Source organism: Pontibacter lucknowensis, assembly GCF_900156415.1.
Taxonomy (GTDB): Bacteria; Bacteroidota; Bacteroidia; order Cytophagales; family Hymenobacteraceae; genus Pontibacter; species Pontibacter lucknowensis.
In genome coordinates this window covers 230,687-288,357 of the sequence record NZ_FTNM01000006.1, presented here as the reverse complement: position 1 = coordinate 288,357, position 57,671 = coordinate 230,687, and the positions used below count along the sequence as shown (strand labels likewise).

At 49.9% G+C, this 57,671-nt stretch carries 47 protein-coding genes, 1 tRNA gene, 1 other RNA gene and 1 pseudogene (2 of these 50 running past the window's edge); 29 read left to right on the top strand and 21 right to left on the bottom strand.

Translation table 11 applies throughout. From position 1 onward, the window contains the following. From nusG to BW972_RS17985, 4 genes are all read right to left on the bottom strand, one after another. On the bottom strand, positions 1–74 hold the 5' portion of the coding sequence (nusG, locus tag BW972_RS18000; protein ID WP_076423138.1) for a transcription termination/antitermination protein NusG. 424 nt of this gene lie to the left of the window's left edge; the window shows 74 of its 498 coding nt (coding positions 1–74); the start codon lies at positions 72–74; its stop codon lies off the left edge, out of view. A gap of 186 nt (positions 75–260) precedes the next feature. Continuing rightward, positions 261–2,585 carry a GumC family protein gene (locus BW972_RS17995; RefSeq protein WP_076423137.1) on the bottom strand — a complete coding sequence of 775 codons (2,325 nt, stop codon included), beginning with the start codon at positions 2,583–2,585 and terminating at the stop codon, positions 261–263. A 16-nt stretch (positions 2,586–2,601) separates the two neighbouring features. Next, on the bottom strand, positions 2,602–3,390 hold the full coding sequence (locus BW972_RS17990) for a polysaccharide biosynthesis/export family protein (RefSeq protein ID WP_076423136.1): 789 nt from the start codon (positions 3,388–3,390) through the stop codon (positions 2,602–2,604). A 555-nt stretch (positions 3,391–3,945) separates the two neighbouring features. Further along, the gene (locus BW972_RS17985) at positions 3,946–5,487 is read right to left on the bottom strand and encodes an N-acyl-D-amino-acid deacylase family protein (protein WP_076423236.1); all 1,542 of its coding nucleotides are present in this window, start codon (positions 5,485–5,487) and stop codon (positions 3,946–3,948) included. Positions 5,488–5,789: 302 nt separating this feature from the next. Here BW972_RS17985 and BW972_RS17980 point away from each other — a divergent pair, with 302 nt between their 5' ends. Then, positions 5,790–6,377: a hypothetical protein gene (locus BW972_RS17980; protein ID WP_076423135.1), complete on the top strand. Its 588-nt coding sequence runs from the start codon at positions 5,790–5,792 to the stop codon at positions 6,375–6,377. A gap of 107 nt (positions 6,378–6,484) precedes the next feature. Then, complete coding sequence (locus BW972_RS17975; RefSeq protein ID WP_076423134.1) at positions 6,485–6,943, top strand: YybH family protein; 459 nt, start codon at positions 6,485–6,487, stop codon at positions 6,941–6,943. A gap of 73 nt (positions 6,944–7,016) precedes the next feature. Here BW972_RS17975 and BW972_RS17970 read toward each other — a convergent pair whose 3' ends face one another. The 5 genes from BW972_RS17970 to BW972_RS17950 form a co-directional block, all read right to left on the bottom strand. Beyond that, positions 7,017–8,249 (bottom strand): nucleoside recognition domain-containing protein, encoded by a 1,233-nt coding sequence (locus BW972_RS17970; protein WP_076423133.1) that lies wholly within the window; start codon positions 8,247–8,249, stop codon positions 7,017–7,019. Positions 8,250–8,336: 87 nt separating this feature from the next. Then, positions 8,337–9,788, bottom strand: a complete 1,452-nt coding sequence (locus BW972_RS17965) for a M14 family metallopeptidase (RefSeq protein WP_234986440.1) — start codon at positions 9,786–9,788, stop codon at positions 8,337–8,339. Positions 9,789–9,886: 98 nt separating this feature from the next. Then, positions 9,887–10,288, bottom strand: a complete 402-nt coding sequence (locus BW972_RS17960; protein WP_007654616.1) for a hypothetical protein — start codon at positions 10,286–10,288, stop codon at positions 9,887–9,889. 183 nt (positions 10,289–10,471) lie between these two features. After that, positions 10,472–11,038, bottom strand: coding sequence for an SAM-dependent methyltransferase (locus BW972_RS17955; RefSeq protein ID WP_076423132.1), 567 nt, complete (start codon positions 11,036–11,038; stop codon positions 10,472–10,474). A 189-nt stretch (positions 11,039–11,227) separates the two neighbouring features. Next, the gene (locus BW972_RS17950) at positions 11,228–12,640 is read right to left on the bottom strand and encodes an APC family permease (protein ID WP_083674251.1); all 1,413 of its coding nucleotides are present in this window, start codon (positions 12,638–12,640) and stop codon (positions 11,228–11,230) included. A gap of 259 nt (positions 12,641–12,899) precedes the next feature. Here BW972_RS17950 and BW972_RS17945 point away from each other — a divergent pair, with 259 nt between their 5' ends. From BW972_RS17945 to BW972_RS17930, 4 genes are all read left to right on the top strand, one after another. Beyond that, positions 12,900–14,378, top strand: coding sequence for a Do family serine endopeptidase (locus BW972_RS17945; protein ID WP_007654612.1), 1,479 nt, complete (start codon positions 12,900–12,902; stop codon positions 14,376–14,378). Between the two features lie 6 nt (positions 14,379–14,384). Then, positions 14,385–15,137: a DUF72 domain-containing protein gene (locus BW972_RS17940; RefSeq protein ID WP_076423131.1), complete on the top strand. Its 753-nt coding sequence runs from the start codon at positions 14,385–14,387 to the stop codon at positions 15,135–15,137. Between the two features lie 156 nt (positions 15,138–15,293). Further along, positions 15,294–17,723: a TonB-dependent receptor gene (locus BW972_RS17935; RefSeq protein WP_076423130.1), complete on the top strand. Its 2,430-nt coding sequence runs from the start codon at positions 15,294–15,296 to the stop codon at positions 17,721–17,723. 87 nt (positions 17,724–17,810) lie between these two features. After that, a complete protein-coding gene (locus BW972_RS17930; RefSeq protein WP_007654610.1) occupies positions 17,811–18,209 on the top strand; it encodes a DUF983 domain-containing protein in 399 nt (132 codons plus the stop codon). A 14-nt stretch (positions 18,210–18,223) separates the two neighbouring features. Here the strand turns inward: BW972_RS17930 and BW972_RS17925 are convergent, their stop codons facing one another. The 3 genes from BW972_RS17925 to BW972_RS20090 all read right to left on the bottom strand — a co-directional run bounded on the left by BW972_RS17925 (position 18,224) and on the right by BW972_RS20090 (position 23,244). Continuing rightward, the gene (locus BW972_RS17925; protein ID WP_076423129.1) at positions 18,224–19,105 is read right to left on the bottom strand and encodes a DUF3078 domain-containing protein; all 882 of its coding nucleotides are present in this window, start codon (positions 19,103–19,105) and stop codon (positions 18,224–18,226) included. 165 nt (positions 19,106–19,270) lie between these two features. Further along, the gene (locus BW972_RS17920) at positions 19,271–19,987 is read right to left on the bottom strand and encodes a protein-L-isoaspartate(D-aspartate) O-methyltransferase (RefSeq protein ID WP_083674250.1); all 717 of its coding nucleotides are present in this window, start codon (positions 19,985–19,987) and stop codon (positions 19,271–19,273) included. 122 nt (positions 19,988–20,109) lie between these two features. Further along, entirely contained in the window at positions 20,110–23,244 is a 3,135-nt protein-coding gene (locus BW972_RS20090) for a T9SS type A sorting domain-containing protein (RefSeq protein ID WP_076423127.1), read from the bottom strand. Positions 23,245–24,158: 914 nt separating this feature from the next. Between BW972_RS20090 and BW972_RS17910 the strand changes: the two genes are divergently transcribed. From BW972_RS17910 to BW972_RS17885, 7 genes are all read left to right on the top strand, one after another. Continuing rightward, complete coding sequence (locus BW972_RS17910) at positions 24,159–25,370, top strand: serine hydrolase domain-containing protein (RefSeq protein WP_143732136.1); 1,212 nt, start codon at positions 24,159–24,161, stop codon at positions 25,368–25,370. Positions 25,371–25,389: 19 nt separating this feature from the next. After that, positions 25,390–25,779: a DUF2255 family protein gene (locus BW972_RS17905; RefSeq protein WP_143732134.1), complete on the top strand. Its 390-nt coding sequence runs from the start codon at positions 25,390–25,392 to the stop codon at positions 25,777–25,779. Between the two features lie 166 nt (positions 25,780–25,945). Continuing rightward, entirely contained in the window at positions 25,946–26,557 is a 612-nt protein-coding gene (locus tag BW972_RS17900) for a MarC family protein (RefSeq protein WP_076423126.1), read from the top strand. A 61-nt stretch (positions 26,558–26,618) separates the two neighbouring features. After that, positions 26,619–27,293: a site-2 protease family protein gene (locus BW972_RS17895; RefSeq protein ID WP_076423125.1), complete on the top strand. Its 675-nt coding sequence runs from the start codon at positions 26,619–26,621 to the stop codon at positions 27,291–27,293. A gap of 202 nt (positions 27,294–27,495) precedes the next feature. Beyond that, entirely contained in the window at positions 27,496–27,657 is a 162-nt protein-coding gene (locus tag BW972_RS19935; RefSeq protein WP_155800627.1) for a hypothetical protein, read from the top strand. Between the two features lie 168 nt (positions 27,658–27,825). Further along, on the top strand, positions 27,826–29,670 hold the full coding sequence (locus BW972_RS17890; protein ID WP_076423124.1) for a PLP-dependent aminotransferase family protein: 1,845 nt from the start codon (positions 27,826–27,828) through the stop codon (positions 29,668–29,670). A gap of 558 nt (positions 29,671–30,228) precedes the next feature. Next, positions 30,229–32,898, top strand: coding sequence for a cation-translocating P-type ATPase (locus tag BW972_RS17885; protein WP_076423233.1), 2,670 nt, complete (start codon positions 30,229–30,231; stop codon positions 32,896–32,898). A 181-nt stretch (positions 32,899–33,079) separates the two neighbouring features. Here BW972_RS17885 and BW972_RS17880 read toward each other — a convergent pair. Then, positions 33,080–33,151: transfer RNA gene (locus BW972_RS17880), tRNA-Glu, on the bottom strand. Between the two features lie 197 nt (positions 33,152–33,348). Between BW972_RS17880 and BW972_RS17875 the strand changes: the two genes are divergently transcribed. The 3 genes from BW972_RS17875 to BW972_RS17865 all read left to right on the top strand — a co-directional run bounded on the left by BW972_RS17875 (position 33,349) and on the right by BW972_RS17865 (position 34,866). Next, complete coding sequence (locus BW972_RS17875) at positions 33,349–33,624, top strand: hypothetical protein (RefSeq protein ID WP_007654589.1); 276 nt, start codon at positions 33,349–33,351, stop codon at positions 33,622–33,624. Positions 33,625–33,699: 75 nt separating this feature from the next. Next, on the top strand, positions 33,700–34,008 hold the full coding sequence (locus BW972_RS17870; protein ID WP_007654587.1) for a hypothetical protein: 309 nt from the start codon (positions 33,700–33,702) through the stop codon (positions 34,006–34,008). A gap of 147 nt (positions 34,009–34,155) precedes the next feature. After that, complete coding sequence (locus BW972_RS17865; protein WP_007654579.1) at positions 34,156–34,866, top strand: SIMPL domain-containing protein; 711 nt, start codon at positions 34,156–34,158, stop codon at positions 34,864–34,866. Positions 34,867–34,960: 94 nt separating this feature from the next. Here the strand turns inward: BW972_RS17865 and BW972_RS17860 are convergent, their stop codons facing one another. The 4 genes from BW972_RS17860 to BW972_RS17845 all read right to left on the bottom strand — a co-directional run bounded on the left by BW972_RS17860 (position 34,961) and on the right by BW972_RS17845 (position 38,959). Beyond that, complete coding sequence (locus BW972_RS17860) at positions 34,961–35,953, bottom strand: hypothetical protein (protein WP_234986439.1); 993 nt, start codon at positions 35,951–35,953, stop codon at positions 34,961–34,963. Positions 35,954–36,363: 410 nt separating this feature from the next. After that, positions 36,364–36,754: RNase P RNA component class A (gene rnpB, locus BW972_RS17855), an RNA gene on the bottom strand. Positions 36,755–36,941: 187 nt separating this feature from the next. Next, on the bottom strand, positions 36,942–37,901 hold the full coding sequence (locus BW972_RS17850) for a DUF2027 domain-containing protein (RefSeq protein ID WP_076423123.1): 960 nt from the start codon (positions 37,899–37,901) through the stop codon (positions 36,942–36,944). A 152-nt stretch (positions 37,902–38,053) separates the two neighbouring features. After that, the gene (locus BW972_RS17845) at positions 38,054–38,959 is read right to left on the bottom strand and encodes a DUF2279 domain-containing protein (RefSeq protein WP_234986438.1); all 906 of its coding nucleotides are present in this window, start codon (positions 38,957–38,959) and stop codon (positions 38,054–38,056) included. 143 nt (positions 38,960–39,102) lie between these two features. Here BW972_RS17845 and BW972_RS17840 point away from each other — a divergent pair, with 143 nt between their 5' ends. Together BW972_RS17840 and BW972_RS17835 are read left to right on the top strand one after the other, a co-directional pair. Further along, on the top strand, positions 39,103–39,954 hold the full coding sequence (locus BW972_RS17840) for an HAEPLYID family protein (RefSeq protein WP_007654563.1): 852 nt from the start codon (positions 39,103–39,105) through the stop codon (positions 39,952–39,954). Positions 39,955–40,340: 386 nt separating this feature from the next. Continuing rightward, positions 40,341–43,784, top strand: coding sequence for a pyruvate carboxylase (locus BW972_RS17835; protein WP_076423121.1), 3,444 nt, complete (start codon positions 40,341–40,343; stop codon positions 43,782–43,784). 193 nt (positions 43,785–43,977) lie between these two features. Here BW972_RS17835 and BW972_RS17830 read toward each other — a convergent pair whose 3' ends face one another. Then, positions 43,978–44,310 (bottom strand): hypothetical protein, encoded by a 333-nt coding sequence (locus tag BW972_RS17830; RefSeq protein WP_040573853.1) that lies wholly within the window; start codon positions 44,308–44,310, stop codon positions 43,978–43,980. Positions 44,311–44,378: 68 nt separating this feature from the next. On the opposite strand from BW972_RS17830, the gene BW972_RS17825 reads away from it, so the two are divergent. The 4 genes from BW972_RS17825 to BW972_RS17810 all read left to right on the top strand — a co-directional run bounded on the left by BW972_RS17825 (position 44,379) and on the right by BW972_RS17810 (position 48,131). Beyond that, entirely contained in the window at positions 44,379–45,119 is a 741-nt protein-coding gene (locus BW972_RS17825; protein ID WP_007654560.1) for an electron transfer flavoprotein subunit beta/FixA family protein, read from the top strand. 1 nt (position 45,120) lies between these two features. After that, on the top strand, positions 45,121–46,101 hold the full coding sequence (locus BW972_RS17820) for an electron transfer flavoprotein subunit alpha/FixB family protein (RefSeq protein WP_076423120.1): 981 nt from the start codon (positions 45,121–45,123) through the stop codon (positions 46,099–46,101). 17 nt (positions 46,102–46,118) lie between these two features. Beyond that, entirely contained in the window at positions 46,119–46,718 is a 600-nt protein-coding gene (locus BW972_RS17815; RefSeq protein WP_007654558.1) for a bifunctional nuclease family protein, read from the top strand. A gap of 102 nt (positions 46,719–46,820) precedes the next feature. Further along, complete coding sequence (locus tag BW972_RS17810) at positions 46,821–48,131, top strand: NupC/NupG family nucleoside CNT transporter (protein WP_076423119.1); 1,311 nt, start codon at positions 46,821–46,823, stop codon at positions 48,129–48,131. A gap of 277 nt (positions 48,132–48,408) precedes the next feature. On the opposite strand, the pseudogene BW972_RS17805 reads toward BW972_RS17810, so the two are convergent. Next, a pseudogene (locus BW972_RS17805) lies at positions 48,409–49,152 on the bottom strand (ABC transporter ATP-binding protein); the annotation flags it as partial. A gap of 73 nt (positions 49,153–49,225) precedes the next feature. Then, the gene (locus BW972_RS17800; protein ID WP_007654551.1) at positions 49,226–49,957 is read right to left on the bottom strand and encodes an MlaE family ABC transporter permease; all 732 of its coding nucleotides are present in this window, start codon (positions 49,955–49,957) and stop codon (positions 49,226–49,228) included. A gap of 116 nt (positions 49,958–50,073) precedes the next feature. Here BW972_RS17800 and BW972_RS17795 point away from each other — a divergent pair, with 116 nt between their 5' ends. From BW972_RS17795 to dnaN, 7 genes are all read left to right on the top strand, one after another. Further along, entirely contained in the window at positions 50,074–50,781 is a 708-nt protein-coding gene (locus BW972_RS17795) for an SDR family oxidoreductase (RefSeq protein ID WP_007654548.1), read from the top strand. Between the two features lie 61 nt (positions 50,782–50,842). After that, on the top strand, positions 50,843–51,556 hold the full coding sequence (locus BW972_RS17790) for a hypothetical protein (RefSeq protein WP_007654547.1): 714 nt from the start codon (positions 50,843–50,845) through the stop codon (positions 51,554–51,556). Positions 51,557–51,577: 21 nt separating this feature from the next. Then, complete coding sequence (locus BW972_RS17785) at positions 51,578–52,282, top strand: SDR family oxidoreductase (protein ID WP_076423118.1); 705 nt, start codon at positions 51,578–51,580, stop codon at positions 52,280–52,282. A gap of 126 nt (positions 52,283–52,408) precedes the next feature. Continuing rightward, positions 52,409–53,320 (top strand): gliding motility-associated ABC transporter ATP-binding subunit GldA, encoded by a 912-nt coding sequence (gldA, locus tag BW972_RS17780; RefSeq protein ID WP_076423117.1) that lies wholly within the window; start codon positions 52,409–52,411, stop codon positions 53,318–53,320. Positions 53,321–53,329: 9 nt separating this feature from the next. Next, positions 53,330–54,058 carry a gliding motility-associated ABC transporter permease subunit GldF gene (gldF, locus tag BW972_RS17775; protein WP_076423116.1) on the top strand — a complete coding sequence of 243 codons (729 nt, stop codon included), beginning with the start codon at positions 53,330–53,332 and terminating at the stop codon, positions 54,056–54,058. Then, on the top strand, positions 54,052–55,752 hold the full coding sequence (gldG, locus tag BW972_RS17770) for a gliding motility-associated ABC transporter substrate-binding protein GldG (RefSeq protein ID WP_076423115.1): 1,701 nt from the start codon (positions 54,052–54,054) through the stop codon (positions 55,750–55,752). Before gldF ends, gldG begins: the two co-directional genes overlap by 7 nt. Positions 55,753–55,859: 107 nt before the next feature. Continuing rightward, a complete protein-coding gene (gene dnaN / locus BW972_RS17765; RefSeq protein WP_007654541.1) occupies positions 55,860–56,984 on the top strand; it encodes a DNA polymerase III subunit beta in 1,125 nt (374 codons plus the stop codon). An 86-nt stretch (positions 56,985–57,070) separates the two neighbouring features. Here the strand turns inward: dnaN and BW972_RS17760 are convergent, their stop codons facing one another. Beyond that, positions 57,071–57,671, bottom strand: partial view of an endonuclease/exonuclease/phosphatase family protein gene (locus tag BW972_RS17760; RefSeq protein WP_083674248.1) — the 3' portion only. The gene runs 434 nt beyond the window's last position; only the last 601 of its 1,035 coding nucleotides appear in the window; its start codon lies off the right edge, out of view; it ends in the stop codon at positions 57,071–57,073.

The window sequence follows — 57,671 nt, the reverse complement described above, 5'->3', positions numbered from 1 at the left end:
TTCAATGTAAGCAAGTCTGCTACTTTCTTTTCCCAGCGAGGCTTAGTGTAAACGGCATACCATCTTTTTTCCATCACATCTTCGTTTTTAAGCTAATCTTTTGAATCAGGATATGGCTTCGCCTACCTCAGTCCCATTTCGGTGACCGGGAAAAACTTTAAGCCATACTTATTTCAGGCAGGAGAAAAACCCCCGTGTGTGTTTGCTGTGCTTTTGACTACTACAAGGTATCCTAACGATGGATCATCGCAGACACGCTGTCAGGCTTTTGTACCTATGGATCTGGTTCTATACACCTTGTCGCTATACCTGCTTTCGTAGCCGTAGCCATATCCATAGCCGTACTGGCCTTTCACAAAGCCTCTGGCTTTCACCCCGTTGAATACAATAGCCACATTGTGCAGAGTGCTCAACTTATTGTTTTGCGCCAGGCGCTGTACCAGGCTTTTTGGGGTATAGGCATGCCGCATAACAAGCAGCGTAATATCACAATACTGCGAGAGCAGATAACCGTCAGATACCAGATCAACAGGAGGCGTGTCAATGATCACGTAGTCGAAAGCTTCTTCTAAATAAGAGAAGAATACCTCCAGCTTTCCGTTCAGCAAATGTTCTGTATGATCACCGATGTCTATGCCTGCCGGTACAATACTTAGGTTTTCGATAGAGGTACTCTTGATAATATCATCCGGTTTTAAGTCGCCGATCAGGTACTCAATGATGCCCGGGTGTTTGTAGCTGTCAAAAAGCGCTGAAGTGGTAGGATTTCTTAGGTCAAAGTCCAGTAGCGCCACCTTTTTCCCAGATGAGGCAAGGCTGGATGCCAGGTTTGTGCTCACAAAGCTTTTGCCCTCGCCAGGTATGCTGGAGGTGACCATGATTTTCTTCTTCGTAAATGTTCTTCCGTAGAGCCCCATCGTCACCCGAAGCTGTCGGAACTGCTCTACATCTGCTGCCTCGCTTGGCTCTATGAACATGCCATTGTTTTGCTGTTTCACGCTTGACAGCTCAGCCACGATTGGCACATTGGTATAAGCCTCAATTTCAGATCTGAATAACAGTTTGCTGTTCAAGATCTCTCTGCTGGAGACAATGGCAATGCCGATGATCAGAGATAAAACAAAGGCAGACAAATAGGCCAGCAGGGGCCGTGGACTGATAGGTCCTCTGGATGACTGAGCCAAATCCACGATGCGGATATCTTCTGAAGTAGGAGCGGAGGACAGTACAGTTTCTTCACGCTTCTGCAGTAGGAAACTGTAGGCATTGTTTTTAATAAGCTGCTGACGACTTATCTCGAGCAGCTCTCTTTCCTGGTGCGGAATCGTTTGTAGCACAGAATTATAGCTGTTGTTAGTGGCAACCAATCTTGACCTGCTGGTGATCAGGTTGTCACGCTGGTTACGCAGGTTTTCCAGTATACCCGGTCTCAGGTTGGCTATTTCCTCTCTTACCGATATCAGCATAGGGTTGTTCTCGGCCGTAGTCCGGCTTAGCTGCTGGTATTGCGTTTCTGCCAACTGCAGTTTCTGAAGCAGCTGCGACAGCACTGGGTCGTTCACACCGAGCGTGGAAGGAACTACCCCCGAAAGGCCTTCTTTAGAGATCACATATTTCTCGATCTTATCAAGTACTGCCAGCTGTATGTTGATCTCTGAGATTCTTTTGTCGTTGTCGCCTACACTCTGCAAAAACAAGCGGCCTTGTTCTGTCAGGTCGATAGCTCCTTTAGAGGATCTGTATTTCACTATGCTGTTTTCAAGCTCCTCCAGCTCACTTTCAATCAATCGAATCCTGTTTTCGACAAAATCCAGGGTTTGTGATGCAAGCTTGTTCCGGTCGGTCATAATGGCCTGTTGGTAAGCGTGAATCAGCGAATTGAGGATGTCCTCGCCTCGCTCCGGCACCTCATCCTCAATATATAGGGTAATAACACTTGACATCTTGCCTGGTGTTTCGATGCTAATGGTCCGCAGCAGTTTACTCACCTCTTTTTTAGGACTTGAAATAGAGAAGTAGAGGGGAGAGGTCGCTATATCATTCTTCTTCTCATTTTTAGAGAAAAACATTTCACCGTAAGGTGTTTTCACCCATCTGTTAAGTGGATAATCTACATCATCGATTTTCACCAGTTGCTTATTGTAATCAAAGGTGAAGTACACGGCAGGTTGTTCGGCAACGTCGTAGGGAGACTTGAGCTTGATGTTGATAGGAGAGGTGTTGTAAGCAGAGGTAGATTTGAATTTGCCTTCTTCATATATTGAAGCATATAGGTTAAGATCCTTCACTACCTCATGCATGAGGAAATGTGAGCTTAGTACATTTATTTCGTTTTCAACGATTTTGTTGGTTGTGAAGGCATCAATAGACTCCGTCATTTTGGAGTCATTCACCCCTTTTTTCTCATCTTTTACAATAATAGATGCCGAGATAGCATAGGTAGGCACAGCGTAGTAGCGCAGGTATGCCCATGCTCCCAGAGAGCATATTGCAAATAGCACCACAAAAAGAGGCCAGAAGGGCAGGAACTTAAAAACGAGGGCAGCCCCTAGGTTATCTTCAACATTTGACCTTTTATTCTCCATAAACTTATTTTGTAAATTACCTCGTTAAGCGATCAATACTCACAACTACAAATGTCAGAGAGCTCAGCACGAGCGGCAGCCACTGTCTGGTAGCACTGGCGCTTGCTATTTTAGCTCTGTTCGGCTCTACATAAATAATGTCATTGGATCGGAGGTAATAGTAGGGGGATTTGAAGATCTCATCTGTCGTAAGGTCAAGCCTTACCAGTTTTTTTACACCCGCTTCCTCTCTGATCAACAGCACATTATGGCGGCTCGCGAATATGGTGAGGTCACCGGCCAGACCGAGTGCCTCCAACAGTGTCAGTTTTTCGTTTGGAACCGTGAGCACCGAGGGGCGTGACACCTCACCCAGTACTGAAACTTTATAGTTGAGGTACCTGACATCCACGATTGGGTCCTTCAGCAGTTTACGGCTCTCTATTTCTCTTTTAATACCTTCCTGAAATTCCTTTTTGGTTAATCCGGCTGCTTTGATTCTGCCCAGGAAAGGGAACTGTATATAACCCTCCGGATCAACGAGGTAGCCTGGTGACTGTGCTATCGTATTGGTGGCGCTGGAAGCTCTGAAGCTGTTCTCAGAAGAGGCATTAAATATTTCAGTTGCAGTTGGGTTTAGGCTGCTGACTGTGATATTAAGTAAGTCATTAGGCTGAAGGATAGGCTCCAGGCTTTCTGCTTTACTTATGATCTCAGACGTGGAAACGTTATCGAAATATACTGCATGATTGGTAGAGGCGCAGGAGGATAAAAGAACACAGCATACCAAGATAAAAACAAATGCTTTTACTTTATAGAGCTTCATAAGGGTTAATGGGAAAAGGTGGTATTAAATTGTCATGCACAGAAGTAAGTTTATTGTCAAGTTTTGATTGAAATAGTTAAAATTAATAGTGTTCAATTACAATACGGAAACAATATATTCAAGTTGCTTGCATAACTGTTCTGGTAAAAAAAATATTTTGAGGGGTTAACGGACATAATTTAAGGGTAAAAATTAGTAGTCATATTATATATAATAATAGTTATAGAATCTAGTTTTGTATTAATTAAAATTAGTAAAGTTATAAAGACTGTATTTGTAATACGGTTAGTATTAGAAAAAAGCTATTCTAATTGCTTGATTTTAGTGAAAGTTTTTAATCGAAATTTGATAATTTTTATCTGAAAGGGATTTAATTGAAACTCCTTAGTGAGCAAGCGGAGCTAAAATCAGAAATGGAGAGGCAAAATATAGAGACAGACATACCTGCTTAAGATAAGCAGCTCATTAATAAAGCTACTATCTATCAAGCCAGTTATAACTGACAGCAGGGAACTAATGGATATTCGGATTAGGAGCTTTACGTCCTGCTAAAGACTATTTTGTGAGTACGAGGCCTGCACCTGAAGAAGTTGCTTTTTCACCCTCTCTCACAACCTTCCCATTCACCACTATATACTTAAACCCACTGGCCTCCTGGTGCGGGTTTTCATAGGTGGCGTTCTCCTTTACTTCCTCCGGTCTGAACAGCAGCAGATCCGCTTTATAGCCCTGCTTAATTAAGCCACGGTCTCGCAGGCCAATGGTCTCAGCGGACAATCCCGTCATTTTATGCACAGCTTCCTCTAGTGATAGTAGTTTTTTCTGCACCACGTAGGTCTCCAGTATACGGGCAAAGGCTCCAAAGCTGCGGGGGTGGCGCATGGTGGGGCTGCCGTCTGTGCAGACCATCACATGAGGGTCTTTCAGAAAGGTCTCCTGCAAGGTTTCGTCCATGATAAAGTAAGCACCGTCAGCACCGTAAGGCCCGATATCTTCCATTAGTGCCAGCTCGAAGGGTTTGTTCAGTTCCTCGGCCACCTGTTGCAGTGTTTTACTTTTATAGGGGCCGGAGCCGATCAGGGTCGCTTCCGGTCCGTTACGCTGTATGATCTTGTTGCGCAGGAAAGTGGCAAGCTCCTGGCGGCGGGTCTTCAGCACTTCCTGGTAGTCATGAGGCTTTTTCGCCCAGTCTGGAAAGAGGATGGCGATGCCGGTGTAGCTGGCGGTGTAAGGATAAAAGTCGGCTGTCACCTGTATACCTTGCTGACGGGCAGAATCCAGCACCTGCAGCACACGGTTGGCACGCTTCTCACCCTTACCATACACTACTTTAATGTGCGACACGTGCACCGGACAGTACCTGCCCTGTTCCAGTAACTCGCGTATGGAGGCCTCTACAAAGGCGTCGTCCTCGTTGCGCATGTGGCTCATAATAATACCTCCTTTATTACCCACAATTTCAGCAAGCCTGTTCAGCTCAGCTGGGCGGGCGTAGTAGCCGGGGTTATACTCGAGACCGGTAGTCATACCGAAGCAGCCTGCGTCGAGTGCATCTGTGAGGAGCTGTTCCAGTTTGGCCATACCATGCTCTGATGGGATGGAATCGTACTCAATACCCGACAGCATGCGCAGGGTATTATGACCGGCAAACATGGCCACGTTTACACCGAGCTCTTTCCCGTCTACTTCACGCATCCATTCTTTCAGGTTTTCGCGCTGGGGACTGAAGCCGTCCTGGCCCAGGCAGATCGTCGTGATCCCCATCGAAAGGAAGTTGGAAAAGTCAGGGGTCTCAAGCGGATCGCCGTGTGCGTGCGTGTCAATAAAGCCCGGTGTCAGGTATAGGCCAGCGGCATCGATGGTGCGATTGGCTGTGTAAGTTTTGGAGGTATCCGTATCGATCAGCGCAATGGAGTCGCCGTTTATCAGGACCTGGGCCGCATAAGCGGCACTACCGGTACCGTCTATCACCATGGCATTGCGGATCAGCAGTTCATACCGGTTTTGATCAGAAGCGACCTGCTGACAGGATGCGAATACGAGCGATGCAAGGACTAACGTGGCAAACAGGGCGGCGTGACGATACAGTTTTTCCATGCTTAAAGATAATTTATTAGCAATGAAAAGCAATGCATTTCCTGTTTCGTTTGCACCTCTGCTGTAGAAAACTACCAGACCTTGAAAATATTTTTTCTTCATTCTTGTAAATTTTTTCAAGAATCAGGTGTGGATGTAACTTGCTGTAAACCAATGTTGTACTATTGGTCTTAATACGATTATTTATGAAGATTTACAGGAATAGCGACTAGCGGGTTTAGGCGATTTTTATTGCACTGGCACGCAAGTTGTAATTAGACCATACAACAGAGTTTAATTGTTTTAACTAAACTGAAATTGTTATGAAAAAGGTAAGCTATATCATGAGCCTGGCACTGATGGCATCAGTAGCTTTTGGCGGATCGGCTGAGGCGCAAGAGAAAAGAACAGGCTGGAGCCCTCAGGCAAAAGGTGCTGTGATTGGTGCCGGTACAGGTGCAGCAGCAGGTGCTATTATACATAAGCGTAACCGCGTAGTAGGTGGTGTTGTAGGTGGTGTAGCCGGTGGCGCCGTAGGTTATGGTGTAGGCAAGGTGATCGACAACAAGCAGAAGGAGCGTGAAGCTGAAGCAGCTCGTGTAGCGGCAGCCGAAAGAGCAGCCGCAGCCCAGCGTACCGCAGCTGCAGAACGTGCGGCGGCTGCCAACAGAGCGACAGTTGCTAAAAACAAGCCGACTCCAGCTCCAGCTAAAAAAACAGCTGCTCCTCAGACAAGTCTGGCAATGGCCACTCCAGCTGAAACAGCAGCAGCTAATTCACTGGCGATGATGTATGCATCTGAAGACGGACCAACGCCACAAGTAGTGTACGCTAACTTCCTGCCTAACCTGGACTATGGTGACCGCAGCAAACCTTACTATACTTCTGAGGTTCGACGTAAGAGCTGGTAACACGTTTACCCTTGGCCTTCTCCCGGTGCTGAGCCGGGAGAAGGTATAAATCCAACGACGCTGTTTTCACGTAATGCGTCGTGGTTTAACACCAAAATTTAGAAATCATGAAAAATATACTTTATACCCTATTTGCCCTTTTTTTCCTGGCTTCCTGTGCGAAGTCTGAAGGTGAATCGGTGGATGTCCGCGAACTGAACCAGGAGTTTATCAGTGCCTGGAATGCACGGGACTCTGACAAAGTGATCTCGATGATGGCCGAGGATGTGCAGTTTCTGCAGGGCGAGGTGATCTACAGAGGCAAGTCCGAAGTGTCAGATAAGTGGGTGCGCGAAACCATGGGCACCATTGCCGACCTGAAAACCTACCCGGTAAGTTCAGGCACCGATACGCAGATCGCCTACGAGGCTGGTACGTTTTCAGTAGACGTGTTACCGGTTAGTCCCGGCGAACCCCGCGGACTTGGAGAAGGCAACTTTATGCTGCTATGGAAGAAGAGCAGTGACGGTAACTGGAAACTAAGCTATGCGCAGCTGGAAGGTCATCCGGTTGTTGCCCGAAATTAAGAGGTTAAGAATTGAAAATAAAAAAAGCGGCTGCTCCCATGGGGCAGCCGCTTTTTTATGGGTATACCTGCTGTTAATGGAAGAACAGGTAGGCAATAAAGATAGCGGCAATGGCACCTGCCAAGTCGGCCAGCAAACCACAGGTCAGGGCATAGCGGGAACGCTTGATACCAACAGAGCCAAAGTATACCGCCAGTATGTAAAAAGTCGTTTCCGTCGAGCCCTGGAAAGCAGAAGCCATACGTCCCACAAAAGAGTCTACGCCGTATGTGTTCATGGCTTCCACCATCAGGCCACGGGCGCCGCTGCCGCTCAGTGGTTTCATAAAGGCTACTGGCAGGGCAGGAACAAAGTCTGTGTTTACACCGGTGAGCGCAATCAGGTAGCCTATGCTATCCACGATCATATCCAAAGCACCAGAAGTACGGAACACACCAATTGCCACTAGTATCGCTACCAGGTAGGGGATAATGGTGATGGCCACTGTGAAACCCTCTTTAGCGCCTTCAATAAAAGCCTCGTACACATTTACCTTCCGGATAAGTGCCAGACCCACAAACGAAATGATAATCGAGAAGAGGATCACATTGCTGGCCACCTGTGAGATTACGCTGACCTGTTCCTGGGAAATAGTGCTGAAGTAATAAATCAACCCGCCTATTAGCAGCAGCAAAGTGCCTATATAAGCCATGATCACAGGATTGAACAGATTGATGCGCTGGTACAGAGCCACTGCGATCAAACCGACCATCGTCGAGAAAAAGGTAGCCAGCAGAATAGGGATAAAAATATCAGAAGGGTCAGCCGCGCCCAGCTGCGCCCGGAATACCATGATACTGATCGGGATAATCGTGAGCCCGGAGGTGTTGAGCACCAGGAACATGATCTGGGCATTCGAAGCGCGTTCTTTGATCGGGTTGAGCTCCTGCATCTCTTTCATCGCCTTCAGGCCCAGTGGTGTAGCGGCATTATCAAGGCCCAGCATGTTAGCTGAGAAGTTCATCAGGATAGAGCCAAACACGGGGTGGTTCTTCGGGATCTCCGGGAAGAGACGGTTGAAAAATGGCGCCACCAGTCGGGAGAAAATGGCGATGATGCCGCCGCGTTCGCCCACTTTCATCAGTCCCAGCCACAGTGTCATCACGCCGGTCAGGCCGAGCGAAATCTCAAAGCCGAGCTTGGCATTGTCGAAGGTGCTGCTAACGAGTTTCTGAAAGATCTCTACATCGCGAAACACGATGAGCTGGAACAAAGCAATAGCAAAGGCGATCAGAAAGAAGGCCGCCCACAGATAGTTTAATACCATGAAGCAAAGGTTGGTCTGGAATCAGTCTGTAAGATACAAACTGATTCCAAAAGGGAAGGGCTTTAGGCGACAAAATTATATTGCTGCCTAATGTAGTATTCCATGAAAGAGCTCCGGCCGGTCGCTCTGCAGGTCATACAAAAATCCGTTCAGGACGGCATACCTGGGCTGGTCTTGCGCATCTTTCAGGACGAAGTTGGCCGACTCGTCAAGTGCCAACTGGTGATTGACGATGCTGGCTATACCTGTCACGTTGAGCGGGAGTGAGGTCGGATCGGGCAATACGCCGGGCAGGTGACGCACCCGGATGGTGGTATAGCCCTGCCTGAGCAATTCGGCTCCCAACTCGTCTGTCAGTTCGTCCAGGCTGTCGATGGGCTGCTCGTATACTTTGCCGGGCACCAAGGTAAGGCCTTTGGCGTCGAGTTCTTCGTAGCCATGGAACACACTCATGTCGCCGATCTCTTCTACCGCACTGCTATGATAAAAGCCGAGGTGGTTCGGAGCGTCCACTTCCAGCCGGTTAATGCCAATATCAAGGATAGTATCGCGGCCGTTTTCGGTATGGCGGACATGGCGCAGCACCAGGTCGTAAAGGTGACGCTGGTTTTCAGGTATACGGTCATAGGCGTCCACTCCGAAGCTTTGGTAAGCTTCCTCGGCAATCAGGTATAGCCCCGAAAGGATGGCCGTGAAGTTCAGCTGGCGGATGTGCTGTTTTTCCGGGTCGCCGTGCTGCCCGCCAGACTCCACGAGGATCACGCTGGTACCCCATTTTTGGATGTTGTCGCCAAAAGCCCGCGGCTCGTGCTCGTCATTGAACTTAGCCACCTGCCCAGGTATAAACTGCTGCAGCACATGGTCCATACCTGCGATGGTGCGCATGGCCCTTTCACGTACTGTATTGATGTTGCGGGCATGATCATATGCCGGAGCCAGAAAAGAGATTGTGGCCGGCCGTGCTGTGTAGCCGGCTGTGTAGTAGCGACTCTGGTCGTGCAGGTTAAAGCCAAAGGCAGGCTCCAGCTTGTCGCGCAGCTGTTTCAGCAGCTCTGATTCCGGACTCTGCAGGCGCAGGGCGTCTCGGTTCATGTCTATGCCCAAGGCGTTGCGGCGGGTATACATTTCGGCCCCATCCGGGTTGAGCATCGGCACGATGTATAGTGTCAGGTGCTCCAGTATATGCCTGCGTATAGAATCCAGTTCGTCCGTCTGGTTGAGGAAGTGCAGCAAGTCAAACAAAGCCATGGTGGCGGTGGGCTCATCGCCGTGCATCTGGGACCAAAGCATAACTTTAGTTTTGCCAGTACCCGCCTTGATCAAATAGATCGAACGACCCTGCACCGAGTGGCCGGCCACCTGCACTTCGAAGGCTGACTGCTCCTGCAGCCGCTCGATCAGGGGTACAATATCGCGGTGTCGGAAGCGCCGGTGCCGCAGAGCAGACTCCTTGTACTTGTGGTGGCTATGGTAGAGTTGCTGGCCCAACTCCTGAATGGCAGCTGGCATATTGCTGTTTGAAGATGTCGTATTCATCATACTAATTTAAGATGCTCTCTAAAAAAAGTGCCTCCCGCTTCAGGGCTATACCTGAAAGGGGAGGCGCTGCCCATTAGCGGGCTATACCTGTTGGTGGCTTAGTTGCCAGGCCATGCACCCCACGGAATGCGAGCCAATACCAGAATCAAAGCGATGGTGTAAAAAATAGCAATGCTGCTGAAACGCTTCTTGTCATCCGGCAGACGCTTGGCACGGGCATAACCTACGGTGATCAATACAACAGCGATGATCATAGTCAGCGGGTGCTCCAGCACGTAAAGTCTTGAAGTGGAATCCTTCATGAAGCCTTCGTTTGCAAGTTCAATTCCAAGTGGTGATACAAAGTAGAGAATCACACCGATCACCCACTGCAAGTGCGCAGGTATAAGGCCCAAAAGGCCCATTTTTCTATCCTTATCAGTGAAGGGTTTGTTACCAGACATGCCCATGAAGGCAAATATGATGCTTACAAGAAGGCCTAGAATTACCAGATAGGCCATGAATGAGTGAAGATGTTGTAATCCTGTATACATTTCAGAGATTGTGGTTAGTGTCAGCTGTAAATATAGGGATTAAATTATCAATTCAGATGCGGTAGCCCTATTTTAGATGTATAGATAGCACACAAAAGAAAACCCCGCACACATGAAGTGCACGGGGCTTTTTAGTAGTTTCGGTGGTTATTAGCGACTTTTGCCGATTTTCTTGTTCTCAGGAACAGTCCACAAATAAATGGTAGATCCGTCTATCACCTGGGTCTCTTCCGGCTCCCAGTCACCCATGTCGAAGGCGTGCGACACAATGCGGGTGCCAGGCTTCAACTGCTCGAGCAGCACCGGACGAAGCTTCATGTTCACGTTGGGCAGCAGGTATAGCGTCACTACAGAGGCTGGTCGGTAGTCCACTTTGAACAGGTCCTGCTCCACAAACTTCACCTTATTGGTCACGCCGGCCTCACGGGCATTCTGATTGGCTTCTTTAATGCGCTCCGGGTTTATGTCAAAGCCAGTACCCGTGGCACCGTGCTCCTTTGCCGCCGTGATTACAATGCGACCATCGCCACAACCCAGGTCATAAAGCACATCCTTGTCCGACACATTTGCCAGTTTAAGCATGGCGTCTACCACCTTTTGAGGAGTAGGAACATAAGGGACATCCAGCTTAGGTGTAGCAGTGGTTGTTTGGGCGAATGCCGCAGAAGCGAATAGTGTCAGCACGAGTGTGCAAAGCGAGTTTCTGATTGCTCTCATCTTGTTTTCATTAAGTTAGTAATCCATTTAAGAAAATATCAGGTATAAGGTGAGCGATTTTGTGATGGCGTATCTTATCCGGAGAAGAGAAACGCGCACAGGCTGTATTTACGTGCAGCAGGGATCAGTAGTTCTTAATTGTGGCATTTTATGAATATTTTAGTAGGACTTCTTTAAGCGATTGCGCTGTTATGCTGCCTGTTCTTTCTGTTTTTGGATGCGAGGTATAGCCAGCAGCACCAGTACCCCCACCACCAGCACGCCTATACCTACAAGAGCCCCTAAGCCGGTGTACATCAAACTGGAGTAGAACAGATAGCCACTTGTCAGGCAGAAAATAAGGGGCAGGACAGGGTATAGCGGTACTTTGAAAGGCCTCGGGCGCTCTGGCTCTTTGCGGCGAAGCACAAACAAGGCGATACCTACCAGCAGCAGAAAAAACCAGAAAACCGGCGCCGTATACTCCACCATCGTCTCGAATCCGTTGCGGGTAAATAGTGCCAAGCCAACCAGCGCCAGCGACACGACTCCCTGGACTACATAGGCATTCACCGGAGAGGATGCTTTGGTATTCCATTGGCCTAAGAAGCTGAAAACCGGAAAGTCACGCCCCAGCGCATAATTGGTACGGGCACCAGTCAGAATAGTGGCATTGGCGGAGGTGAGGGCAGCCAGTGTCACAATGATGCCGATGAGCACCATGCCCGTGTCCCCAAGCGTCACCCTTACAAGGTCAGCTGCTATGGCATCAGAGGCAGCCATCCCCTCCAGCCCCAGCACATGCAAGTAGGCCAGGTTGATGAGCAGGTAAATCAGGGTGATAACGGCAATACTGGCAATCAGGGCGGTTGCCATGCCCCGGCGTCCGCTCTTGAGCTCCGCAGAAATATAGGCTGCCTCGTTCCAGCCGCCGAAGGTGAGCAGCACAAACACCATGGCCAGGCCCATGGAAGTGCCGTTGCCCGTGCCTGCATTGCCTGCCGCTACTGCTTCATCGGGCGTAAAGAGGAAGGCTGCGCCCAGTACGATCAGGATGCCCAGTACTTCCAGTATGATCAGAAAGCGCTGCACACCTGTGCCGAAGCTCACACCCACAATGTTAATCGTAGTGAGCAAGACCACAACCAGTCCCGCATAGATAACTGACGAAAGCTCCCCGATGCTGTAAATCTGGGCCATGTAGTCGCCGATGATAAAAGAAAGCAGCGCAATAGAACCTGTCTGGATGACACTCATACGCGCCCATGCAAAGAGAAAAGCCAGCCGTTTTCCGAATGCCCTCGTCAGGAAGTGATAGTCACCCCCGGCATGCGGGAAGGTGGTGGTCAGTTCAGCGTAGCAGAGTGCCCCGATCAACGAGACCAGCCCACCCAACACCCAGGTGGTCAGAAACATGGTGCCGCTCTCCACATTGGCAGCCACCAGCGAGGGCGTCCGGAATATGCCGGCTCCCACCACCACGCCCACAATCACGGCGATGGCGTCGAACATGCTCAGGGCGGGTCTGGGCTCTGCTTTGGGCTTTTCTTCGGCTGAAACTTCTGGTTGGGTTGAAGCGAGCGTCGCGTCTGCCGCAGGATAGTCTTCGTTCAGGTTAGGCATAGTTTTATTGTTAGGTGTAGGCTTTATCGTCTCTGACCCACTGTTTACGGAGTGTAACAGGATCTAAGTTGTAAACCATGCGCTTTTTTAAAGAGTAAGTAGTATATAGGAAGGTTTACTGGTTGGGACAAATCAGGTATAGCCTTTGAAGAAAATGTTCACTTCATTCTCAAAAACAGCTGTTATGAACTCTAATCTGCCTATCAGCCAACCCGGTCGTGCGATAATCGGTAAAGCAAGTGGTAAAACATCAATATTTATGGGAAAAGCTGTCGGCACTTTTTTGATTGCCATCCTTTCTGCCGTGCTGGCCATTGTGGGGTATAAACTCTTCGAGGGCAATTCACAACAAAACGGCAACTTCAACAACAATAACAATGCTGCCACACCGGTGGTCTCATCAGTTGGTAACCCGGATTTTGTGCCGGCCGCTGCCAATGTGACGCCTGCCGTCGTGCACATCAAAACGCTCTATAACGTCAACCAAACCAGTCGCAATCCGATCTACGAGTTGTTCGGCATGCCACAGCAATCTACCCCGGCACGCGGCTCGGGCTCAGGAGTACTCATATCAGGCGATGGCTACATCGTGACCAATAATCACGTGATCGACCGGGCCTCAGGTATAGAAGTGGTGCTGCCTGACCGCCGTACCTTCGAGGCCAAGCTAATCGGTACGGACCCAAGCACGGACCTGGCTTTGCTGAAAGTGGAGGCAAGTGACTTACCGGTGGTGCCGCTGGGTGATTCAGATAAAGTGCAGGTGGGAGAATGGGTGCTGGCCGTAGGTTATCCGCTTTCGCTGAACTCGACTGTAACAGCCGGTATCGTCAGTGCCAAGGGCCGCAGTATCGGCATCCTGAACCGGCCAGGGCAGGGCGGATACGTGGATCCGGCACAGGTAGCCAATACCGCCATCGAGTCTTTCATTCAAACTGACGCGGCCATTAACCCCGGCAACAGCGGTGGTGCACTGGTGAACACTTCCGGGCAGCTGATCGGCATCAATACAGCCATTGCCTCGCAAACGGGTAGCTACGCTGGTTATGGCTTTGCTATACCTGTCAACCTGATGCAGAAAGTTGTGGGCGACATACGGAAGTACGGCCAGGTACGTCGTGGCTTTTTAGGTGTGAACTTCCCTGTTCCTGCCGTAGAAGATCAGATGCTGCGGGCACGGGGCATCGATCCGGGTGAGGTGAGTGGCGTGTACATCATGGGGGTTCAGCCTGGTAGCGGCGCTGAAAAGGCAGGTTTGAAAGAAGGCGACATTATACAAGGTATAGACGACATTGAAGTGAACACATCAGCAGAGCTTTCAGAACGCATTGCCCGCTACTACCCCGGCGACAAGGTGGAGCTGGCGATATTGCGGGATGGCAAACAGCGAAAAGCTACGGTCACATTGCAGGGAGAAGAAGAGGAGACAGTTACCGAGGGCGCTGCCAAAGGCTTAGAGGCAAGGTTAGGTGCCACTTTTGCGCCAATCAACGACCGCATGAAGCAGCGCTACGGTCTGAGCGAGGGCGTGTACGTCACCAAGATTCAGCCAGGTGGTTTCTTCGACTCAGCAGGTATACCGGAGGGTACCGTGATCGCCAGAGTGAACGGCCGCCCTGTGAACAGTCTTGCTGACATTAGCAAATCGCTGGCAGCGTCGCGCAGCGGTATGGTGCGGCTGGATGGCATTACGCCAGACGGTACGGCCTTTGTGTTCAACTTCCCGCTGGGTGCGTAAGGGCTCATGACGGATACAATTTCAAGTAGGCTGTACATCGGTACTTCCGGCTGGAGCTACCGTTGGCGGGAAGTGCTGTATCCGCCTGAGCTTAAGTCGGCGGACTTCCTGAGCCACTATGCCACTCGTTTCAACTGCACGGAGATCAACAGCAGTTTCTACCACTTCACCATGGCCAAAACCATTGAGAAGTGGCTGGCGCAGACACCGGCGCATTTTAAGTTCGCACCCAAGTTGCACCAGGAGATCACGCACAAGCGCAAGTTTAAGGACATCGAAGAACCGCTGCAGAAATTTATGTCGCGCTACCAGCTGATGGGAGAGCGATTGGGTCCGGTGCTGGTGCAGATCCCCGGTAGTTTCCGTTTCGACAAAGGTATAGCCGGTGATTTTTACCATACCTTGCGGGAGCTGTACCCGGAGCAGCCTTTTGCGCTGGAGGCACGCCACGTCTCGTGGTTCACAGAGGAGTCTTTTGACCTGATGCGCGAACACAACATCTCCACCGTTATCGCCAATGCCGGCAAGCGCTTTCCGGGCACAGAAGTCACGACCACCGATATTGCCTACCTGCGGCTCCACGGCGATGAGAAAATGTACGCTTCGTCCTACTCCGACGAAAAGCTGGAGCGTTATGCCTACATGGTGAAAGACTGGCTGGAAGATGGCAAAGAGGTATGGGTATTCTTTAATAACACCATCGTAGGCAATGCCGTGCTCAATGCCGACAGGCTACGGGAGTTGATTAACGAGCTATAGTTAATATCAGAAAAGGATGATTCTAAGTGTTTAAACTTCAATGAATTAAATTTGATGTTAACGCTCTGAAAATGTAGTCACTAAAAATATATAGTGTTTTCAAAACATTTCAGCTAGAAGTGTGTAATACCTGCGATATGATTTAGCCTTTCAACCATGCGCTTATTCTTCTTTTTCTTACTGCTTTTGCCAACACTTAGCTTTGCACAGTCTGGTGTGATTACGGGTACTGTGCGCGACGCCAACACCAGGGAAACCCTGATTGGGGTGTCGGTGCAGGTGGTAGGCACGCAGCTGGGTACGGTCACAAACGAGAGCGGCTCCTACCGGATCGACAACATTCCGCTCGGCAGTTATACCTTACAGAGCTCGTACATCGGTTACCAGCCACTGAGTAAATTCAACGTGAACGTGACCTCAGGCAATGCCCAGATCATCAACTTTGAGCTGGTGCCGGCTTCAAGTCAGTTGGGTGAGGTAGAAGTGGTGGCACGTCGCCGGCAGAGCGCGGCCATCGCCGATATCGTGACGCCGCTGTCGGTGCAGAGCCTGAGCACAGAAGAGATCCGCAGCAACCCGGGCGGGAACTTCGACATCTCGAAAGTAGTGCAAGTACTACCGGGTGTGGCCACCAGTGGCACAGGCGGGGGCAGCCGCAACGACCTCATCATCCGTGGCGGCGCGCCGAGCGAGAACGTGTATTACCTAGATGGCATCGAAATACCGCTGATCAACCACTTCACCACGCAAGGCAGCGCCGGCGGCGCGACAGGTATACTCAACGTGTCTTTTATCGAGGACCTGAAACTGAGTTCCTCTGCTTTCGACGCCCGTTACGATAATGCCCTGGCCTCAGTGTTTGAGTTCAGGCAGCGTTACGGCAACCCGGAGCGTTTTTCGGGCAACGTGCGTCTGAGCGGTTCGGAGTTTGCGACAACGCTGGAGGGGCCGCTTTCTTCTAAGACAACCTATCTGGTCTCAGCCCGACGCAGTTACCTGCAGTTTCTGTTTAAGCTGCTTGACCTGCCCATCCGGCCAAATTACTGGGACTTCCAGTATAAAGTAGACCATAAGATTGACAGTAAAACCTCACTTTCTTTTATTGGCGTCGGGGCCATAGACGAGTTTGCCTTTGGGGTGCCGCGCAACAGCACGCCAGAAAGTGAGTACATCCTGCGGTCTATACCTTCCAACAATCAATGGAACTATACAACCGGCGTGGCGATGAAGCGACTGGTGCGTGATGGTTACGTGAACCTGGCGCTGAGCCGTAACGCTTTCAACATTGATCTGGAAAAGACGGAGGCGGCGCAGGAGGGAGGCGCTTCGCAACTCACGCTCAAGTCAACTTCACGTGAAACGGAGAACAAGCTGCGTCTGGACGTAAACAAATACCAGAACGGATTCAAATACGCTTATGGTGTGTCGGGGCAGTATGTGCAGTTCACCAACGATATCTTCAGTCTGATCCGCAACGAGGTGCGCGACGAAAGTGGCAATCTGGTGCAGCCTGCTGTTACGGTTGATTACGATACTAACCTCGACTTCTTCCGGTATGGCGCATTCGGGCAAGTATCGCGTTCAGTGCTAAACAACCGGCTCGGGCTGTCTTTTGGTTTGCGCACCGACATGAACACCTTCACAGACGAAGGCCGCAATCCGCTGAAAACGCTCTCGCCGCGCCTGTCAGCCTCATACCTGCTCACTGATAAATGGACGATCAACGGCTCCTGGGGCACCTATTATAAACTGCCGACCTATACCGTGCTGGGTTATCAGGAGAATAACCGATTCCTGAACCGCTCAGCTGATTATATCCGGTCCATCCACTATGTGCTGGGCACGGAGTTTCTGCCTCGCGAGGATCTGCGCTTCACAGTGGAGGGCTTCTATAAAGACTATGACAACTACCCTGTGTCGCTGCGCGATGGTATTTCGCTGGCCAACCAGGGAGGTGATTTCGGTTCGATTGGTAATGAAGCCGTAAGCACCACCGGGAAGGGGAGGGCTTACGGAGCGGAGTTTTATGTACAGAAAAAGCTGACGGGAACGGTGTTCGGTGTGCTGTCCTATACCTATGTAATCAGTGAGTTTGCCGGTACCGACGGTCGCTATGTGTCCAGCGCCTGGGATTACCGCCACCTTGCCTCCGGTTTGCTGGGCAAGAAGCTGCCGCGCAACTGGGAGTTTGGGGCCAAGTACCGCTTCGCAGGCGGCGCACCTGCCACGCCCTTCGATCTGGAGGCTTCGCAGCGCAACTATGCCTCGCTGGGTGTAGGCATACTCGACTATACCCGCCTCAACTCGGAGCGCCTGCGGCCGTTCAGCCAACTGGACGTGCGCATCGACAAGAAGTGGAATTTCAGCCGTATCACCCTCGACCTGTTCCTGGACATTGCCAATGTGCTGGCCAGCAACACACCAGGCTTCGACCGCTATACCTTCCAACGCAATGAGGACAATACAGGCTTCGCGACCACCGACGGCAATCCGCTGCGCAACGATGGAAGCAACGCCATACCTGTCATCCTCAAAAACAATGATGGGAATCTAGTGCCTACGTTAGGGTTTATTGTAGAATTTTAGGACTGTAAATTTAGGCCGTTGCTGTGCCTTATTTCTTAAAAGACGTACCTTTGAGAAGTATGTCCTAACATCAGAGAAAGACACAGCATGAGCAACAGAAACTCCGTATTATACAGTATCTTTTTCAACAGATGCCCGCGTTGCCGTGAAGGCAAAATGTTCAAGAGTGGACTCTATACCACCAGGTTTTCTGATATGCACACCAACTGCCCCTGCTGTGGGCAGGAGTTTGAGCCAGAGCCCGGCTTTTATTATGGCGCCATGTACGTGAGTTTTGCCTTCAACGTGGCTATTTTCATTGTATGCCTTTTTATCCTGTACCAGTTCGTAGAGGAGATCACGATGGGCATGATGATCGGTGTAGTAGCAGCTGTGGTAATCGGTTTATTGCCTGTGATCTTCAGGTGGTCGCGTTCGCTGTACATCCACATTTTTGTGCGCTACGAAGGACCCTGTAGTGAAATCCCCAACAAGCTGCATCGTTAGTAACGCTAAACATACTAGCGCACAGTAAAACCCTGCATGGTGTAGAGTATACCCAAACCGAGTGACTGGTTATACTGCACGTCGCTATCCTGATCGTAGTCGTAGATGAAGTTGGCCATCAGGTTGACATTGATGTAGCGATTTACCTTAGCCGTGAGGGTAGAGTTGAGCATGTGGTCAATGCGCTTCCCGGATAGCTCCTCGTAATTGATGTATGACATATAATTCAGCCGGAGGTTGACATTAGTGAAGATGTCGCGGTTATAAGTGGCCTGCACCATGGCCGCCAACCACTCTGTGCGTACACTTTTGCCCTCCGGCACGCCGTATCGCTCATTAGCTGCCACGGCATCGTCTGCCAGAAAAGTAAAGCGGGGTGCAAAGGGGCTCAGGCGAAGCGAAAAGTAAGGGTTTGGCTTATACTCAGCCCCCAGCGCAAACGTCAGGAAGCCCGGAGACAGGAAGTTTGAAATAAGCCGGTCGTTGCCGTCGGCGTCCACGTCATATTCATAGCCCCTTGTGAACTGCGACAGGAAGTTAGCCGACACAAAAGTGTTCCAGTCCGAAGAAATAGCATAGCCATACTTGGAGTCCAGGAAGATGCGGTCGATACTCTTGCGCTGTTCCTCTCCCTTGTTTTTAAGCAGACCGTACTGCATTTGCACGGCGTTGTCCCAGGAGGTTTTGCCCAGTTTGTAATCGGCGCGTGCATCCAGGTGTGAATTAAAAGCGATTGAGCTAATGCCGCCTGCCTTCCAGTTGTCGCTGAAGGCGGCCTGGTTCAGGTTGATGCCCGCTGAAAAAGTTCTGCGCCAGGTGGTGTCGGCTTCTACCTGTGCCGAAGCTGTAGTTACCGTTAAGAAGATGATCAGGAAGGAAAATAGAATTTTCTGCATGTGTAAGCTTTGTATGGCAAAGGGTTATAAAAAGTCAGGCAAGCATAGGATAATAGCTATGCTTGCTGGTTGCTATATAGCGCTTACGCAATTTTGCAGGTATGGGTATGTTTTTTCAGATAACGCTGCCTAATCTATTCTACTTTAATTCGGGATGAAGGGTGATTACCGCTGTCCTTCCCTTGTAAAGGGGACAAATACGACAGGCATCAGGTTGCGGGTCACAGCTTTGCCCTTTTTCTTTTCGATCAGCTTGAGGGTTTGGGTACTGTACACAGGACCGACAGGTATAACCATGCGGCCGCCTTCTTTGAGTTGTTCAAACAGGGGAGGGGGAACTGACTCGGCACCGGCCGTCACGACTATGGCGTCGAAAGGCGCGTGCTTCGTCCAGCCAGCATAACCGTCGCCTATTTTGACTTCCACATTTTCATAACCCAGTTGTTTTAGTCGTGCAGCCGCTGCCCGCCCATGCTCCGGTACAATTTCGATGGTGTATACCTGCTTTACGATTTCAGCCAGCACAGCAGCCTGATAGCCAGATCCTGTGCCGATTTCCAGCACTTTCATATCTGGTTTAGGTCTGATCACCTGCGTCATGTAAGCTACCATGTAAGGCTGTGAGATGGTTTGTTTGTGCCCAATGGGTAATGCGCCATCAGAGTAGGCTTCGGCAGCGATGGAGGGAGGCACAAAGAGGTGCCGTTGCACGGAGCGCATGGCATTTAGCACGGCTTTGTCACTTATGCCCCGTCGCTTGATCTGCTGCTCGACCATTTGCTCACGCTGCACTTTGTAAGCGTCTTCCTGAACGGGCGCAAACAGCAGTATCAGAAAAATGAATATGTTAACCGGAGATCCCATCACACCATCAATCGTCACATCAAACCTCTTCCTTTATATACTTTAGATATAAGAAGATGTTGGCACATATTATACGACAAAAAATGCCCCGACTTAGCTGGAGTCGGGGCATTTCAATAGAATTATTATACCTCTATAGCTTATCGCTTCAGAACCAGCTTAAAGGTTTTAGAACCGGAACTACCTACCAGTCGGGCAAAGTACATACCCTCCTTCAGGTCTTTGCCGTTCACCTCAACACGTGTCATTTCGCCGGCTCTGGCGGTGCCTGACTGCAGTTGCTTTACCAGCATGCCCTGCGCGTCGTAGAGGTTGATGCTGTAGTTTTCTGTCTCACGCACAATGAACTCTACAGTTGTCCGGTCGCTGAAAGCGGTAGGATAGGCCATCGCATGGGTAAAGTTCTCCACAGCTACAGTGCAAGGGCTGCTTGTGACGCTCTCTGTGTGGAACTTGATGTTGTCGATAGCGGCTGATCCAGCAAAATCGCCAGACCCGTCTCTGCCATCCAGCACTACTTTCATTTTCATAACGCCTCTGGTATTCCCCAGGTTGACAAGTTGCTTGCTGTTCATGCCGAGCGGCTTCAGGTATACCTTGTTCAGCTCCTTGCCATTCGCATCGTAGAGGTATACCCAGGATAGATCCTCAAATTTGTCCATACCTACTACTCTGAACGATTCCATCGTCACAGGTCCGATGGCCGAGAAGTCCAGGATCAGTTCGCCGCCCCACTGTGTGGCATCCGGGTAGTCATTCTGGTACTGGTTGATGATGAGCACCTGGCCCCAGTCTGTAGTATAGAGGTTGGTGTCGTCGCCTGTCGGGTCTTGGGAGTCGAAGATGGCGGCATGGTTCTCTGGTGCGTATGTACCATCTGGGTTGCGTTTTCTTCCCGTTATCGCCACTGGTCCTGCTTCGGTGTCAATGCTCGAGATCAGGCCTCTTGGCTGGTCGTCGAAATCAATCAGGTGCTGCGTCATGGTCACCTCAGTTGAGCTAGGCGTTACCACCACACTGGTCGAAGCAGAGCATCCACCATCAGGGTCAGCCACGGTGAGGGTATAGGTGCCCGCCACTTTCACCACAGGGTTTTGTTCTGCTGAGGTATAGCCATTTGGGCCTGTCCAGCTATAGGTCGCATTTTCAGCTGAAGATGAGCTTGTAAGTTGCACGGTTCCAGTGGTGCAATCCAGCTGGCCGCCTGTAGCGTTTACCGTCATATCTTCCTCACGGATAACTTTTACAGTAAAATAAGATACGCAGCCACCTCTCATCAGATTAAGTTCCATCGTGTAAATACCTGGGGCATCTACTACTGGGTTTAAGGTATTGTGTCCTGATACAATGTTACCTCCATGGCTTGCAACCCATTGCACCATGCCATGACCTGAACCTTCCAGAGTGACGGTGCGATTCTTGCAGGTCAGCACTTTTTCTGGACCGGCACTGCCCTCTGGCAAGGTATACCTGCTTACTCTAATCGGCTCAGATGTGGCGGTAAGATTACGGGCCGTATATGTAACCATTAAGGTATAATCGCCAGCCTCAGTAACAGACACGTTTTTGTCGTTGGATGTATAGCCATTAGGGCCGTTCCATTTGTAAGTGATTCCTTCTGTCACGGTCTGTCCATCGAGCATGGCAACGCCCATCATATAGAAAGAATCAGCAGGGTCACAACCAAGTTGCGGAACACCTGAAGTGGAGATACGTGCTACTAGTGGACTCTCCCCTTCTTCGCGGGTAACTACAACCTCATCAACAAATGTGCATTTGCCTAGACGGTCGGTAATTACCATACGATATGTACCAGGAGTATCAACTTCCGGATTGAGGCTCCATGGTTCCTTTATGGAAGCACCAACATTATTAAACCACATTACTTCATAAAAATCATTGGGTACTGACCCTGGTACTACTGACCCTTCGAGTCTAACAGTAGGGTTTTCGCGTGTCAGTACTTTGTCGGGGCCTGCACTTCCTTCGGGAGAAGGCATTCGAGAAACAGTCATTGTCGCGGTTGCTGTTGCTCCTGTGGCAATGTGTGTAGCCACAAGTGTATAATCCCCTGGCTCATAAATGATTGCTTTCTGTTGTATTGACGTGTAACCAGTAGGACCAGTCCAACTGTAAGTAATACCCTCTTTTATTTCCTCTCCATTAAGTGTAGCGTAGGCATTCAGTGTAATAGGATTTCGATCACAATCCAGTTGTTTTGAAGAGCCATCACCAATGCGTGCAATGAATTGATCTTCTGCTTTGGTAACTTTTACGGTGTATTCTGTCTTGCATCCTCTTCCATCCTGAAGTACTAAGGTATAGGTGCCTGGGGCATCCACAATCGGATTAAGCGTTCTGTAGCCCGAAACAAAATTACCCCCATCGCTGGCTAACCATGTAGGTTGCCCGGAGTTATTTACCACTGATCCCTCTAGTGTAACAGTAGGGTTGTCGCGTGTCAGTACCTTGTCGGGCCCAGCACTTCCCTCAGGTCTGGGTCTCTGAGAAATTTCACGTGTCGCTGTTGCCGTTAAGCCAGTAGCAAGGTATGTTACTACAACTGTATAATCACCTGGCTCTGATATGGTTGGCCCTGATCCTTCTGAGGAAAAACCATTAGGACCAGACCACTTGTAGGTAAGGCCCTCAGTAACCTCATCCCCATTCAGGTAAACATGCGTGTATGCATGAATAGGTGTGCCATAACAATCAATTTGTAAGACACTCCCGCGGCCGATATATACCTCCAAAACATCTTCTCCCTCAGTTACCTCTACCTGATCCTCCATGGTGCAGCCAGAAGTATGGGTGAGGGTTAAGGTATACGTGCCTGGTGCGCCAACGCTTGGGGTAAAGGTGTCAGCACCAGAAACTATGTTGCCTCCGTTGCTGGCAGTCCAGGACGGTGTAAACCCAAATGTTTCCCATGGGTGGGATTCAGCAGCCAATTGTACTGAGGTTTCAGATGTTCTAATCACTTTGTCAGCACCTGCAGCTCCGGCAACACCTCTTACCACGTATTTGGCAGAAGCGGTCAAACCTGCAGCGTTTTGGACCGTGAGTACATACTCGCCTGCTACTGTCACAGCAATCCGAGAACCAGTTGACTTGTAGCCCTCAGGTCCCGTCCAGCTAAAGGAAATGCCATCAGGGTTCTGTTGAACTCCGTTCAGATAAACTGTGGCCACCAAGGTTACTTTCTCGTGATTGCAGCTGATCCAGCCCGGGCCCAGGTGGTTTTCGATGGTCACTGTCAACTGATCCGCTACCATATTAGCATTAGCTGTCGTGTTTGCTTGCAGCCCAGTAGCCGGGTATAGTAAAAAGCACAATAGGCTAAAGGCAAAAAGACGCCAAAGCCGGGAGGAGGTGTGGTAGCTTTGAAATTCAGGAATTGTGTAAGTGTAATTTTTTTTCATAGTCGATGATTTAAAATATATGCTGGTAATTGAAATTAAAATGAAACAGACAAGGCGCTGCCAGGCAGGGATTTTTATGTGTCCCGCTCAGTTGGTGAAGTATGTGCCTTGATATATGGTGCCCCTAAAAGGGAAGGTCAATCAGCCCTTAGCTTGGTGGTGAGGTAAGATAATATGGGCTATTTAGCGGAAGAAGTAAGTTTTTTTCCATAGTAGAGGGTTACGTGTACTGGTTAAAAATATTATTAAAACTATATACTGATTCTGCAGCTGATTTTAAATGTACTGTAAACGTTGCTATTAAAACTGCTTTTAGTTTACATGCCTTGCTGTACGGGATTGCATTAATTTTATTTACATGATTTTATGAAATTTTTTAATTTGATTAAAAGCATGGTCAGAATGCGCTTTTAATTAGTGAATACAAGATTAATTTGAGTCTAATAAGAAGAGAGGTGCTAGAAGAGGATTACTAAAGTTGTACAGTTAAGGGTCTGATGGTTATTTGGTTATGCTGATTCAGGAGTAAGGAAACATCCGTATGATTTAAAAATAGTGCAATTAAACAGACTGATATAATTTAAATAATATAGGGCTTCAAAAGTATTCAGGCCTGTCTAATTCATCCTGATCCCGATTTTGCTGTAGTCAGTTATGGTGAATTTACTAGTGGACCTTCTTTTACAAATTTGTGAAACTTCCTTTCCTAAAAACCAGAAACTTCCTTTATATTTAAAGCTCATTTCCCTTGTTGGTATATTTCAGGTATGGCTTTTAGTAACATTCAATCGCTTTTAATCCGGAGCGTAGTGGCATGCGCTTTATTTCTATCTTTTAGTGCCTGCTCCGGCTTTCAGAACGAAGAGCTGATCGTCGAGGAGGACTGTGAATTACACGTAGAGGTACCTGAAACCTTTACACCCACCATTGCGACCAAACTTGGTAAAGAGGTCGATTCCCTTTTCACGCATTTGCACAAGCGCAAGGGCTTTAACGGGACAGTACTCGTGACCAAGTATGACCAGATCATTTACCGTGGCGCTTTCGGGTATGCTGATTTCAAGACGAAAGACACCCTCAGCACCCAGACGGTTTTTCAGCTAGCCTCCGTATCGAAGCAGTTTACGGCCATGGCCATCATGATGCTTAAGGAGCGAGGTAAGCTTAGCTACGATGACAGCCTGCAGGTATACATCCCTGATTTTCCTTACAAAGGCATAACTGTGCGCCAGCTACTCACGCACCGCTCCGGCCTGCCCAACTATACCTATTTCAGCGAAGAATTCTGGCCAGACCGTAAAGTGGACCTGAGCAACGATGATGTACTGAGCATGATGGCTGTGCACAAACCCAATATTTATTACCAGCCTGACCGTACCTTCAGCTATAGTAACACAGGCTATGCGCTGCTGGCTTCCGTGGTAGAAAAGGCTTCCGGGCAGCCTTTTGCAGAGTTTATGCGGGAGCATATTTTTGAGCCGCTCAAAATGCATGACACCTATACCTTCAACCACGAACTGGTCACCCAAACCGGTCGTGTGGCTACAGGGCACATTGGTGGTCGTCGCAAGCGCCTGCCCGACTACCAGGACACCGTGCTGGGTGATAAGGGTATGTACTCAACCGTAGAAGACCTTTATAAATGGGACCAGGCGCTCTATACCCAAAAACTGGTGAAGCGCGAAACGCTGGAGGAGGCCTTTATGCCAACCGGAAAGATCAACAAGCGGGCAGAGTCCTATGGCTTCGGCTTTCGTCTGAAGCAGGTGGAGAGTGGCGATACTGTAATCTACCATGGCGGCTTGTGGCATGGTTTCAACACTTATTTCCTGCGCAACCCAAAAGACCACAGTTCCATCATTGTGCTCAGCAACCTGACCAATGGCAGCCTGAACTACATGAAGGATGTGCGCAATTTTATGTATCCGGCCCAACCAAAAAGTACAAAGAAACAGGTGCGGGTAGCCAGTGCACGCTAAATCTCATCAGATACAGATCATGAAGCAACAACCCTTCCCGACTGATTTTATAGCCTACCTGGGCTCCTCCACATTAGTAGGTATAAAAGGAGGCGTAGAACGTGAAACTTTTCTGAACATCTGGATGGTCGAAGTAGCAGGAAGGGTTTTTGCCCGAAGCTGGACCAAAAGTAACAGAAGCTGGTTCACTGCTTTTCTGGAAGAAGGCGTCGGGCAGATTCAATACGGCCAACATGTGCTGAACGTAAGAGGAGAGCAGGTAAGTGATACTGACCTGAACCTGCAAGTAGACCAAGCCTACAAAGCGAAGTACACACAAGAGCACAACCTGCCGTATGTAGCTGGTATCACGCAGCCCGAGTACCACACCTATACCATGGAATTCATTTTTGATAACCAGTCGATTTAGCAGATACTGGCTTCTCTCCCGAATAATATTTTCTGAACGAACAGCCAATCCTTAGGTACTGGCTGTCAACTAAAAGTGGGTTGATGACTCGCCTGATCCCGCTTTTTACATATCTACCTGTGCTGTGCTGCGTAGTTAAAGGCACCCTCAACCAGTCCTGATATTTATGATTACAGCAATCGTTAGTTTTTTGGTAATGCTCAACCCTTTTGCGCTTTTCCTATACCTGAAGCCCATCATGAAAGACCTGTCGGATGAAGACTTCCGATCTGTTTTTATTAAAGCCAGCAGTATTTCCTTTGGTATCTACCTGGTTTTTCTGCTGCTGGGCGACCTGGTGTTTCAGAAAGTGTTCCGCATCAATTTTGAGTCATTTCGGATATTCGGCGGCGTTGTGCTGTTCTCCTTTGCCTATATGTTTATCGTGCAGGGCAAGAAAGCCTTCATCCAAATAAAAGGCGATCTTCACGATCTGGCCTCAGAAATTGCTCTGCCCTTCATGGTGGGTGCCGGTACCATATCGCTTACCGTACTGATGTCGGAGCAACTGGTGCTGTGGCAAGGGGTGCTTTCGCTCGTGAGTATCATGCTGATCAACTTTGGCATTATCATGGGGCTGAAATATATACGCCGGAGTATGCGCTCCAAAAAAGTGCAGGTTGCTTTTGACAAGAACATGGAGTTGTTACTGCGTATCAACGGCTTTTTCCTGGGTGCCATCGGTATCGACATGATTGTGTCAGGTATACGCAACCTGGTAACACCTGAGGTCATGTGATGGCAGTCATATTTGCTTCTATGGCAGCATCCGGCTTTCTGTAAAACGTATACCTGAAGCTATGTTTGAAATAAATGACCTCCCTAAGTTTTTCCTGGCTTTCTTTCTTGTACTACCGATCATTTCTTTTGTGCACGAGGCAGGGCATGTGTTTTTCGCCTGGCTGATGGGAGGGAAGAACATAAAAGTTTCTATAGGCGCTGGTAAAGTGCTTTTTAGGATAGGTATAGTGGAAGTTCGAAAGTACTACTTTTGGTATGGCCTCTGCACTTTTGAAAACCTGAAGCGAAACGAACGGTTTGCCAACATCCTCATATTTTCTGGAGGAGCATTGTTTAATACACTTGCAGCGCTCGTGGTAATTTACCTCATCGAGAACAAGACACTGGAACCAGGTATACTCACTTACCAATTCACGTACTTCTCGCTATACTATGTATTCTTTGCCCTGCTGCCCATGCCTTACCCGGATGGCAACGAGAGCGATGGTAAAGTGATACTTGACCTGATTCGGAACAAAGCGCAGTTTAAAACATACCGGGTGGAATGGAATAAGGAAAAAAAGCAGTGGTGCGTGCTGGACCATGACAGGGAGCTGGTACAGGCATTTGAAGGCGAAGAGCAGGCCCTGGAAAAGGCACATGAGGTAGCGCAGCAGAATAGGCCCAGCCGGCTGAAAATCTTCAAAAGCGGCAAGGAAACAGAAGTGCAGAATTATCCGAAAATACCCTTGTAATAAATGGGTTGATCCTAATCGTTTCAGGTATACCTGGGTGCTGCTGCGCTAGCCCTTAGGTATGAATTGTCGGACTCTCTCCATATGGATTTAGCGGCTTTGCGTAAATATTTGAAGGAAGCTCAGCTGTGCAATAAGATTATTATGGAAATTGGGGCTTAGTAAGATTCGAAAATCAGATACTTTAAAAATAAATCAGGTTATGAGTACCAGAGCAAGGGACCAACAGAAGAAGCAGCGCCAAAAAGAGTTTCTGGAAAGGAAAAAACATCAGGAGTCTCTTAAAGCTGCGGCGAAAAAAGCTAAACGCAATGCATCTAAAAATGATGATGAAATTGATCGGTTACCTGCATCCGAAGACTAAACTTGTACCTCTCTTTTGCAGAAGATTATGCGGTAGCCTTCTTTGGTGTTGAAGGCCTCCGAATAACCAACAGTAGTAGTGTAGCATCTTCTCAATCAGTTTAAAACTAGGCAGGAAGTTATATTTTCTACTACTTTGTATTTTATAGCTTACCTCAAGATAATAATTATGGAAGGAAATAAAGTGCTTCATTATATACAAGGTGTATTAGAAAATATGCCAGCTGATTGGTTGAAGCTCACCACCCACCGACTGGATATTTACAATGAACAATTAGCCAAAACCCAATTCTTAGAGCAGTTTGAAAAACTGTACAAAGACAGCAATTCTGAAACATCAGCGCTCAGTGAATTGCCCACTGCATTTGATTATATCCGGTTAGGGCATCCCTTATCTTCTGTACTGGAATGGAGTGTTGCCAAGTTGAATAATCTGAAACCGGAGAATGTTATCAGTTTCTCTTCCAGAACGGTTCCTGTCTTAGCAATTCTCAGAAAGAACTTACTGGATCGTAAGAACACGCAGATTCTTTATTCCGGCGATTTACCAGATGCCTTCGATGCTGAAGTGCTGAAGCAAGTTTATGGTTATAAATTTGACTTAAAGCAGGTTGGGAAAATAGAAGAGGTTTCTGAATTTAATGGTAGTACCATTTTCATTTCGCAGGATGATGAGATTGGTAAAGTGGAACTCAACCCGATGATTGATTTCTTTGTTCAGGTTCACTCTCAGTTTGGAAGTATCTTATTGGTGAATGGTGAACAAAAAGAGCGCTATATCTCCGAAATTCAGCATGTGCGCAGAAGAGAAACCATTGCCATGACGCCGGCCAATAGTTTTGCTGCCTTGCAGCAGCTGACAGGAAAACCTTCTTCCGATCATAGGCAGCGTGATGTAGCCAAGAACAAAGCCCGTGTAGTAGAGTCAATCAGAAAAATCACGGGAACTAATACAAAAGCGCTCGTTGCTTCATCCGGCCTGTCTATGCAGTATGCCATCATGATGGGGCTGGTACACGAGGCCCTGGAAAGACATAAAGGAAAGGGTATTCGCTTTATTGTTCCCCCCAATTGCTATGGTGGAACAAACGACCAGGCAAGACGGGTAGCTGCCTGTTTGGATAATGTGGAAATAGTGGACTTACTTGTTGATGGGGAGCACGATATGGTTCAAAGTATTGATACCGTGCTGGACAGGATTGCCAACCAGGACGCTGTCCCTTACATCATCGCTGAGATTCCAACAAACCCGAGGGTCGAGGTTCCGGATCTTCAAAAACTAAGAGATGTCTTAAGTAAAGAGCGTAGGAATGCAGCCGGTGAGGTTGCGATCGATCCGGTCTTTATCCTGGATCAGACATTTTGCCCGAATGTACAGTTCGCAAGTGAAGGAAGTATCCTCTCCACGATCAGAACAATTTCATATGTTAGCGGATCGAAATTCCCGAGTGGCGGAAAAGTTACTGCTGGCTACTGTGTAGCAAACAAAAAGGCAGAAGCTTTGCTCGAAAAAATAGAACAGCACCTGATACTCTGTGACAACGAGGCTACAGATCTTCAGATGGAGATACTCGCAGAGCAGTTGCCTTCCATGAATCAACGGATTGCAGATGCTTATAAGAACACACGTGACTATGTAAACTTCATCAAGGAAGTTTTGCCAGCAGCTAAAATCAATTTTGTTTCCGAAGAACTGGCGCAGGAAGGATTTACGCCATCCGTGTTTTCACTGGATCTTCCTACGAAAGGGGATACCGATGCAGAAAGGGAAGCCTATAAAAGGGAGTTGAATTTAAAGCTGATCAATTTAATGATCGAAGAAATTCCCCACGAAAGTAAATACTGCGTGAGCTACGGGCAACTGAAAGGATGTTATTGGACAATACCTGCTACATCCACTCAAGGGACAACGAAAGAAGACGACAAGGACTACATAGCCCGTGTAGCACTTTCACCTGACATGGACCTTGAGCTGCATAAAAAGGTCTTTTTAAATTTTGTGGAGCAGATTTGAGTCTTTCACAACGCCCCATTGCTACAGGTTGCAATGGGGCGTTGGTGTTCAGGCCAGGTAGACCAGGGAAGTCTGCACGGGTGCTTGACATTGGAAGAGGTTGAAGAAACGGTAGCTCGTATAAAAGGCACCTCCGTAGTGGCAGGGGACTTCAATGTAAGGGATGTGGCGTCTAAATAACTCCTTTGATGCAACATCTCTTATCTTTCGGTGGCTATTGAACCACGTGTACGTCCCCAAAGAAATCAGAATGGTTGAGCTAGAGAGACTAAGAGAGTTCGGATCCTATCACTTTCCTATATTCCCAAATACCTCCTATACCTGACCTGATTTGAAAATCGACTAAAAAGTAGGCTGATTTTATTAGTTGAGCGTTTGAAGACAGGTAGATTACCAACCTTAGCACAACCTGACAGTTTTCTGTAACTTCTATTGAATTGTTTGGAGCGCCCCAAAGGCAAGCCAAGCATTTTCAGTATCACTAAAGGCTATAATATAGTTTCAGAAGTTAATGGTGATGGAACCGCAACTTATATTGGTGATGTAAATCGAACCTCTATGAACAATTGGCATACAAAAACAAGCGAGCAGGTCCTTTCTGAATTGAGGACATCAGCCACAGGTCTTACAGATGCCGGTGCAGAGGCTATTCTGAGGGAGGTGGGGCCAAATAAGCTGGAGGAAAAGAAAGGGAAAAGTCCTTTCAAGATGCTGCTTCAGCAGTTCACAGAGACCATGGTGGTTATCCTGATAGTCGCCGCGTTGCTTTCTCTTTTCCTTGGCAAGACCACCGAGGCGGTGGCCATCCTCGCTATCGTGCTGCTCTTCGGGCTTCTCGGCTTCTTCCAGGAGTACCGCGCAGACCGCGCCATGGCCGCGCTGAACCGTATGGTGGTTCCGAAAGTGCGGGTCAGAAGAGGCGGGAAAGTCAGGGAAGTTTCGGCAACCGATTTGGTGCCTGGAGACATAGTAGAGCTGGAGGCAGGCAACGTGGTACCTGCAGACCTCCGGGTGATAGACGGATTTAACCTCAAAATACAGGAGGCAGCCCTGACAGGTGAGTCGGAGCCCATAGACAAGGACACCGCCCCTATCCCCAAGGAAGACCTCCCGCTGGGTGACAGGAAGAACATGGCCTACATGGGCACGGTGGTGACCTATGGAAGAGGGGTCGGTGTCACCGTCTCCACAGGGATGCAGACCGAGCTCGGGACAATCGCCAACCTCATAGACTCCGTTGAGTCAGGCAAGACCCCTTTGCAGGAAAGGCTGGACAAGCTCGGCAAGATGCTTGCCCTGTTCGGCGCCGCGGCGGCCGCACTGGTATTCGGTGTGGGGATGCTTATGGGGGAGGCTGCCGCAGACATGTTTCTCACAGCTGTGAGCGTGGCAGTGGCTGTCGTTCCCGAGGGACTTCCTGCGGTTGTCACCATCACACTGGCATTGGGAGGGCAGCGCATGCTAAAACGAAACGCGCTGATCAGAAAGCTTCCTGCAGTTGAGACATTGGGCTCCGTCACGGTCATCTGCTCAGACAAGACAGGCACCCTTACCCAGAACAAGATGACGGTGACGGTGGTGGACCTGCCGGAACGGTCGGTGGAGATAGACCCCTCCGCCATGACGGAAATGGACAGCGCGTCAGCAGATGACCTGGATTTCGCCCTTGCCGTTTCGGTACTATGCAATGACGCCACCCTCGACCACGGGGCAGAATATGATAGCGGGAAGGTCATAGGAGACCCTACAGAGGCCGCCTTGCTCATAGCCGGCGCGAAAAGAGAAATCAGTAAAGAGCATCTCTACGAAACCCTGCCGAGGGTGGATGAGGTGCCTTTTGACAGCACCAGGAAAAGGATGTCCACCATTCATAAAGTGGAAGGTGGGTTACCCGGTTATTTACTTCCGCTTCAGAACACTCCCTTTTTGCTCTGCACCAAAGGCGCGCCCGATTCTCTGCTGAGCGTTTCGGAGTATGTGTGGGTGAACAACTCGCAGGTGCCGCTGAACGCTGAGTGGCGGGAGCGAATTCTGGAGGCCAACTCGAGGCTGGCCCAAAATGGCATGAGGGTGCTGGGGCTTGCTTTCCGCAGCCTGGAGGCGCCGAGCAGTGGAACGGATGCGGAGCAGGGGTTGGTCTTCGTAGGCCTTGCAGGTATGATAGACCCGCCACGTGAAGAAGTGAAAGCGGCCGTGGAGAATTGTAAACTAGCAGGTATTCGCCCTGTCATGATTACCGGCGACCATCCCCTGACTGCCTCGGCAATTGGCCGTGAGCTGCTGTTCACGGAGCAGTATGATGCGGTGACAGGCCAAAAGCTGCAGCAGGCAGATGAGGGTGAGCTCCTGGGTTTGGCCAAAACCACCTCCGTCTATGCCCGCGTCTCCCCGGAGGACAAACTAAGGATTGTAAGCGCACTGCAGAGCCAGGGGGAGGTCGTGGCCATGACGGGCGACGGGGTGAATGACGCCCCGGCACTGCGAAGGGCTGACATTGGGGTAGCCATGGGCATAACCGGAACCGACGTGGCCAAGGAAGCGGCGGACATGGTGCTACTCGACGACAACTTCACAACCATTGTCGCTGCTGTGGAGGAAGGCAGGGTGATATTCGATAACCTGATTAGGTTCATCAAGTTCTCCCTGGCAGGCAACATCGGCAAGGTGCTGATCATGCTCCTTGCTCCCCTGTTTGGTATGGTCATCGCCTTGCAGCCCTTGCAGCTGCTGTGGCTGAACCTGCTCACAGATGGCTTGCTCGGCCTGGGCTTGGGCACGGAGCCTGGGGAGAAGGACACCATGAGAAGACCACCGAGAAATCCGGAGAAAGGGGCGCTGGAGAGAAAAGACTTCTACCAGATGGGAGTAGTCGGCGTGACCATTGCGGCGGTTTCGCTGGGACTGGCCCTGTACTACTACAACCCAAACAACCCTGAGGACCTGACCTGGCAAACGATGATTTTCGCGACCGTAGGGTTTGCGCAGGTTTTCCAGGCCCTTGCTTTGCGCTCTTCGGCCCATTCTCCGCTTGCCATCAGCACAAACCCACTGATGGTAGTGGTGGTGATATCCGCTATCCTGCTACAGCTCGCCGTTATTTATCTGCCGTTTATGGAGAGCTTTTTCAGGCTTGTGCCTTTGTCAGCACAGGACCTGCTGATTTCTATTGCAGCAGGGAGTTTGGTTTTTATTGTTGTAAAAATAGATAGGAAAATCTTCAGAAGGTAAGGTTGAGTCTAGTACTCCTCAGCCACTGTTCCTAATCCATCCGGGACAGGGCAAGATGAAGGCTTACTAAATCACCTGATAAATCCTCAACCTACAGTATTGATACTTTTCGGGCTGGAGTAGAAAGTGGTTGAAAAAGAAAAGGGGAAAAGCGATTCTCAAAATCACTTTTCCCCTTTTGTAGTCCGTAGGGGAATCGAACCCCTGTTGCCAGAATGAAAATCTGGAGTCCTAACCCCTAGACGAACGGACCGTGCTACTGTATTGCGGGTGCAAATATACAAGCTGATTTTTAGTATGCAAAATTATTTTCCGAAAAAGTGGAAGTTCTGCATCGTCCCCCCTTTTGATGCCTTAGCAGGTGATTCTTGCATATGACGAGCGGTAACTTTTGTAAACTTCATCTTATCTTGTGCCGTTATACTTTCATTCATAAAAGAGATAAATACTATGTCAAAAAGAGCACTATATACCGGCGTAACGCCTGAGGCTTACAATGAACTGAAAAGCAAACTTCAGACCTATGGCATGAACTTACAGGGCAACAGCGGACGCATAAACGAGAAGGGGGTCAATGCCAGTTTCAACTATAATCCTGAGGCAAAGTCGCTTGAGATCAGTGACCTGTCAGTAGGATTTCCGGCCAGCATGATGATCAGCGCCGAAAGTCTGATGCAGCGAATGAGCGAGATGATCACCAAGTACGGTGGTCGTGCAGAGGGGTAGGTCATATCCTGTCGCGCATAATGCCGTATAAGAAAATCACTTGAACTTAATACCTAAACGAAACCGAGTATAACTATGGAAAACGATAACAAGAGCAACCAGAATGCCGGCAATGGCGGACAAAGCCAGGGCAAGAAGGAACAAAGTGCTCTCAAACTTCTACAGCCACATGATATGTCTAAAACAGTGGAGTCGGCTATGCATGTGTTCCAGGGCAAACATGATAAACTGCCTGAGCTATTGCACGATGTTGGCAAACTGGTGCTGCAGGGTGCCCGCCGCATGAGCACGACACAGCTTATCCTGACGGCTGGTGCTGTGACACTGGGCGCTGTGCTGGTAGCCAAATATGTAGCTGACCAGGATTTTGACTTAGAGGCTTAGTAAGCAACTCATGCTATTAGAAACCCTTCGCTTAAATCGTGAAGGGTTTTTTTGTGCAAATCCATTTCTGGTACGGCCTTTGTAATTGGTTCTATATAGCAAGTAGCTATATTTACCAGAGTGTTTCTAACCTTTTTATTCAATACTATGAAAAAAGTATCTTTTATCGCCCTTGTGTTTTTGCTGGCAGCTATGTTTCCGGCAATGGCCCAGCAACAGATCATGCCTCCGCTTATCAGTGTGAACGGAATAGGGGAGGTGAAGCTTGAACCAAATGAAGTTGTGATAAGCCTGGGAGTGGAAACACGTGAGAAGACCCTGGATCAGGCCCGGAAGCAAACCGATAAGCAAGCCGCTGCCATTATTGCCTACCTGCGCAAGCAGGGAGTGGATGCCAAGGATATCCAGACCTCTTTCGTGAACCTGCAGCCTATTTATTCAGGTAACGAATTTGGGAAAGCACAGCCCGAATTTTACATGGCGCAGAAAACCATGACCATTGTCATCAGAAAAATCAACAGGTTTGACGAACTGCTTTCTGGTTTGTACGACAATGGGGTGAATCGCATCGATAACATTTATTTCAGAGTTTCAGACATTGAGAAGCACCGTGCTGAAGCCCGCAAGAAAGCGGTGGCCGATGCCAAACAAAAAGCCAATGCCCTGACAGCTGAACTAGGTGCTAAAGTGGGTAAGGTATACTCCATCAACGAACATACTTCTAACGGCTCTCCGCGAATAGGCTATGCTAAAATGTCGATGGATATGGAAATGGCACAAAGTGGCGGTCCGTCCATAGCAGGAGGGGAAGTGACGGTGACTTCTAATGTTAACGTGAGCTTTGTGATAGAGCAGTAGAGTATAATAGTAACCAAATTAAAAAGAGCTCCCTGGCACAGGCCGGGGAGCTCTTTTTAATTTTGGAACAGGTAGAAAGCGAAACGGATTCAGCTTATTTCTGAAAACGCTCCATTGGTTTAAGGTTTTGCTGATCATCCAGTAGAAAACTTAGTGGTTTGCCAGGTTCAGCGAGTATCTCTTTTTCGCGGATGTCCCAGGGTTTGAGCATTTCCTCCAACATATGGGTATAAGCAGTCAACTCCCAGGGGTTGAAAATCTCGTTCGTCACATCATCGATAATGGTGTCAAGGGTAATATGTGTATCCTCCGGCTTGAGTGGTCGCTCAAAGTACTCGGGCACTACATTGAAGATATAAGCAGCATAAAATACACGCGCTTTAAACTCAGCCACCTGTACCGGATGCAGCTGTTGATCCTGTGTCAGGCGGTAAAGTTTGCCAAGGGCTCTGCCAATGATGCCATTGTCGAGAAGCGTGCATACGAGCACGACCGGCCCCAGCTTGATACTAAAAGCCATGGTTGTCAGTTCGTCCTGGTATTCAAAAGGTAGTTCGTCCTCTTTAGGGCTTACCTCCAGCATAAACAGGGAGCAGGGTAGAAAATCGGAAAACTCCATCGGCACCCGCATGGACTGCAGCACCTTGAAGAATTCACGGAATTTGCCCAGCATTTTCGGGTTCTCACTCACCGGGTTCTGCGGCATAATCAGCGGGTCTGCTTCCTTGATCAGCTCCGTGATCAGCGTACCATAATACATTTTTCCAATCCACTGGAACAGCTTTTTAGGATCCAGCGCCTGCAGCCCGGCCATGCCTGTTTCTGTGGCTTTGGCTATTTCTTCCTCCAGTGGAATAACGTGCTGGGTATGGCAATGGTCGCAGCAGGGGATGGTGAGCTCACCATAGGTGCTGACGCTCTTGTCGAGCATAAGCAACTCCTTGTCACGCAGCTTATACCTGTCCTGCAGCCAGGTGGCGAATACAGGTGTTCGGTTCTCGGGTCCGGTATGTGCCCCGCACAAAAAGCAGTGCTTATCGCTGAACTGCATGTTCGGGAAGGGGTCGTATAATTTCAACTCAGTCATAATCGCGTCATTTGAGGGTGCAAAGATACGAAGAAGAGCTTGTCTGAATCAGGATTTACAGGATTTTAAGAGGGCCTTTACCCCACGGACAAATAGGATTTTCATGCATGATTGTCATCCCCCTGTCAAGAGCGTTCAGCGATTGGGGGTAGGGGCCCTCGATTTTTGCGTCAAGACAAAAAGTAAGGCCCGCCCGGCCAGGGCATAAGGTACCCTCCGCACAGGCGAAGCAATGAAACAAGTTAGGTTGCTATGCCTGCAAATGTCGCCGGCACGCCAGTTACAAACTGGCCCCATGCACAACCACATTTGCGCTAACGCTAAACTTGCGGTATACCAATGTCGCCGCTATATCTGTAACCTACTCTACGCTAGAGAAAAAGAAGAAATGAATTGAAAAGAAAGAAAAGTTTAACAGCAAGCCTGTAAGCCGGGTTCTGTCGCTGTGCCGAAGCCCAACGTCTTATCATTTATCTAGGCCTGCACTCGCGCACAGGCTCCATCGACCTACCCACTGACATCGGACGAGCAGCCCTTAGCCCCGCCGAAGCGAGGCGCTGTCAGCCTATTTGGTCTTTCAACTCCTAAGGTTTACCCAGCCGGACTGGTCACCCAGCCGCTGGTGCGCTCTTACCGCACCTTTTCACCCTTACCAGCTTTGCAGCTGGCGGTTATTTTCTGTGGCACTGGCTGTAGCCTACCCGTCTCCCGGAAGGCCCCTTCCCGTTAGGAAGTAGGATGCTCTGTGTTGCCCGGACTTTCCTCTCCTCCAAGCGGAGCAGCGATAAGACGGCTTGCTGTTAAGCTTTCTATACCTGCAAAGGTATGGCAAATTGTTGAATTGCTTACAGGTTAAATTGTTGAAAGCAGGTATAAGTTCCCTTCAAAATAGGCGGTCAGGGCACAGATTTCCAATCAAGCACGGACGATACCGTGTAACGCTACTAACTTCTACCTTCTAAACTCTCAAACTCCTCAACTCCTCAACTCACCTCAGTCTCACCAGGGTAGCGCCATACCCGAACTTCTCTTTCTTGGCATCCTCGAAGAAGCGGATGCCAGGGGTGCGGCTCAGTATCTTTTGGATCTCCTTGCGGAGCACGCCGTTGCCGGTGCCGTGGATGAACACGATCTCGTGCATGTTGGCGGCCATGGCGCGGTCCAGTGCATCCTGAAAACGATCAAGTTGTAGCCTCAGCATGGCGCTGTTGCTCATACCGCTGTAATCTTCCACCAGCTTGTCGATGTGCAGGTCTACTTCGTGCTCAGGCGCCTGTACTTTTATATTCTCCTGTGCTGCGGGCTTTTCGGAAAGCTGTTCTTTTATCTTGTCGGTGTCTACGGCCACCGGTTTGGTGTCGAGCTGAAACAGGTAGGCCTCTTTGTTGAGGACAGGAGCGGTTTTCTTGCTCTTATAAAAGGAGTTAGCGCGGAACTGCACCTTCTTGGTCACCGGCTCCAACAAGCTCGGACTGCCATTGCGATGCTGCAAAAACTGCACGATCAGCGTGGGCCATTTCTCAAAGTCTTTCATGTGGTAATGACTCACAACCCGGCTGGCTTTCGGAGCCAACTTATCGTTCTGCAAACCGCGGTACTGATTGTTGCGCTCTTCGCCACAGGTGAACAGCACGTCGTAGTCGGTATTGTTCACCACCGTGGCGGCCAGTAGTTCGTCTGACTGGTGCACCATGGCCAGGTATATGCCTTTTTCGGCCAATACGGGCGCAGGCGGTTCCTTGCGGGCAGATGGCTTTGCGTAGGGCTCAAGCTCTGCATTTCGGAAAGCCTTGGCTTCTTCCGGCGCAATCAACACAATCTCACGACGTGACACAGGTATAGTGAAGTCGTTGTCGATGGCGACCTCTACTATGTTATTATCCAGTATGCGGGTGATGATGCCTTCTTCTCGTCCTGACATCAGGCGCACGCGATCTCCTACGTTCATATTTTCGTTGCTTGTTATCGTTAATGGTTGTTCATTAGTCACAAGTATAAAGCCTGTGCTGAGGCATAGCGTTGTTTGCTATACCTTATTATACAAGTACAAATTGACTTTACACAAAGATACGATTTGTGCGGCGGAATAATCGTGCCGAGTTAGAAGTATACAGGATGGAAGCGCAGCCCGTCTGTGCGATTGTACTCCAGGGCGGGAGCCGGGATTTTGATGATGCTAAGCACGTATAGCGTGGTGTTGAGCACTTTGCTGCGTCCTTTGAAGTGCATCAGGTTGAGGTCGGGGCTGAGGTAGAACTGGCGGCGGGCATTGAAACCACGTACCTTATTCAACTCCGGATCATTGTATACCATACCTTGTGCACCATAGCCAACCGCGATGCTCAGCCACTTGGGGTATCTGCTCTCTTCTTTCAGAAAGCTGCCTACATTGACGGAAAGCCAGTAGGTCTGCCCATTGTAATCTTTGAGCACTTGCTCCGGCAGGGTACTACCCAGCACATTGGGACGCTCTTCGGCGTACCGGGTGGTCTGGAAAGAAAACTTTGGCATGATGCGCACCTCCCGCCAGGCCAGTTCCTGCGCCACCACAGCAGCTGAGCCCACCGTGTTAGCAATCGCATCGCCCACTGAAGCGCCGTAGTCAGACTGGAAACCGTCGAAGATCTCGATGGGCGTTTGTAGAATAATACCTGTCAGGCCGCCGTACCAGATTGCTTTTTTGTCAGGTACGCCTGCCCAGCGCAGCAGGTCTATACCTGCCCGGCTCTGGTGAAAGGCACCCCAGAAATGACCGGCTTTGTCCATCTGCTTCCATTGCCGGTTGTCGTTGAAGAAGTGGAAACCCGTACGTTCCTGATCGCTGTACCAGGCCTTGTTCAGTGAAACCAGCATGGCCGTGTAGCCGACCGTAAAGCCACTGCCGAGTAGCAGCAGACGTCCTTTGTCTGGCGCTGCATTGGTGCTGTCAGGTATAGCGGCCATGCCCTGCAAGGGTTGGAGCAGGAGCAGACAAGATAGCCAGAGAAGAAGCAGGTTTCGCGACATTGCGTGGCAAAGATACACATACCTGTCAAAAACAGTTTGTCTGCCTGCCTCATATCAGCTGCTTTAATCTATTTCTAATCTATTTTTAATATGCCTTTAATAGTGCCGTTCTACTTTCGCTCATATTTCGGTTTAACCCTTTTATGAAACGGACTTTTTTTCTTTCAGCTTTTATTACCACACTTTCTTTTACTGCTTACGCACAAGAAACAGCCATACCTGACACAAGCCAGCAGCAAGCTCCAAAACCGCTCAAACTGAACCACGCAGAGCCCCTGTACATTGACCTGATCCGGGATCTTGGCGCACACAAAGGGGAAAAGGAGTGGAACATCGGTGCCGGCATGACCGACAACCTTGGCTACGACCGCTATGAATTTCTGGTGGAGTACGAATGGGCGCCGATCGACAGGTTGGGTCTGGAAATCGAAGTGCCTGTATCGGTTTACACAACCAATAGTAAAGACCGACGCCCTGAGGTGAACCGACCCTCTGACCGCATCGAGTCGCTGAAGCTGGCGGCGCAGTATACCTTTCTGGTGAACAAGCGGTTCAATACGTCCATGGCCTTGGGCACCATCACTGAGTTCGAACTGACAGACCTCGACCGCATCCGGAGGGATGACGTGTTTCAGGGATTTCTTTTTAACCCTTTTCTAGTGGCGGCCAAAAAGTGGGGCAGCAACTTTCACTCGCTGATCTATACCGGTCCGCGGGTGTTCAATCACTTTGGCCACAGCGGGCTGGAGACCAGTTACGAGATCAACACCAGTGCCCACTACATGATACCGAACAGCCGCAACTTTGTAGGCCTTGAGGTAAACAAGGAAATGCAGGGCGGACACATGGACATGGTGCTGCGTCCGCAGATGCGATTGGTGATCAACGAGGGCCTGATGATCGGTATTGTGACAGGTATACCTGTTACAAAAGAGCGGGAGCGCATGAGCACCTTTTTCCGACTGATCTACGAACCGGGGCACAAAAAGCACTAAGGCTAGACAAGTATAGCTATAGGTTTTCTAATCAGATTAAAGTTTAGGTTGTTGTTTATTTGGTAGCGTCACTGATTAACGGTGGCGCTATTTTTTTGCTATCTGCCTAACTACAGGTATATTAGTGTTTTGCAATATGTTGCATGTGCTTTAATCTATAAGGTATAAATACCGCTGTATATCCTTCGGATTTGCAATATAACCTTATCCGGAAAAAGCCTGTATTAAGGGATGTTTTCAAAACGGCAGGTCGCTTCATTTCCCGTCTGCCATTCGTCTATACTAGATTATTATAGTGTTGCTTATACCTGTGGCGCATCGGTGTTCCCCTTTTCGCCCTTTATCCATAAAAATATAGTGCAGCTATACCTTACATCTCACCTTATATGAAAATCAAAAAAGTACTTGTCGCTAACCGCGGCGAAATTGCCATCCGTGTGCTCAGAGCCTGTACGGAGCTTAATATCCAGACGGTGGCCATTTATACCTATGAAGATCGTTACTCCCTGCACCGTTACAAGGCCGACGAGGCTTACCAGATCGGCAAAGACAACCAGCCGCTGCAGCCTTACCTCGACATCGACGGCATCATCGCCATCGCCAAAGAGAACGGAGTAGATGCCATTCACCCGGGCTACGGATTCCTCTCTGAAAACCAGCATTTCTCTCGCAAGTGCGCCGAGAACGGCATCATCTTCATCGGTCCACGACCAGAGGTGATGGGGGCGCTGGGCGACAAAGTATCGGCCAAAAAAGTAGCCGTAAGCTGTGAGGTGCCCATTATCCAGAGCAACGACCTGGATCTGAACACCTATGACACCGCTTTGGAAGAAGCGCACCGCATTGGTTATCCGCTTATGCTCAAGGCAGCTGCCGGCGGCGGCGGTCGCGGTATGCGTGTAATCCGGGACGACGAGCAACTGGAGAAAGGTTTTTTTGAGGCGAAGAACGAAGCCCTGAAAGCCTTCGGCGACAATACGCTCTTCCTGGAAAAGTACGTCGAGAACCCGAAGCACATTGAAGTGCAGATCGTGGCCGATAACTTTGGCAACATCACCCACCTTTTCGAGCGCGACTGCTCGGTGCAGCGCCGCTTCCAGAAAGTGGTAGAAGTGGCCCCGGCCATCAGCCTGAGCGAAGAAACCCGTCACCAACTCTACGACTACGCCATCCGCATTTGCAAAGCCGTGAACTACAACAACGTGGGCACAGTGGAGTTTTTGGTGGAGCCGCACAACAATAACATCTACTTCATCGAGGTGAATCCCCGCATACAGGTGGAGCACACCGTGACCGAGATGATCACAGGCATCGACCTGATCAAAACGCAGATCTTTATTGCCGATGGCTATACCCTGGATCACGAGGAAGTACTGCTCGGGCCGCAGCACACGGTTCGGGCAAACGGTGTGGCCATCCAGTGCCGTATCACCACCGAAGACCCGGAAAACGATTTCAAACCAGATTATGGCACCATCATCGCTTACCGCAGTGCCGGTGGCTTTGGCATTCGTCTCGACCAGGGCAGTGTATACCAGGGTGCCAAGATCAGTCCGTTCTTCGACTCGCTTCTGGTAAAAGTATCAGCACAGGCACCGACTTTGCGCCATGCCGCTATGAAGATGTCGCGCACGCTGGACGAATTCCGAATCCGAGGCGTGAAGCAGAACATCCAGTTCCTGCAGAACATTATCAACCACCCGACCTTCATCTCCGGTGACGCGACTGTGGATTTTGTGAAGAATCACTCAGAGCTCTTTGTGTTCCGCAAGAGCAAGGACCGCGCAACCAAACTTCTCAGTTTCCTGGCTGATGTGATCGTGAACGGTCACCCGGACGTAAAGAAACCTGATCCGGACAAAGTGCTTTCCAAACCGGATTTCACAGGCTTCAACCTGAACAAACCCTACGAGCGCGGTACAAAAGACCTCCTGACAGAACTGGGCCCTGAGGAGTTTTCGAAATGGCTGCGCAACGATAAGCAAATCCACTATACCGATACCACTTTCCGGGATGCACATCAGTCCTTGCTGGCTACCCGCATGCGCTCTTTCGACATGCTCAAAATAGCCGAAGCCTATGCCAAGGACCATCCACAGACCTTCAGCATGGAGGTATGGGGTGGGGCGACTTTCGACGTGTGCCTGCGCTTCCTGCACGAGGACCCGTGGCGTAGACTTGCCGAGATCCGGGAGGCGGTGCCGAACATCCTGCTGCAGATGCTCATCCGCGGCTCTAATGGGGTAGGGTACAAGGCCTATCCGGATAACCTGATTGAGTCGTTTGTCGAGAAGTCCTGGGAGACGGGCGTGGATATTTTCCGCATCTTCGACTCGCTCAACTGGATGAAGAGCATGGAGCCCTGCATCGACTTTGTGCGAAAGCGCACAGGCGGTCTGGCGGAGGGTACGCTTTGCTATACCGGCGATATTCTCAATCCGAAGAAAACCAAGTATAACCTGGAGTACTACCTGCAACTGGCCAAGCAATTGGAAGATGCCGGTGCCCACATTCTGGCTATCAAAGACATGGCTGGCTTGCTCAAGCCATACGCTGCGCAGGTGCTGGTAGAGGCGCTGCGAGACACGGTGAAACTGCCTATTCACCTGCACACACACGACACATCAGGTATACAGTCAGCCACCTATCTCAAAGCCATAGAGGCAGGCGTGGATGTGGTGGACGTGGCTTTGGGTTCTATGTCGGGCCTTACCTCACAGCCGAACTTTAACTCAATGGTGGAAGCCATGCGTTTTCAAGAGCGACACCGCGAGTTCGATCAGAAGAGCCTCAACCGCCACTCCAACTACTGGGAAACAGTGCGCGAGTACTACTATCCTTTTGAGTCTGGCTTGAAAGCTGGCACGGCTGAGGTATACCACCACGAAATTCCAGGTGGTCAATACTCCAACCTTCGTCCGCAGGCCAATGCACTGGGCTTGGGTGATAAGTGGGAATTGATCAAAGAGACTTATGCGGAAGTGAACCAGTTGTTTGGCGACCTGGTGAAAGTAACGCCGAGCTCCAAAGTAGTGGGTGATATGGCGTTATACCTGGTTTCCAATGGTCTGACCACGGTGGATGTTCTCGAGCGTGGCGAGCAGATTTCCTTCCCAGAATCAGTGCAGTCGCTGTTCCGCGGTGATCTGGGCCAGCCGGTGGGCGGTTTCCCGAAAAAGCTGCAGGCTATCGTGCTCAAAGACGAACAGCCATACGACGGTCGGCCGAACGAGCACCTCGAGCCAATTAATCTGGACCAGGAATTCAGGGAGTTTCAGGAGAAATTCGGGGAGCATACCAAGTATACCGACTTTCTGTCGTACCAGCTCTACCCCAAGGTATACGAGGCCTATCACAAACACTTCGAACAATACGGCAACGTCTCCAAAATCCCGACGCGCCTTTTCTTCTATGGCATGAAGCCCGGTGAAGAGGCCATCATAGACATCGCCCGCGGCAAGTCCATCGTGATCAAGTACCAGTCGCTGGGCCACGTGGACGAGGACGGTATGCGCACCGTGTTCTTCAAACTAAACGGACAGACGCGAAACATCGAAGTGCGTGACAAGTCGGTGAAAGTGGAGCGGGTACAGCACCAGAAAGTGGACAAAGGCAATCCGAAGCACATCGGGGCACCGTTGCAGGGGCTGCTTTCAAAGATACTGGTGGAGAAGGACCAGGAAGTGAAGAAAAACACGCCGCTGTTTGTGATCGAGGCCATGAAGATGGAAACGACCATCACCGCTTCAGAAGCCACCAGGATTGCCGACCTGCATTTGCCGGAAGGCTCTTTGGTGAACACCGACGATCTGGTGGTTAGTTTATCGTAGCTATCCAAAGTATAAACAGGAAAAGCCACCAAACCTGCAAAGGCGGTGGCTTTTCTTTTTGCTATCGTAAACCTTCGGGCGCTATATCTAGTACGCTACAGAAGCCATTAGAAAACATTTCGGCATAAAAGCCTGTTTTATACTTGCAGATATGCTGCATGCATACTATTTTTGATCTGTAGCGCAAAAGGTGCTACTCGTCTTCGTAGTCAAGGCCCGCAAACTTGTTGTACGCCTGTTGCAACTCTGCAAATGCGTGCATGTTGCCTTCCTGACGGCTGATCAGCATGCCTTTTTTGTAGGTCTGCTCAGCTTTTTCAGGTTGCCCAAGTTCTGCGTACAGACTGGCAGCATGGTAATAAGTGCCTACGTAGCGCTCGTGTTCGTTGAGCAATATTTCGTAGTACTCCATTGCCTTTTGCGGCTCGGAGTTGCGCAATTCTGTCGCAATCGCATATATCGTGAACGGGTCGTTGGGGTCTTCTTTGTAGAATTGGAAGAGTTGCAGCAATCTATTTTGAGACATTTCCATTTGGCTATATTTTAACTAACTTCGCATCAAATTTAACTTTTAATAAGCTAACATTTTATTATATGAAAATATTAGTTTGCATCAGTAACGTTCCGGATACTACTTCCAAGATCAACTTTACTGGAGATAACAAAGAGTTCGACAAGAACGGGGTGCAGTACGTAATCAACCCTTGGGATGAGTACGCTCTGACCCGCGCCATTGAGCTGAAAGAGGCCAAAGGCGGCAGCGTAACCGTGCTGAACGTAGGTGAAGCTGACGCTGAGCCCAATATACGCAAGGCACTGGCCATTGGAGCCGACGACGCCATCCGCGTGAACGCACACCCGAAAGACGCTTACTTCGTGGCGCAGCAGATTACTGCCGTAGCCAACGAGGGCGGTTACGATATGATTCTAATGGGCAAGGAATCCATTGATTACAACGGCTTCCAGGTGCACAACATGGTAGGCGAGATGATGGGCATTCCGTCTGTGACGCCAGCCTTTAAACTGGACATGGTAGACGACAGCACGGCCCGTCTGGAGCGTGAGATTGAGGGTGGCAAAGAAGTGGTAGAGGTAAAACTGCCATTTGTAGCCAGCGCCCAGCAGCCGATGTGCGAGCCACGCATACCAAACATGCGCGGCATCATGACGGCCCGCACCAAACCACTCAAAGTTGTGGAGCCTACGGGCGGCGAAGCCAAGTCGGAGTACGTGAACTACAGCAAGCCCGAGAAAAAGAGCGGCGTGAAGCTGATTGAACCGGAGAACGCCGGCGAATTGATTAAACTATTGAGAAACGAAGCTAAAGTACTGTAATATGTCTGTATTAGTATTTGTAGAAGGTCTGAACGGAGAGATCAAGAAGTCCTCACTCGAGGCAGCATCCTACGGCAGCCAGGTGGCGCAGGCCATGGGCACAACCGCCACAGCGGTAGCCATTGGTGATGTACACGAAGAGGCTCTGGCCAAACTAGGCGAGCAGGGCATCAGCAAGGTATTGTACGACGCTGACGACCGCCTGAAGCAGTTTGTAGCCGACGCGTACGTGAAAGTAATCGCAAAGGCAGCGCAGCAGGAAAGCGCCAAAGTACTGGTGTTCTCCAACTCTAACATTGGTGCTGCGGTAGGCTCTAAGCTGGCTGTTCGCCTGAACGGCTCACTGGCTACCAACGTAACCGAACTGCCGAAGATAGATGGCGGTAACTTTACTGTGACACGCGGTGTGTTCTCAGGCAAGGCGTTTGCGCAGGTAAACCTGACTTCCGATGTGAAGATCATCGCAGTAAAGAAAAACAGCACCGACATCATCAGCAACGGCGGTTCTGCTGCTACGGTAGAGAAGCTTTCCGCTGATCTGGCGGAGTCTGATTTTGCTGCTGCTCCAAAAGAGACGGTGATGCAGGACACCGGTGGAGGCGTGCTACTGCCAGAGGCGGAGATCGTCGTATCCGGCGGTCGCGGTATGAAAGGCCCTGAGAACTGGCACCTGATCGAGGAACTGGCCAAAGAACTGGGTGCGGCAACGGCCTGTTCCAAGCCTGTTTCGGACATCGGCTGGCGCCCTCACCACGAGCACGTGGGCCAGACTGGTATCACCGTAAGCCCTAACCTGTACATTGCTGCCGGCATCTCTGGTGCCATTCAGCACCTGGCGGGGGTTAACTCTTCTAAAGTGATTGTCGTTATTAATAAGGATCCGGAAGCGCCGTTCTTTAAAGCCGCTGATTATGGCATAGTTGGCGATGCGCTCGAGGTACTTCCTAAATTAATTGAAGCTGCAAAAGCTTTAGACAAATAGAATAGAAGAGCTTAATTGTGAAAAAAATACAGCTAGAGATACTCGGGCTCTCCTCCAGCCAATCGCAGACGGGATCGTTTGCGCTGGTGTTGGGTGAGCGTGATGGAAACCGCAGGCTACCGATCATCATTGGTATGTTCGAGGCGCAGTCCATTGCCATACAGATAGAAAAAATCAACCCAAACCGTCCGCTCACGCACGACTTGTTCAAGACCTTTGCCGAGCAGATGAACGTGAACATCACCGAGATCCTGATCTCAGACCTGAAGGAGGGCGTGTTCTATTCCAAGATCATGTGCACCGACGGAGAAAAGGAGTTCGAACTGGATGCACGTCCGTCCGATGCCATTGCCATCGGATTGCGCTTTGGGGTGCCTATCTACACGGTGGAAAGTGTGCTTTCGGAAGCTGGCATTATTTTGAGCGACCTGGAAGAAGAAGAAGATGAAAATGAAGAAATGGCCGTAAAAAGCAGTTCTTCATCGACTCCGAGCGCCAAGGAGCCACTCAACCAGACGTCAGTCGATGACCTGAACAAGATGCTCAATGAAGCTCTTGAAAAAGAGGACTACGAGCGTGCCGCCAAGATCCGCGACGAGTTGAACAAGCGAAACTAGCATAACATACGCTATACTTTAAAAGTCCTGCCCCTAATCGGGGTGGGACTTTTTGTTTTAACAGATATTCGCCTTACTTTTGGCCAAATTTTGTCCCACAGCATGTTCGATATTTTCAGAGGGCTTCTTGGCCTACTAGCCATTATTGCCATCGCCTTTGCGTTCTCTAAAAGCCGCAAAAACATTGATTGGAGACTCGTAGGTTACGGTGTCTGTCTGCAAATCCTTTTTGGTGTGCTTGTTACGCAGGTACCTGTGGTGGCAAAAGGCTTTGCCTACGTAAGCGAGGGCTTCGTTACTTTTCTGGATTTCTCACAGGCGGGCGCACAATTCCTCTTCGGCAATCTGGCCGACCCGTCTAAGAACAGCGGGCTAGGCTTTATCTTTGCTTTCTCGGTTCTTCCGACCATTATCTTCTTTTCCACAGTATCGGCTGGTTTGTACTACCTCGGTGTGCTCCAGAAGATCGTGTACGGCATCGCCTGGGTGATGTCGAAGGTGATGCGCCTGTCCGGTCCTGAGAGCCTTTCTGCTGCTGGCAACATCTTTTTAGGACAGACAGAGGCACCGTTACTTGTACGTCCGTTTATAGCCCGCATGACGCGTTCCGAACTGATGTGTCTGATGACAGGTGGTATGGCGACGCTGGCCGGTGGTGTACTGGCGGCCTACGTTTCTTTCCTCGGCGGTACTGATCCGGCACAGAAAGCCATCTTTGCGGCACACCTCCTCACTGCCTCTATCATGAACGCCCCGGCAGGTATCGTACTGGCTAAAATCCTGGTACCAGAAACAGAACACGAAGAAATCACGAACAAGCTCGAAGTAAACGAAGAGCAGCTGGGTGTGAACCTGATTGATGCTCTCTCAAGAGGAGCTGGTGACGGTCTGCGACTAGCCGCGAACGTAGGTGGTATGTTGCTCGCTTTCATTGCCGTGATTGCTTTGGTGAACTATATCCTGACGGATATGATCGGTGTTTGGACTGGTCTGAACGGGATGGTGGCCAGCAGCACAAACGGTCAGTTCAGCGGTTTCTCTTTACAGTATATTCTGGGCCAGATCTTCCGCGTGTTTGCCTTTATTATGGGTGTGCCATGGGCCGATACTTTGCAAGTGGGAAGCTTGCTCGGACAGAAAACGGCTATCAACGAATTCGTGGCCTACCTCGACCTGGCTAACATGAAAGAAGCGGGCACATTGGGTCCGAAAGCCCTGGTGATGGCAACCTATGCCTTGGCTGGCTTCTCTAACTTTAGCTCGATTGCCATCCAGATTGGTGGTATCGGTAGCATGGCGCCCAACCAGCAGGGACAGCTTTCCAAACTCGGCTTTATCGCCTTGCTCGGAGCTTCGCTTGCCTGTATGATGACGGCTACCGTGGCAGGTATGCTGTTCGGCTTGAACTTCTAAACAAGAAGCTATACTAATAAAAAAGGCTCCCGCTATACCTAAGCGGGAGCCTTTTTTTATGATTTAAAGTTTTGTAGCTCTTTGCTTATACCTGTACCTGGGTTTATACTTTGTCGTTACCGGTTTGGGTAGTAGCGGCAGGGCCTTCCGGGTTGTCGGGATGTGGCTCCTTCTCTGTTTCCACTGATTCTTCAGAAGGAGCTTTTTCTTTGCCCTGTGAAGCCAGCTGCCCATTGTATCTGCGCTCTTCCTCTTCTTCGCGCTCTTCTTCTTCTACCTTCTTGGCATCACGCATCAGACGGTTGGCGAATATAAAGTCGTTGAGCTCTTTGATATCTGTGTCCATGATGTCATCGCGGGTGCCTTCCCAGAGCTTCTTGCCTTCGTAAAGGAAAAAGATCTTGTCACCGATCTCTATCACCGAGTTCATGTCGTGCGTCACGATGATCGTGGTGATGTTGTATTCTTCGGTAATCTCTTTGATAAGTTCGTCAATCTTGAGTGCTGTTTGTGGGTCAAGGCCGGAGTTAGGTTCGTCGCAGAACAGGTAGGTACAGTGCGGGGCAATGGCGCGGGCTATGCCGACACGCTTCTTCATACCGCCACTGATCTCGGAAGGCATTTTTTTATTGGCACCCTCCAGGCCGACACGCTTCAGGCAAAAGTCAACACGCTCTTTACGCTCCTCCTTAGTCATGTCAGTAAGCATCTTGAGTGGGAACTCCACATTCTGCTCTACCGTCATGGAGTCAAACAAGGCGGAGCCCTGGAAGAGCATGCCGATCTTGCGGCGGATCTCCTGCCGGATATCGAGCTTGTTGTTGGTAAAGTAAGTCCCGTCGAAGGTCACACTGCCAAGGTCGGGCTTGATGAGACCCACGATGCACTTGAGCAGCACACTTTTGCCGGTACCACTGGCACCAAGAAGCAGATTGGTTTTGCCCGTCTCAAAGACGCCGCTTACACCGTCCAGTACTTTCTTGCCGTTAAATGCTTTATGTATGTTATGTATTTCAATCATGTTGATTCTTGTATTCGGGAGCTAAAGGCAAAGACGCGATGAACTCCAGTAGATTTTTTAATGGTCAACAAACCTACAGTAAGATATATGCCAGCACAAAGTCACCGATCAGAATGGCGATGACGCTGCTAGTTACAGCTGAGGTACTGGCAGCTCCGACTTCCAGCGCCCCGCCTGAGGTATAGTAACCGCGAAAGGAGGAGATAGACGAAATCAGAAAAGCAAACACTACTGATTTGATCAGTGCAAATGTGATGTTATACGGAATAAACCCGTCACGTATACCTGTAATGTACTCCTGAGGTGTTAATTCACCTGAAAGCGTTCCGGCTAAGTAGCCTCCCAGTATAGAAAGGAACATGGCCAGTATCACCAGCATCGGAAACACCAGGATGGCTGCGACCACCTTAGGCAGTACCAGGTACGAGGCCGAGTTGATACCCATTACTTCCAGGGCGTCTACCTGCTCGGTGATCTGCATGGTGCCCAGACCACCGGCGATGCTCGAGCCAACCTTGCCTGCCAGTACAATAGAGGTGATAGTAGGAGCCAGTTCCAGAATAGTCATTTCGCGCACCATAAAACCAATGGTGGAACGGGGTATGAAAGCATTGTTGAGGTTATATGACACCTGCACACAGGTAACCGCACCGATAAAGGTGGAAACGATGGCAACGATGAATATAGAGTTGATGCCGATCAAAATAGCCTCGTCGACGGTGCGCCCGAACAGAATCCTGGCGGATTCTTTACGGATGAAAAGGCTTTGCATGAACAGCAGGTATTTCCCAAAGGATTGTAGCATACAGGCGTTACGTGTTAAACAAGGTATTAAACGTGTTTCTAAACAAAAATACTGTTTAAATGCCTATATTACGGTTAAATTTTGAAAACGTATTATCTAATATCTATATAGAGCACATGCAGCAGTATATTTTGGTGACAGGTGGCACAAAAGGCATTGGCAGGGCCGTGATCGAACAATTTGCAAAAGAGGGCTTTCATATCATTACTTGTTCCCGAAACGAAAAAGACCTAAAAAAGCTGAAACTGGAAATTGAGGAGCGCTATACCTTTTCCAAAGTATTCTACCAGGAGGCCGATCTGAGCGATATGGGCTCACTCAAAAACTTTATCGCTTATGTGAAAGGCCTTGAGGTCAAGATCGAGGTGATTGTCAACAACAGTGGGCTGTTTATACCTGGCAAAGTGCACGAGGAGGACGATGCTGCCCTTCCAATGATGATTAATACGAACCTCTACAGCGCCTACTACATCACCAAGGCTTTTGTGCTGGATATGAAGAAGCGCAGAAGCGGGCATGTCTTCAATATGTGCTCCACGGCCAGCATCACTCCTTATACCAATGGCGGCTCATATTGTATTTCAAAATACGCCTTGCTCGGGATGTCAAAAGTATTGCGTGAGGAGATGAAAGAGCATGGTGTCCGTGTTACGGCTATTTTGCCCGGCGCAACCTTAACAGCCAGTTGGGAAGGTGTGGACCTGCCACCGGAGCGCTTTATGCGGGCCGAAGATGTGGCTATGGCTATTTACGGTGCCTATGCCATGTCACCTAACAGTGTGGTAGAGGAGATCCTGATCAGACCGCAACTAGGTGATATTTAATTTAAGAAAGTAAAGAGGGAAGGCAGGGTTGATTTGAATTAGAAAACAAACTTATACCTATATGAAAAAAGTATACCTGCTTTTGCTTGCGCTAGGTAGCGCTACTGTAGTATTTGGCCAGAAAATGGAGTACAGCGCCCAGCTAAACTCTGGTTTGTCAAGGTTTACAGGAGAATCGTCTACCAAAACGACTGTAATGGTCCTTAATGATACCTGGGGCAGCGCTCCAATGGTGATCAATCCGTATGGCAACAGGTATAACGTGACATATGGAGGTAGTTTGCAGGCGCAATTTGTTGCAGCTGGTGGCTTTATACTGGGTACTCAGGCAGGGTACGAGCAACTGCGAACACAGGCTAAGATAGACAGAGCCCATGGCTTTTGGTCGCACAGTTCTTCTATGACACATCCGGCTGACGGTAAAGCTGTCATCATAGCCGATTATATCAATCTGCAGCCTTACATTGGCTGGCGGATCAAGCAAAGCCCTATAGACCTGGACCTAACCCTCGGTTCGGATATTGGTTTCAGTCAGCAAATGAAAGAGAGATCGGAGGCGACACTGGAAGATGGAACTGAATTTAAGACAAGAATAGACCGCAACGAATCGATCACTGATTTCAGACCTAGACTGGGTATAACAGGCTACCATGGTCACTTCGGCCTATCCTTGAGTTACGCCCATGGTATCAAGAACTACAAGGCTAACATGGAAGGCGCCAATATGAAGCTATATACCCAAGTAATCCGGGCAGGCCTGCTTTACAGATTATAAACTCCCTATAAACATAAAACTATGAAACTGGAAAATAAGATAGCCGTGGTAACCGGCGTGAGCAGAGGCATCGGACTGGCAGCTGTGCATGCGCTGCTGGAGCAGGGCGCGAAAGTAGCAGGCTGGGGCAGAACTAACCCAGATGTGCAGCATGAGCATTTTGAGTTTGTGGAGTGCGATGTGCGCCGTGCCGACTCGGTGCAAATGGCCTACAAGCACACCGTGGAGCATTTCGGTGGACATATTAGTGTGCTGATCAACAATGCCGGACTGGGTCGCTCGGCTACGCTCGAAGACCAGGACTTGGAAGAGTGGCACCTGATGTTCGACACAAACGTGCACGGCCTCTTCTACTGCACGCGTCTAGTAGTGCCGGGTATGAAGGAAATGGGAGAGGGGCACATTATCAATATCTCATCCATCGCCGGTACGACAGGTATAGAACAGATGTCAGCATACTGCGCCACCAAGCATGCGGTGCGCGGTATTTCGCACTCGCTCTACAAAGAGGTGCGCGACTATGGCGTGAAAGTAACCTGCATCTACCCCGGCTCCGTGCAAACCAACTTTTTCGACAACATCGATAGCGTAACGGTAAACGATAACATGATGCGTCCGGAGGATATCGCCTCCACCATTGTGCACTGCCTGGAATCGCACGCCAACTACCACCACGTAGACATTGAGGTGCGTCCGCTGATGCCAAAAGGCAGAAAACAGGTATAGCCATAATGTGGAACAGCTTTTGTAGCTTTGCATACCTAATTAAAGCTGAATTCAGAATGGTAAATGAATAATGGTCAGGCCTGAAGCCGATTGTCATTGTTCATTATGCATTCATTACTGTAAATAATGTCTGTCGAAGTAAAAAACCTTACCAAGCTTTTCGGGTCGCAACGGGCTGTCGATGATATTTCGTTTTCGGTCTCGCAGGGGCAAATACTTGGCTTTCTGGGACCTAACGGTGCCGGCAAGTCCACGACCATGAAGATTGCTACCTGCTACCTGCCCCCAAGTGCGGGTACCGTACAGGTAGCCGGCTATGATGTGGTGCAGGATCCTATTGCGGTGCGCCGCCATGTGGGCTATCTGCCGGAGCACAACCCGCTCTACCTGGACATGTATGTGCACGAGTACCTGCAGTTTGTGGCTTCGGTATACGGCCTGAAAGGACGCCGGGCGAAGGAGCGGGTGCAGGAGATGGTGGAGCTTTGTGGCCTCACCCTGGAGCAGGGCAAGAAGATCGGAGCCCTTTCCAAAGGTTACCGCCAACGGGTAGGCCTGGCGCAGGCGCTGGTGCACAACCCGCAGGTGCTGATCCTCGACGAACCGACCACCGGCCTCGACCCTAACCAGATCGTGGAGATACGCTCCCTCATCAAGCGTATCGGGCAGGACAAAACCGTGATCTTCTCTACACACATCATGCAGGAGGTGACCGCCATCTGCGATCGCGTCGTGATCATCAACCGCGGCAAACTGGTGGCTGACAGCGATGTGGCCAGTCTGCAGGCTGGCTCCCGCAATGAAAAGACAACCTTGGTGGAGTTTGAGCAGCCTATACCTGTGGAGGCGCTTGAGCAAGTGCCTGGAGTTCTGACAGCGACTCTAGTTGAGGGTGCGACCTACCGGGTGGTTTCCCGCAAGGATACTGACATCCGCGCGACCCTTTTCCGGGTGGCTGCCGAGCGCAACTGGCCACTGGTAGGACTGCGCCACGAAGAAAACTCCCTCGAAAAGATTTTCCAACAACTGACGAAGTAGGTATACCTAATGCTCGCTATACTTAAAAAAGAATTTAACGGCTTCCTGAACACGCTGATCGCCTACATCGTGATCACGGTCTTTCTGGTGGCCATTGGCATGTTCATGTGGGTATTCCCCGAGAGCAATGTGCTCGATTACGGCTTTGCCGATATGCAGACGCTGTTCAACATGGCGCCCTGGCTGTTCCTGTTCCTGATTCCGGCGATCACCATGCGTACCTTTGCCGAGGAGAAACGGGAGGGCACGATCGAACTCCTGCTCACCAAGCCGATCTCGGACTTACAGCTTATTATGGGTAAATACTTCGCTGCGCTCCTGCTGGCGCTTTTTGCCCTTATACCTACGCTGATCTACTACTATAGCGTGTACGAACTCGGCAATCCGCAAGGCAACGTAGACTCAGCCGCTGTGGTGGGCTCATACCTTGGCTTGGTGTTCCTGGCTGGCGTATTTGCCGCTATCGGGGTTTTTGCCTCCTCTGTCTCAGACAACCAGATCATCTCTTTCGTGATCGCTATTTTCCTGTGCTACATCTTCTACGCAGGTTTCGAATTGATTGCCTCTATACCTGTGTGGGGTGGCTATAGCTACTTCATCAGCCAGTTAGGTATAGAATACCACTACATGGCCATCAGCAAAGGGCTGATCGACTCGCGCGACGTGCTCTACTTTCTGAGTGTGATCGCGATCATGATTCTTTCCACCAAACTTGTATTGAGCAGCAGAAAATGGTAACAGAGCAGGCAACGACACACAAAAGCAAGCGCAGCCGCGACCTGACCCGCTTTCTGATCGCGTTGGCAGCCATTGTGCTGCTCAACATACTAGCCGCCAATTTCTTCTTCCGCCTCGACCTGACCGAGGATAAGCGCTATACCATTTCGCCTGTTACAAAGCAGATGCTGGCAGAGCTTCCGGAGCCGGTCTTTGTAGAGGTATACCTGGAAGGGGAGTTCCCGGCCGGATTCAAACGCCTGCAGCAGTCGGTACGGGAAACGCTCGACGAGTTCCGCATCTACGCGGGCGGCAATGTGCGCTACGAATTCATCGACCCGAACGAGATTTCTGACGAGAAGCAGCGGGTGGAGTTTTTCCAGAAGCTAGCGCAGGCAGGTATACAGCCTACTAACCTACGCGCTAACGAAGGCGGCAAGCAGGTGGAACGACTGGTATTTCCGGGTGCTCGCGTGATGTACAAAGGCAAAGAAACCGGCGTAATGCTCCTGAAAGGCAACCTGGCGGCCTCTCCTGACGAACGCCTGAACCAGTCAGTAGAGGGAGTGGAGTACGAACTGGCCACGGCGATACGCAAAATGGCCTTCCAGGGCAACAAAACAATTGGATACATCAGTGGGCAGGGGCAGTTAGAAACACAGAACGTGACTGACCTGCTGGGCTCTCTGCAGGAGTTCTACCGGGTGGCCCGCGGCGAACTGCGTGATATCCCTACCTTGCAAGGCCTGGACCTGATCATCATTGCCAAACCAACCCAACCTTTTACCGAAGCCGACAAGTACAAGATTGACCAGTTCATCATGAACGGGGGCAAGGCAGTATTTTTTGTAGATGCCTTAAACGCGAATATGGATAGCGTAGGAGCAGGAGGGATGTTCGCCATGCCTTACAATCTCAATCTGGATGACCTGTTCTTCCGTTATGGCGTGCGCCTGAACCCAACCATGATCATGGATCTGAATTCTGGCTTTATACCCATTGTAACAGGCTATACCGGTGAGCGGCCGCAAACCGAGATGATCAACTGGCGTTTCTATCCACTGCTCAACACCTTTGCCAAGCACCCAATTACGCGCAACATCGATGCGGTGTATTCCAAGTTTATTGGAACGATGGATACTGTAAGAGCTGACGGCATTCGCAAAACACCGCTGGCCTTTACCTCAGTTTATTCCCGTGTGTTGCAGGCGCCGGTACCGCTAACGCTTGAAGAAGCCCGTATGGATGTAAAACCGGAGCAATACCAGGCGGGGCCTCAGCCTGTAGGCTATCTGCTGGAGGGCGCCTTTACATCGCTCTTCCGTAACAGAAGAGCTCCGGAGGGAGCGGCTGATCCACAGGTGAAAGAGACAGGCGTACCAACCAAAATAGCAGTTTTCTCGGATGGTGACCTTGTGCGCAACGATGTGAACCCACGTACGGGGCAGGCTTACGAGCTGGGTTTTGACAGGTACAACAATGTAACGTTTGCGAACCGTGAGCTGGCCATGAACACCATTCATTACCTGCTGGACTCTGAGGGTCTGATCAATGTGCGCAGCAAAGAAATACAACTGCGGCCACTGGATAGGGTGCGTGTGAAAGAAGAGCGTACCTATTGGCAGCTGCTCAACATCGTGGCTCCGATCGTGCTGCTGGCCCTGTTTGGGGTGCTGCGCTACTACCTGCGCAAGCGTCGCTACGAACGCTTCTGATTTTTTTGCCCTGTATGTAAAGAAATTGTGAAAAAGCCGGGCCCGTGCAGGTAGCATAAATGCGAAAAATTTTTAACTTTGTCCAAATAACATTATAGCTATACATAATGAAATTTATCGTCTCTTCCTCTGCTCTTTTGAAGCAGTTAGCCAGCATAAACGGTGTGGTAACCAACAACCCGGTGGTTCCTATCCTTGAGAACTTCCTGTTCGAGATCAACGACAGCACCCTCACCATCACAGCCAGTGACCTGGAAACTTCCATGATCACTGAACTGCAGGTTGAGGCGAAGGAGAGTGGCCGCATTGCTGCCCCTGCCAAGATCCTGATCGAGACGCTGAAGAACCTGCCAGACCAGCCGGTGACTTTCACGATTGACGAAGAGACCTATACCATTGAGATCAGTTCAGCAAACGGACGCTACAAGCTTTCCGGTGAGAACGCAACCGATTTCCCGCGTGTACCTGTGGTGAAGGGTGGCAGCGCCATCGAGATCCCGTCTAACGTGCTGGCTCGTGCCATCAACAAGACGATCTTTGCAGTAAGCAACGACGAGCTTCGTCCAGCCATGACGGGTATCTACGTGCAACTGCGCCCTGACAATGTAACGTTCGTAGCCACAGACGGTCACCGTCTGCTGCGTTTCCGTCGTACGGACATCGCTACGAGCCAGGAAGCATCGCTGATCATTCCACGCAAGGCTTTCACGCTGCTGAAGTCTACATTGCCATCTGAGGCGACTGCCGTGCGCATGGAGTTCAACCAGTCCAACGCTTTCTTCAGCTTCGACAACATACGCATGATCTGCCGTCTGATTGACGAGCGTTATCCGGACTACGAGAACGTTATACCTGTACAGAACCCGAACAAACTGGTGATCGACCGTTCTGCATTGCTGAGCTCTGTGCGTCGTATCTCCATCTACTCAAACAAAACCACGCACCAGATTCGTCTGAAGCTGTCCGGCTCTGAGCTGCAGGTTTCTGCCGAAGACCTCGACTTCTCGAACGAAGCGAACGAGCGCCTGACTTGCCAATATGACGGTGAGGACATGGAAATCGGCTTTAATGCGAAGTTTTTGATCGAAATGCTCAACAACATCGACGCTGACGAAATCTCGTTTGAGCTGTCCACACCGAACCGTGCTGGTCTGTTGATGCCGCTTGCAAATGAAGATAATGAAAATGTTCTGATGCTGGTGATGCCTGTAATGCTGAACAATTACGTATAAGAAGATAATTTCTCCTAATGCAGAAAGGCGGACCGTTATGGTTCGCCTTTCTTGTTTTTAGGGTGTCGTCTATCTCAGTGTATAGCCTACTTTTGCAGTTTGATGTATACCGGGAAGTGGTCGCTGTACCCGCCGATGTAAAGGGTACCGGACCAGGTCTGACGAGGCGTATCCTTATACCTGCCGAAGGTGAATTTGGCAAACTCCGGATCGTGGATGAAGGCAGAGCCGTGCGCGTAGTGCAAACCACCTCTGGTATTCAGGAGCGACTTGGACACCAGGATCTGATCTCGCATTTTGTTGTCGTTGCGGGTATGGAAGCTGCCGTGCCCCTGCACGTACCACAAATAAAAGGTGTTAAACAGCTCTTCATTGTAAGACGGATCAGGGCGGCCTGTCGCTCTCAGTACCTTTTCCATGTTGGAGGACTTCGGCTCATCAGTAAAATCACCCAGCACGATTATTTTGGCATCCCTGTCTGCTTTCTGCTGCGCATCCAGCTGCCGTCTGAGTTCTACCGCTGCCTCTCTTCTGCGGGCAGTACCGAGCGTCGTGCTGCCACGGTCTTCCGGCCAGTGATTTACATAAATCGTCACAGGCTCGCCTGCCAGCGTTCCTTTTACCTGCAGTATGCCCCGTGAGCTAAAGCCCTTTTCGGAGAACTTGATAGGTAGGTTTGTATGGGTC

What these genes read in the sequence shown, in the direction of transcription:
- BW972_RS17995 (WP_076423137.1), bottom strand. Translation starts at nt 2,585, where the DNA reads ATGGAGAATAAAAGGTCAAATGTTGAAGATAACCTAGGGGCTGCCCTC.
- BW972_RS17990 (WP_076423136.1), bottom strand. Translation starts at nt 3,390, where the DNA reads ATGAAGCTCTATAAAGTAAAAGCATTTGTTTTTATCTTGGTATGCTGT.
- BW972_RS17985 (WP_076423236.1), bottom strand. Translation starts at nt 5,487, where the DNA reads ATGGAAAAACTGTATCGTCACGCCGCCCTGTTTGCCACGTTAGTCCTT.
- BW972_RS17980 (WP_076423135.1), top strand. Translation starts at nt 5,790, where the DNA reads ATGAAAAAGGTAAGCTATATCATGAGCCTGGCACTGATGGCATCAGTA.
- BW972_RS17975 (WP_076423134.1), top strand. Translation starts at nt 6,485, where the DNA reads ATGAAAAATATACTTTATACCCTATTTGCCCTTTTTTTCCTGGCTTCC.
- BW972_RS17970 (WP_076423133.1), bottom strand. Translation starts at nt 8,249, where the DNA reads ATGGTATTAAACTATCTGTGGGCGGCCTTCTTTCTGATCGCCTTTGCT.
- BW972_RS17965 (WP_234986440.1), bottom strand. Translation starts at nt 9,788, where the DNA reads ATGATGAATACGACATCTTCAAACAGCAATATGCCAGCTGCCATTCAG.
- BW972_RS17960 (WP_007654616.1), bottom strand. Translation starts at nt 10,288, where the DNA reads ATGGCCTATCTGGTAATTCTAGGCCTTCTTGTAAGCATCATATTTGCC.
- BW972_RS17955 (WP_076423132.1), bottom strand. Translation starts at nt 11,038, where the DNA reads ATGAGAGCAATCAGAAACTCGCTTTGCACACTCGTGCTGACACTATTC.
- BW972_RS17950 (WP_083674251.1), bottom strand. Translation starts at nt 12,640, where the DNA reads ATGCCTAACCTGAACGAAGACTATCCTGCGGCAGACGCGACGCTCGCT.
- BW972_RS17945 (WP_007654612.1), top strand. Translation starts at nt 12,900, where the DNA reads ATGGGAAAAGCTGTCGGCACTTTTTTGATTGCCATCCTTTCTGCCGTG.
- BW972_RS17940 (WP_076423131.1), top strand. Translation starts at nt 14,385, where the DNA reads ATGACGGATACAATTTCAAGTAGGCTGTACATCGGTACTTCCGGCTGG.
- BW972_RS17935 (WP_076423130.1), top strand. Translation starts at nt 15,294, where the DNA reads ATGCGCTTATTCTTCTTTTTCTTACTGCTTTTGCCAACACTTAGCTTT.
- BW972_RS17930 (WP_007654610.1), top strand. Translation starts at nt 17,811, where the DNA reads ATGAGCAACAGAAACTCCGTATTATACAGTATCTTTTTCAACAGATGC.
- BW972_RS17925 (WP_076423129.1), bottom strand. Translation starts at nt 19,105, where the DNA reads ATGCAGAAAATTCTATTTTCCTTCCTGATCATCTTCTTAACGGTAACT.
- BW972_RS20090 (WP_076423127.1), bottom strand. Translation starts at nt 23,244, where the DNA reads ATGGTAGCGGATCAGTTGACAGTGACCATCGAAAACCACCTGGGCCCG.
- BW972_RS17910 (WP_143732136.1), top strand. Translation starts at nt 24,159, where the DNA reads ATGGCTTTTAGTAACATTCAATCGCTTTTAATCCGGAGCGTAGTGGCA.
- BW972_RS17905 (WP_143732134.1), top strand. Translation starts at nt 25,390, where the DNA reads ATGAAGCAACAACCCTTCCCGACTGATTTTATAGCCTACCTGGGCTCC.
- BW972_RS17900 (WP_076423126.1), top strand. Translation starts at nt 25,946, where the DNA reads ATGATTACAGCAATCGTTAGTTTTTTGGTAATGCTCAACCCTTTTGCG.
- BW972_RS17895 (WP_076423125.1), top strand. Translation starts at nt 26,619, where the DNA reads ATGTTTGAAATAAATGACCTCCCTAAGTTTTTCCTGGCTTTCTTTCTT.
- BW972_RS19935 (WP_155800627.1), top strand. Translation starts at nt 27,496, where the DNA reads ATGAGTACCAGAGCAAGGGACCAACAGAAGAAGCAGCGCCAAAAAGAG.
- BW972_RS17890 (WP_076423124.1), top strand. Translation starts at nt 27,826, where the DNA reads ATGGAAGGAAATAAAGTGCTTCATTATATACAAGGTGTATTAGAAAAT.
- BW972_RS17885 (WP_076423233.1), top strand. Translation starts at nt 30,229, where the DNA reads ATGAACAATTGGCATACAAAAACAAGCGAGCAGGTCCTTTCTGAATTG.
- BW972_RS17875 (WP_007654589.1), top strand. Translation starts at nt 33,349, where the DNA reads ATGTCAAAAAGAGCACTATATACCGGCGTAACGCCTGAGGCTTACAAT.
- BW972_RS17870 (WP_007654587.1), top strand. Translation starts at nt 33,700, where the DNA reads ATGGAAAACGATAACAAGAGCAACCAGAATGCCGGCAATGGCGGACAA.
- BW972_RS17865 (WP_007654579.1), top strand. Translation starts at nt 34,156, where the DNA reads ATGAAAAAAGTATCTTTTATCGCCCTTGTGTTTTTGCTGGCAGCTATG.
- BW972_RS17860 (WP_234986439.1), bottom strand. Translation starts at nt 35,953, where the DNA reads ATGACTGAGTTGAAATTATACGACCCCTTCCCGAACATGCAGTTCAGC.
- BW972_RS17850 (WP_076423123.1), bottom strand. Translation starts at nt 37,901, where the DNA reads ATGAACGTAGGAGATCGCGTGCGCCTGATGTCAGGACGAGAAGAAGGC.
- BW972_RS17845 (WP_234986438.1), bottom strand. Translation starts at nt 38,959, where the DNA reads ATGTCGCGAAACCTGCTTCTTCTCTGGCTATCTTGTCTGCTCCTGCTC.
- BW972_RS17840 (WP_007654563.1), top strand. Translation starts at nt 39,103, where the DNA reads ATGAAACGGACTTTTTTTCTTTCAGCTTTTATTACCACACTTTCTTTT.
- BW972_RS17835 (WP_076423121.1), top strand. Translation starts at nt 40,341, where the DNA reads ATGAAAATCAAAAAAGTACTTGTCGCTAACCGCGGCGAAATTGCCATC.
- BW972_RS17830 (WP_040573853.1), bottom strand. Translation starts at nt 44,310, where the DNA reads ATGTCTCAAAATAGATTGCTGCAACTCTTCCAATTCTACAAAGAAGAC.
- BW972_RS17825 (WP_007654560.1), top strand. Translation starts at nt 44,379, where the DNA reads ATGAAAATATTAGTTTGCATCAGTAACGTTCCGGATACTACTTCCAAG.
- BW972_RS17820 (WP_076423120.1), top strand. Translation starts at nt 45,121, where the DNA reads ATGTCTGTATTAGTATTTGTAGAAGGTCTGAACGGAGAGATCAAGAAG.
- BW972_RS17810 (WP_076423119.1), top strand. Translation starts at nt 46,821, where the DNA reads ATGTTCGATATTTTCAGAGGGCTTCTTGGCCTACTAGCCATTATTGCC.
- BW972_RS17800 (WP_007654551.1), bottom strand. Translation starts at nt 49,957, where the DNA reads ATGCTACAATCCTTTGGGAAATACCTGCTGTTCATGCAAAGCCTTTTC.
- BW972_RS17795 (WP_007654548.1), top strand. Translation starts at nt 50,074, where the DNA reads ATGCAGCAGTATATTTTGGTGACAGGTGGCACAAAAGGCATTGGCAGG.
- BW972_RS17790 (WP_007654547.1), top strand. Translation starts at nt 50,843, where the DNA reads ATGAAAAAAGTATACCTGCTTTTGCTTGCGCTAGGTAGCGCTACTGTA.
- BW972_RS17785 (WP_076423118.1), top strand. Translation starts at nt 51,578, where the DNA reads ATGAAACTGGAAAATAAGATAGCCGTGGTAACCGGCGTGAGCAGAGGC.
- gldA (WP_076423117.1), top strand. Translation starts at nt 52,409, where the DNA reads ATGTCTGTCGAAGTAAAAAACCTTACCAAGCTTTTCGGGTCGCAACGG.
- gldF (WP_076423116.1), top strand. Translation starts at nt 53,330, where the DNA reads ATGCTCGCTATACTTAAAAAAGAATTTAACGGCTTCCTGAACACGCTG.
- gldG (WP_076423115.1), top strand. Translation starts at nt 54,052, where the DNA reads ATGGTAACAGAGCAGGCAACGACACACAAAAGCAAGCGCAGCCGCGAC.
- dnaN (WP_007654541.1), top strand. Translation starts at nt 55,860, where the DNA reads ATGAAATTTATCGTCTCTTCCTCTGCTCTTTTGAAGCAGTTAGCCAGC.